The sequence below is a fragment of the Serratia sp. CoH_134_PS_4 genome (genome assembly GCF_058190535.1).
Map to the genome: position 1 here is coordinate 55,434 of NZ_JBXWKI010000001.1, position 57,671 is coordinate 113,104.

45 protein-coding genes (1 of these 45 only partly in view) are annotated in these 57,671 nt (G+C 54.8%); 32 read left to right on the forward strand and 13 right to left on the reverse strand.

The window, feature by feature from the left end:
• Positions 1–277, forward strand: the end of a protein-coding gene (locus AC2FCQ_RS00310) for a LysR family transcriptional regulator (RefSeq protein WP_490308145.1). 638 nt of this gene lie to the left of the window's left edge; the window shows 277 of its 915 coding nt (coding positions 639–915); the start codon falls outside the window, past its left edge; its stop codon occupies positions 275–277.
• A gap of 551 nt (positions 278–828) precedes the next feature.
• Here AC2FCQ_RS00310 and AC2FCQ_RS00315 read toward each other — a convergent pair.
• The 4 genes from AC2FCQ_RS00315 to fliD all read right to left on the reverse strand — a co-directional run bounded on the left by AC2FCQ_RS00315 (position 829) and on the right by fliD (position 4,210).
• On the reverse strand, positions 829–1,695 hold the full coding sequence (locus tag AC2FCQ_RS00315) for a helix-turn-helix transcriptional regulator (protein WP_209635538.1): 867 nt from the start codon (positions 1,693–1,695) through the stop codon (positions 829–831).
• 311 nt (positions 1,696–2,006) lie between these two features.
• Positions 2,007–2,375: a flagella biosynthesis regulatory protein FliT gene (fliT, locus tag AC2FCQ_RS00320; protein ID WP_209635536.1), complete on the reverse strand. Its 369-nt coding sequence runs from the start codon at positions 2,373–2,375 to the stop codon at positions 2,007–2,009.
• Positions 2,375–2,785, reverse strand: coding sequence for a flagellar export chaperone FliS (gene fliS, locus AC2FCQ_RS00325; protein WP_037419056.1), 411 nt, complete (start codon positions 2,783–2,785; stop codon positions 2,375–2,377). Before fliS ends, fliT begins: the two co-directional genes overlap by 1 nt.
• A gap of 27 nt (positions 2,786–2,812) precedes the next feature.
• Entirely contained in the window at positions 2,813–4,210 is a 1,398-nt protein-coding gene (fliD, locus tag AC2FCQ_RS00330) for a flagellar filament capping protein FliD (protein WP_490308146.1), read from the reverse strand.
• A 280-nt stretch (positions 4,211–4,490) separates the two neighbouring features.
• Here fliD and AC2FCQ_RS00335 point away from each other — a divergent pair, with 280 nt between their 5' ends.
• The 7 genes from AC2FCQ_RS00335 to tcyN all read left to right on the forward strand — a co-directional run bounded on the left by AC2FCQ_RS00335 (position 4,491) and on the right by tcyN (position 10,479).
• Entirely contained in the window at positions 4,491–5,552 is a 1,062-nt protein-coding gene (locus AC2FCQ_RS00335) for a FliC/FljB family flagellin (RefSeq protein ID WP_265553844.1), read from the forward strand.
• Positions 5,553–5,735: 183 nt separating this feature from the next.
• Entirely contained in the window at positions 5,736–6,458 is a 723-nt protein-coding gene (locus AC2FCQ_RS00340) for an RNA polymerase sigma factor FliA (protein WP_490308147.1), read from the forward strand.
• 58 nt (positions 6,459–6,516) lie between these two features.
• Positions 6,517–7,026 (forward strand): flagella biosynthesis regulatory protein FliZ, encoded by a 510-nt coding sequence (gene fliZ, locus AC2FCQ_RS00345; RefSeq protein ID WP_037419066.1) that lies wholly within the window; start codon positions 6,517–6,519, stop codon positions 7,024–7,026.
• Between the two features lie 127 nt (positions 7,027–7,153).
• The gene (locus AC2FCQ_RS00350) at positions 7,154–8,146 is read left to right on the forward strand and encodes a D-cysteine desulfhydrase (protein WP_265553841.1); all 993 of its coding nucleotides are present in this window, start codon (positions 7,154–7,156) and stop codon (positions 8,144–8,146) included.
• Positions 8,147–8,260: 114 nt separating this feature from the next.
• A complete protein-coding gene (gene tcyJ, locus AC2FCQ_RS00355; RefSeq protein ID WP_490308149.1) occupies positions 8,261–9,061 on the forward strand; it encodes a cystine ABC transporter substrate-binding protein in 801 nt (266 codons plus the stop codon).
• Positions 9,061–9,723, forward strand: a complete 663-nt coding sequence (gene tcyL / locus AC2FCQ_RS00360) for a cystine ABC transporter permease (RefSeq protein ID WP_209635513.1) — start codon at positions 9,061–9,063, stop codon at positions 9,721–9,723. Before tcyJ ends, tcyL begins: the two co-directional genes overlap by 1 nt.
• A gap of 3 nt (positions 9,724–9,726) precedes the next feature.
• Positions 9,727–10,479, forward strand: a complete 753-nt coding sequence (gene tcyN, locus AC2FCQ_RS00365; RefSeq protein ID WP_265553832.1) for an L-cystine ABC transporter ATP-binding protein TcyN — start codon at positions 9,727–9,729, stop codon at positions 10,477–10,479.
• Positions 10,480–10,510: 31 nt separating this feature from the next.
• Here tcyN and AC2FCQ_RS00370 read toward each other — a convergent pair whose 3' ends face one another.
• The 3 genes from AC2FCQ_RS00370 to putA form a co-directional block, all read right to left on the reverse strand.
• Positions 10,511–10,924 carry a type II toxin-antitoxin system HicB family antitoxin gene (locus tag AC2FCQ_RS00370; protein ID WP_209635509.1) on the reverse strand — a complete coding sequence of 138 codons (414 nt, stop codon included), beginning with the start codon at positions 10,922–10,924 and terminating at the stop codon, positions 10,511–10,513.
• 29 nt (positions 10,925–10,953) lie between these two features.
• Positions 10,954–11,136 carry a type II toxin-antitoxin system HicA family toxin gene (locus AC2FCQ_RS00375; RefSeq protein ID WP_265553829.1) on the reverse strand — a complete coding sequence of 61 codons (183 nt, stop codon included), beginning with the start codon at positions 11,134–11,136 and terminating at the stop codon, positions 10,954–10,956.
• 149 nt (positions 11,137–11,285) lie between these two features.
• Positions 11,286–15,257 carry a trifunctional transcriptional regulator/proline dehydrogenase/L-glutamate gamma-semialdehyde dehydrogenase gene (gene putA / locus AC2FCQ_RS00380; protein ID WP_490308150.1) on the reverse strand — a complete coding sequence of 1,324 codons (3,972 nt, stop codon included), beginning with the start codon at positions 15,255–15,257 and terminating at the stop codon, positions 11,286–11,288.
• Between the two features lie 568 nt (positions 15,258–15,825).
• Here putA and putP point away from each other — a divergent pair.
• From putP to lpxO, 7 genes are all read left to right on the forward strand, one after another.
• Positions 15,826–17,310 carry a sodium/proline symporter PutP gene (gene putP / locus AC2FCQ_RS00385; RefSeq protein WP_265553825.1) on the forward strand — a complete coding sequence of 495 codons (1,485 nt, stop codon included), beginning with the start codon at positions 15,826–15,828 and terminating at the stop codon, positions 17,308–17,310.
• Between the two features lie 242 nt (positions 17,311–17,552).
• Entirely contained in the window at positions 17,553–18,398 is an 846-nt protein-coding gene (gene efeU, locus AC2FCQ_RS00390; RefSeq protein ID WP_209635501.1) for an iron uptake transporter permease EfeU, read from the forward strand.
• A gap of 18 nt (positions 18,399–18,416) precedes the next feature.
• Complete coding sequence (gene efeO / locus AC2FCQ_RS00395; protein ID WP_209635499.1) at positions 18,417–19,553, forward strand: iron uptake system protein EfeO; 1,137 nt, start codon at positions 18,417–18,419, stop codon at positions 19,551–19,553.
• 11 nt (positions 19,554–19,564) lie between these two features.
• Positions 19,565–20,863: an iron uptake transporter deferrochelatase/peroxidase subunit gene (efeB, locus tag AC2FCQ_RS00400; RefSeq protein WP_490308151.1), complete on the forward strand. Its 1,299-nt coding sequence runs from the start codon at positions 19,565–19,567 to the stop codon at positions 20,861–20,863.
• A 213-nt stretch (positions 20,864–21,076) separates the two neighbouring features.
• Entirely contained in the window at positions 21,077–23,224 is a 2,148-nt protein-coding gene (gene pqqU, locus AC2FCQ_RS00405; RefSeq protein WP_490308152.1) for a TonB-dependent receptor PqqU, read from the forward strand.
• Between the two features lie 684 nt (positions 23,225–23,908).
• Positions 23,909–24,694 (forward strand): phosphate starvation-inducible protein PhoH, encoded by a 786-nt coding sequence (gene phoH / locus AC2FCQ_RS00410; RefSeq protein WP_209635493.1) that lies wholly within the window; start codon positions 23,909–23,911, stop codon positions 24,692–24,694.
• 235 nt (positions 24,695–24,929) lie between these two features.
• A complete protein-coding gene (gene lpxO, locus AC2FCQ_RS00415; protein WP_209635468.1) occupies positions 24,930–25,832 on the forward strand; it encodes a lipid A hydroxylase LpxO in 903 nt (300 codons plus the stop codon).
• 40 nt (positions 25,833–25,872) lie between these two features.
• Here the strand turns inward: lpxO and chaA are convergent, their stop codons facing one another.
• Together chaA and AC2FCQ_RS00425 are read right to left on the reverse strand one after the other, a co-directional pair.
• A complete protein-coding gene (chaA, locus tag AC2FCQ_RS00420; RefSeq protein ID WP_209635458.1) occupies positions 25,873–26,973 on the reverse strand; it encodes a sodium-potassium/proton antiporter ChaA in 1,101 nt (366 codons plus the stop codon).
• A gap of 473 nt (positions 26,974–27,446) precedes the next feature.
• A complete protein-coding gene (locus AC2FCQ_RS00425; RefSeq protein ID WP_404759365.1) occupies positions 27,447–28,265 on the reverse strand; it encodes a siderophore-interacting protein in 819 nt (272 codons plus the stop codon).
• A gap of 373 nt (positions 28,266–28,638) precedes the next feature.
• Between AC2FCQ_RS00425 and AC2FCQ_RS00430 the strand changes: the two genes are divergently transcribed.
• The 15 genes from AC2FCQ_RS00430 (at position 28,639) to cobA (ending at position 49,860) form a co-directional block, all read left to right on the forward strand.
• Complete coding sequence (locus tag AC2FCQ_RS00430) at positions 28,639–29,334, forward strand: gamma-glutamylcyclotransferase (protein WP_265553816.1); 696 nt, start codon at positions 28,639–28,641, stop codon at positions 29,332–29,334.
• Between the two features lie 379 nt (positions 29,335–29,713).
• Complete coding sequence (gene cbl / locus AC2FCQ_RS00435; RefSeq protein WP_209635451.1) at positions 29,714–30,667, forward strand: HTH-type transcriptional regulator Cbl; 954 nt, start codon at positions 29,714–29,716, stop codon at positions 30,665–30,667.
• Between the two features lie 241 nt (positions 30,668–30,908).
• Positions 30,909–32,477 (forward strand): ABC transporter substrate-binding protein, encoded by a 1,569-nt coding sequence (locus AC2FCQ_RS00440; protein ID WP_490308154.1) that lies wholly within the window; start codon positions 30,909–30,911, stop codon positions 32,475–32,477.
• Complete coding sequence (locus AC2FCQ_RS00445) at positions 32,477–33,529, forward strand: ABC transporter permease (RefSeq protein ID WP_490308155.1); 1,053 nt, start codon at positions 32,477–32,479, stop codon at positions 33,527–33,529. The genes AC2FCQ_RS00440 and AC2FCQ_RS00445 overlap by 1 nt, the downstream gene beginning before the upstream one ends.
• Positions 33,526–34,395, forward strand: a complete 870-nt coding sequence (locus tag AC2FCQ_RS00450) for an ABC transporter permease (RefSeq protein ID WP_209635436.1) — start codon at positions 33,526–33,528, stop codon at positions 34,393–34,395. Before AC2FCQ_RS00445 ends, AC2FCQ_RS00450 begins: the two co-directional genes overlap by 4 nt.
• A complete protein-coding gene (locus tag AC2FCQ_RS00455) occupies positions 34,385–35,221 on the forward strand; it encodes an ABC transporter ATP-binding protein (RefSeq protein ID WP_490308156.1) in 837 nt (278 codons plus the stop codon). The genes AC2FCQ_RS00450 and AC2FCQ_RS00455 overlap by 11 nt, the downstream gene beginning before the upstream one ends.
• Entirely contained in the window at positions 35,218–35,889 is a 672-nt protein-coding gene (locus tag AC2FCQ_RS00460; protein WP_209635433.1) for an ABC transporter ATP-binding protein, read from the forward strand. The genes AC2FCQ_RS00455 and AC2FCQ_RS00460 overlap by 4 nt, the downstream gene beginning before the upstream one ends.
• 133 nt (positions 35,890–36,022) lie before the next feature.
• A complete protein-coding gene (locus tag AC2FCQ_RS00465) occupies positions 36,023–37,597 on the forward strand; it encodes an ABC transporter substrate-binding protein (protein ID WP_490308157.1) in 1,575 nt (524 codons plus the stop codon).
• Positions 37,598–37,655: 58 nt separating this feature from the next.
• Entirely contained in the window at positions 37,656–38,936 is a 1,281-nt protein-coding gene (locus AC2FCQ_RS00470) for a nitrate regulatory protein (RefSeq protein WP_209635428.1), read from the forward strand.
• A 270-nt stretch (positions 38,937–39,206) separates the two neighbouring features.
• Positions 39,207–40,466, forward strand: a complete 1,260-nt coding sequence (locus tag AC2FCQ_RS00475; RefSeq protein WP_209635426.1) for a CmpA/NrtA family ABC transporter substrate-binding protein — start codon at positions 39,207–39,209, stop codon at positions 40,464–40,466.
• A gap of 8 nt (positions 40,467–40,474) precedes the next feature.
• Entirely contained in the window at positions 40,475–41,371 is an 897-nt protein-coding gene (ntrB, locus tag AC2FCQ_RS00480) for a nitrate ABC transporter permease (RefSeq protein WP_490308158.1), read from the forward strand.
• Between the two features lie 10 nt (positions 41,372–41,381).
• The gene (locus tag AC2FCQ_RS00485) at positions 41,382–42,170 is read left to right on the forward strand and encodes an ABC transporter ATP-binding protein (protein WP_404759371.1); all 789 of its coding nucleotides are present in this window, start codon (positions 41,382–41,384) and stop codon (positions 42,168–42,170) included.
• Between the two features lie 10 nt (positions 42,171–42,180).
• Positions 42,181–46,326: a nitrite reductase large subunit NirB gene (nirB, locus tag AC2FCQ_RS00490; protein ID WP_490308160.1), complete on the forward strand. Its 4,146-nt coding sequence runs from the start codon at positions 42,181–42,183 to the stop codon at positions 46,324–46,326.
• The gene (locus AC2FCQ_RS00495) at positions 46,323–48,974 is read left to right on the forward strand and encodes a nitrate reductase (RefSeq protein ID WP_490308162.1); all 2,652 of its coding nucleotides are present in this window, start codon (positions 46,323–46,325) and stop codon (positions 48,972–48,974) included. Before nirB ends, AC2FCQ_RS00495 begins: the two co-directional genes overlap by 4 nt.
• A gap of 13 nt (positions 48,975–48,987) precedes the next feature.
• A complete protein-coding gene (gene cobA, locus AC2FCQ_RS00500) occupies positions 48,988–49,860 on the forward strand; it encodes a uroporphyrinogen-III C-methyltransferase (protein WP_490308163.1) in 873 nt (290 codons plus the stop codon).
• Here the strand turns inward: cobA and AC2FCQ_RS00505 are convergent.
• Both AC2FCQ_RS00505 and AC2FCQ_RS00510 read right to left on the reverse strand, forming a co-directional pair.
• The gene (locus AC2FCQ_RS00505) at positions 49,807–50,370 is read right to left on the reverse strand and encodes a YbhB/YbcL family Raf kinase inhibitor-like protein (RefSeq protein WP_404759374.1); all 564 of its coding nucleotides are present in this window, start codon (positions 50,368–50,370) and stop codon (positions 49,807–49,809) included. The genes cobA and AC2FCQ_RS00505 overlap by 54 nt on opposite strands.
• A gap of 66 nt (positions 50,371–50,436) precedes the next feature.
• Complete coding sequence (locus tag AC2FCQ_RS00510; protein WP_404759375.1) at positions 50,437–51,189, reverse strand: prepilin peptidase; 753 nt, start codon at positions 51,187–51,189, stop codon at positions 50,437–50,439.
• 528 nt (positions 51,190–51,717) lie between these two features.
• Here AC2FCQ_RS00510 and AC2FCQ_RS00515 point away from each other — a divergent pair.
• A complete protein-coding gene (locus tag AC2FCQ_RS00515) occupies positions 51,718–53,229 on the forward strand; it encodes a YchO/YchP family invasin (RefSeq protein WP_265553791.1) in 1,512 nt (503 codons plus the stop codon).
• Here the strand turns inward: AC2FCQ_RS00515 and narL are convergent.
• Together narL and narX are read right to left on the reverse strand one after the other, a co-directional pair.
• Positions 53,226–53,876: a two-component system response regulator NarL gene (narL, locus tag AC2FCQ_RS00520; protein WP_209635406.1), complete on the reverse strand. Its 651-nt coding sequence runs from the start codon at positions 53,874–53,876 to the stop codon at positions 53,226–53,228. The two genes, AC2FCQ_RS00515 and narL, sit on opposite strands and share 4 nt — an antisense overlap.
• A gap of 34 nt (positions 53,877–53,910) precedes the next feature.
• The gene (narX, locus tag AC2FCQ_RS00525) at positions 53,911–55,695 is read right to left on the reverse strand and encodes a nitrate/nitrite two-component system sensor histidine kinase NarX (RefSeq protein WP_490308164.1); all 1,785 of its coding nucleotides are present in this window, start codon (positions 55,693–55,695) and stop codon (positions 53,911–53,913) included.
• Positions 55,696–56,058: 363 nt separating this feature from the next.
• Between narX and AC2FCQ_RS00530 the strand changes: the two genes are divergently transcribed.
• Positions 56,059–57,447: a NarK family nitrate/nitrite MFS transporter gene (locus AC2FCQ_RS00530; RefSeq protein WP_209635403.1), complete on the forward strand. Its 1,389-nt coding sequence runs from the start codon at positions 56,059–56,061 to the stop codon at positions 57,445–57,447.
• Positions 57,448–57,671: the final 224 nt, after the last annotated feature.

The window sequence follows — 57,671 nt, forward strand, 5'->3', positions numbered from 1 at the left end:
AGAAATCAGGCCGCAGGCAAGAATCGTGATGGATGATATGCAAGCTATTGCCAATGCTGCGGTAAGCGGTGCCGGCGTGGTTTGGCTACCGTATTGGCTTGCTCGTGAGCACCTTGCTGAAGGTCGCCTGGTGGCGATAATGCGCCGCTTTGGCAGCGTAGATTTCCCCGTTAGTGCCGTTTGGCCCCATGCCGCTTACCAACCGTTAAAAGTCAGGCTGGCGGTGGACCAATTAGTTGCGCAACTTCCTGCCCGATTGGCCCTTGTTGCGCCTTGAACACCGAATGACTGTGCTTTAGTGATGTCATTTTGAATAATCAGTGACTTGATCATGGCGATAATGGCAACGCAACGAACATCAATCGCCGGAGTAGAAGGGGAGAAAATACGATGTAACGCAAATTGCCATGTTTATCGCTGCATTATAATTCCAGGGTGTAAAGACCTTTCAATTACCAGGTAATATAATGAGCGGTAAAAGTGAACGCAGATGGCGGTTGTTAAGTATTTTAATACTTATCGTTTTAACTGTATTAATAAGCATTTTAATTAAACAAAGTTAAAACAATTGGGGCCACGTTTGTGGCCTTACTGTTTTATTTTCCCGCCAACATTCGCATGGCTTCTTCTTCATACAGTAAGCCAAACAACCACATGCCGAGCAGTAATACAACCAAGGAAAACAGCAGCTTTTCGTTGAGCATGGTTTATTCACTTCTGACCGTTTTAATGCTGCGTTGATGCTATCCCACCTGGTCGTTTTGTGCCAATCCTGTTTACAAAAACAACGACTTCATTGTCCAATGATTTAATTTACGCGTGTGGCCATCACTCCTGCGCTTGCATCATGCTGAAGTGATCGGGGCGAGGCGTGCTGGGTTCCATTGCGCGCTGGTGCCCGCGGATTGCCGTGGGAGCAAAACCGAAACGCTTGCGAAAACGCTCTGCGAACCGTGACGAGCTTTCATAACCCACATGTTGTGCAATGACGGATATGGGCCAATCTGTAGATTGCAGAAGCGCCAATGCACTACTCATACGCACGTCGATCATCAGATTGCGCAACGACGTATTCTCTGCTGACAACTTGCGACGCAACATCACTTCACTCATCGACAATGTTTCCGCTACCTCGGCCGCCGTCCAGATATTATGGGGATCGGTTGCCAGGCAACGACGCACGCGCTGGGTTAAATTCCTAATCTCGTTATGCATAAAGTGGACGTTGAATTGTTTTAACCAGAGCAGGATTTCTAACATTTTGTGGCGAATGATAACCGTTGGGAAACGATGCTTAAGAGCCAGTGCAAGGCTGGTGGTCTCGAAACTGTGCATCAAGGCACAGGGCAGGTTGCGTAACGCCAGCACCGCATCGAAGGGGGTTGAGGGGGCGGTTTCGACGGTGGCTGATGGTGTGGTGAACAACAGGGGATCGCAGGTCAGCAACTGGCAACTGAAAACCCCATCTTTTGAGGGGCCGTTAATTATATCTACGGTTTGGCCTCCGTCGATGATCAACAATTCGCCCGCATGAGCGATGATTTCTCGTTGTTGCCAACGTATACGCTTGTGGCCTTGTTGTACCAGATACAGATGTGGTTGCTCAAAATAAACTGAAGGGAATAATAATTCAGTATGCTGAATGATGTGTGCCGATGCACCAATTCCAGGACAAATATTAATTGTACGTTCCATCGATATTCATTTCGCAGCCATTATCTGTGAATATCTTTACGCTTTGATGGGCGTTGGAGCAACTTTTTTCCATATGTTGTGAAGTACAACGACGTGTTTTATCTATCAAAAATAAATTTCCTGCTGAACAGAAAACGTCCGTGTTGGAGTGATGCTTATCCGTGAAAGTGAGAGCAAGGCTCAAATTGTGCATTTTTACTAATTACCCATTATCTGAATAATTCAAATGCCATGGATTAATATCCTGACTTAACCGGGGAATAATAGTACATGCTGCTCCTTATCCCAACGTCGCCGTTATTGTTACGATTTCACCTGATTTGTGGCTCTCCTAGCAGCAGAGCGCGATCGTGAAACTGACCGTAGGTGTTGTTGACCACGTTTTGGCGCGTTGATTGGCCGATTAATTCTTTCAATTGGTCCATGCGTTGCTGCAGCAAACGTTTCAACTCGGTTTCGTTGTCCAGGATTTGCTGCAGTTTATGATGCAGCAGCTCCTGCAGTGCCATCGACGGGCCAGCCTGACCGGTAAAGGCGGCGGTTTTTTCTACCGCCGTCACATAGGCCAGTTCCTGCTCAACCAGTTCTTCCCACCGGCCGGTTTGTGCCAGCACAATCATATGGCTACTCAGGGTAAAAATTTGCTGATAGGCGGCTAACAACTGCTGTTGACGTTCCATTACACGGCGTCCTGAGAAGGGTGATAATTAGGGCCAATCTGGCGCCAGGCGTCAGCAATATTTTCCAACAATTTGACCACTTCGGTGATCGCCGCTTCGTCGTTGTGCAGGTTGGCCTGCATCAAGCGCCGCTTCATATAGTCATACAGTGCCGCCAGATTATCGGCCATTTCACCGCCTTGCTGGTGGTCAAGCCCGCCTTTCAGGCCGTTATCAATAATATTGATGGCCTTTGACAGTGCCTGACCCTTGCCGGCGATATCCCCCTGGTTCATCAGTATCCGTGCGCGTAATAGGGCGCTAAGCGCCCCATCGAAAAGCATCACGATTAACTGATGCGGGCTGGCGCTCATCACGCCGCTTTCCAAACTGACCTGCGCATAGGCCTGAGTGCCGCTACGGTTATACATGCTTTTTTTTACCTGGTTAAAAAGTGGTTATTTAAATTGTTGATTCAAATAGTTACTGGTGCCATTCATTTTGGACATCATGGTGTCCAGTTGTACGAATTGTTGTTTATAACGATCTATGGTGTTTTGAATGCTGGCGGTGACCGTAGTTATCTGGCTGTTCAGGCGGTCGAGGTTGGTATTGATGCTTTTGGTCGAGTTTTCGATGATACCGCCGGACTTGATATAACTCTGGATCTCGTTATGGATCTCGGTGGCCATACCCGTGTCCTTGCCGTTCCCGACGAAGAAGTTGGTGACCTGATCGGGTTTATCATCCAGCGCTTTTTTCAGCTTGGTGCTGTCGATTTCCAATTTGCCGGTTTTGGTATTTGTTGAGATCCCCAGATTGCCCAGGCCTTTCAGCTCGGGGTTATCCTGTGCGGCGCTGAGAGCGCTTTTAATCGATGACTGAATACCGCGCAGCGTGTTGTCCCCTAACAGGGGGCCGTTGCTGGCATTCTGCGCCTCGCCGGTTTTGACCGGGGTATATTTGGTCAGCGAGTTAAAGGTATCCAGCAGCGAGTTATAGCCGTCGACCCACTCTTTGATCTTGTCGGTGGTGCCGGCGGTATTGGTGCTGATCACCAGGTTTTGCGGCTCGGCGTCTTTGGTTTTTGTCTTCAGATCGATGGTTACGCCCTGCAGGGCATCGTTGATCGAGTTGGTGCTGCGCTTAATGGCGGTACCGTTCACCACCAGCTCGGCATCCTGCGCTTTCACCGTTTCTTTCATCGGGCTGGTGCTGCGTTTGGAGTCGTAATTCAGGATATCACCCAGTTGGTCATCATTATTGACCTGAATGGAGACCCTGTTGTTCTCGCCAGTGGTGGAAGAACTGATCGCCAACTGATACTGATTGTCGCCCACGCGCATGATACTTGCGGTGACGCCAGCCTTGGCACCATTGATGGCGTCACGCATTTCCACCAGCGAGGTTTGATCGTCGCTCAGAGGGATCTTGGTTTCTTTTGGCGGGTTGCCGGCGGTGATACTGATGGAGCGATCGGTTGCACCCTCTGCACCCAGCTTGGTGGTCTGATCGCCGATCGCGGCCTGCGTTGTTAGGGTTTGAGCCTGCGCCAGCTTGGTGACTTCCACCACATAGTTGCCTGGGACCGCCTTGGCGTTAGTGGTGATCTTGAATGCATCGTGTTCGCTGGCGGTAGTGCTTTTAAAGAAATCTTCTTTCGCCAGTTCTTTGCTCAAGTTGTCAAACTTTTCCAACGAGCTTTTCAGCGTCCCGTAGGCGGTGATTTGAGAGTTGTAGCTCGACTGCTTGGTCGTATAAGGGGTCAGACGCTGCTGTTCCGCTTTGGTCAGCTTATCCAGTAAACCGTTGAGGTCAAGCCCTGAGCCGAGGCCTAATGAACTGATCGATGCCATTGGTAATTCTCCTTGATAATGACTTTATTCGCTTTACGCGTTATCGGCCCAGTGGAGAAAAAGTTTACCGAAAAAATAAAAAACCGATGGCGCAATAGAAGAGGGAAAAACTGCGTTAATTACCCTATTGCTGAATATGCAAAAAAAAATAAAAAATTTCTAAAGGTTGCAGGGGGAGGGCCGATACCTGATGGGACGGTGGTTGACGCCGTGGGCAAAGCAGCCCGAACCTTTTAACTACGTTGCGAAGATCGCAACTGACTCGTAAGGAAAGCATATAATGGCACAAGTAATTAACACCAACAGCCTGTCTCTGATGGCGCAGAACAACCTGAACAAATCTCAGTCTTCTCTGGGCACTGCGATTGAGCGTCTGTCTTCTGGCCTGCGTATCAACAGCGCGAAAGACGATGCTGCGGGTCAGGCAATCTCTAACCGCTTCACTGCTAACATCAAGGGCCTGACTCAGGCTTCCCGTAACGCCAACGACGGTATCTCTCTGGCGCAGACCACTGAAGGCGCTCTGAACGAAGTTAACGACAATCTGCAGAACATCCGTCGTCTGACTGCACAGGCTCTGAACGGTTCTAACTCCACCAGCGACCTGAAATCCATCCAGGACGAAGTCACTCAGCGTTTGGCTGAAATCAACCGTATCTCCGAGCAGACCGATTTCAACGGCGTGAAAGTGCTGAGCAGCGATCAGAAACTGACCATCCAGGTTGGCGCTAACGACGGTGAAACCATCGATATCGATCTGAAAAAAATCGACGCTAAACAATTGGGTCTGGATACTTTCGACGTTACCACTAAATCTGCAAAAGCGGGTGCTGACATCGCTTCTGGTACTCAGATCTCTGTTGACAGCGACGCCACTGGCGCAACTAAAAAAGCTGCTGATGTGACAGGTCTGGCTACAGGCAAAACTTTGGTTTCCGGTACTGATGCAAACGGCAAATCTGCTTACTTCATCGCGACTAAAGATGCGACTACTGGCGCAACTTCTTACACCAAAGCTGCTGTTGCAGATGACGGTAAAGTGACTGACTCCGGCACTGACGCTGGCGTTAAAAACCCACTGGACACCCTGGACAAAGCACTGTCTCAGGTTGACGGCCTGCGTTCTTCCCTGGGTGCGGTACAGAACCGTTTCGATTCTGTTATCAACAACCTGAACAGCACCGTGAACAACCTGTCTGCTTCTCAGTCTCGTATTCAAGATGCTGACTACGCGACCGAAGTGTCTAACATGAGCCGTGCAAACATCCTGCAACAGGCTGGCACCTCTGTTCTGGCACAGGCTAACCAGTCTACTCAGAACGTGTTGTCCCTGCTGCGTTAATCGACTCTCCTCGATTAACCTGTCGCAAAGAACCCCGCTCCGGCGGGGTTTTTTTATGGTCGCGCGCTGCGTGGATGTTGCATGGCGCAAATAAGGCCTGTTTTGTACGACTGTTCAGCCGATTGGCATTTTGCCCCCTACGGATAATAGCGCTGACTCTCTTATCCGCAGGTTTTAGACATAGTGAGCGATCTGTATACCGCCGAAGGCGTGATGGACAAAAATTCTCTCTGGTTGCGCTACGTACCGTTAGTGCGCCACGAGGCGTTGCGCCTGCAAGTCAGGTTGCCCGCCAGCGTGGAGCTTGACGATCTGCTGCAGGCAGGCGGAATCGGGTTATTGAACGCCGTTGAGCGTTATGACGCCCTGCAAGGAACAGCCTTTACCACCTACGCGGTGCAACGCATCCGCGGTGCCATGCTCGATGAGCTGCGCAGCCGTGACTGGGTGCCGCGCAGCGTGCGTCGCCATGCGCGTGAAGTCGCGCAGGTGATGCGACAACTGGAACAGCGGCTTGGCCGGCCGGCCAGTGAAGTAGAGGTCGCACAGACGCTGGATATGTCACTGGATGAGTACCGTCAAATTCTGTTGGACACCAATAACAGCCAGCTTTTTTCCTACGACGAATGGCGGGAAGAGCATGGCGAAAGCGCGGAACCGCTGCTGGAAGGGCACGAAGAGGCCAATCCGTTACATCATCTGTTGGAGGGGAACCTGCGCCAACGGGTGATCGACGCCATCGAGGCGTTACCGGATCGCGAGAAAATGGTGCTGACGTTGTATTACCAGGAAGAGTTGAATCTGAAAGAGATCGGCGCCGTGCTGGACGTGGGGGAATCGCGTGTCAGCCAATTGCATAGCCAGGCGATTAAACGCCTGCGTGCGCGTCTGGCGAGCGAAAACTGACATGTCTTCAACCGTTACCCTTCAACCTGATCACCATTGCGATAATCGGACTGTCCCTATGCCAGGAATATTATTGAAAAAACGGCCGCTGAGCCGTTATTTGAAAGATTACAAACACAGCCAGACCCACTGTTCCCAGTGTGGCAAGCTATTGGATCGTATGGCCTTAGTGTTTCGCGGCAAGATCATTAACAAAGACGCGATTGCGCGCATGGACCAGCCAATTGATGACCATGTTTGGCTGAATGTGCAAAATGAACTGACCGCGTTGTGCCGTTTCTGCAGCGAGATTTCCTGTAATAGCCATCCGAGCTATTTCGACATTATGGCGTTTAAACAGTACCTGTTTGAGCAGACCGAAATGAGCCACAGCACCATCCGCGAATACGTCGTGCGCTTGCGCCGGTTGGATGAGATGTTGGTGGAGCGCAACTACCCGGCAGACAAGTTCGCCAACAATGCCAGCCATCAGCGCATTATCGAAGAGCTGCCTTCTGCGGCACATAACAATTACCGTATTGCCCTGCGTAAATACGACCAGTATCTCGCCTGGCAAAAAAGCTATTGATCTGCTCTCCCCGGCGCACCAGCCGGGGTTTTCGTCTATCCCCCATCACGAATAAAGAGTGATTATTAAGTCCACATCTGCTAAATCTATCTTTTAGATGTTGATACTTTATTCCCTGGGGGAAGTTGTGAATCTGCAACAACAACTGGCGCAGTTCCCGCGCCTCGATTTTGTCGGCTCTGCGACACCGCTCGAAAAACTGTCTCGCCTTTCAGATTATCTCGGTCGTGAAATTTACATCAAACGTGACGATGTCACGCCGATGGCGATGGGCGGTAACAAACTGAGAAAACTGGAGTATCTGGCTGCTGATGCTTTGCGTCAGGGCGCAGATACGCTGGTGACTGCCGGCGCTATTCAATCTAACCACGTGCGCCAAACGGCAGCGGTAGCGGCCAAGCTGGGCTTGCACTGCGTGGCGTTGCTGGAAAATCCGATCGACACCAAAGAAGAAAACTACCTGACCAATGGCAATCGCCTATTGCTTGGGCTGTTCAATGCGGAAGTGGTGATGTGTGATGCGCTGCACGATCCCCAGCAACAGCTCGCCGATTTGGCGATTCGTCTTGAAGTGCAAGGTTTCCGGCCTTACGTGGTGCCTGTAGGGGGATCTAATGCATTGGGTGCGCTAGGTTACGTCCAGTGTGCACTGGAGATTGCCGAGCAGAGCCGCCGCAGCAACGTCGAATTTAGTTCTATCGTGGTAGCTTCCGGCAGTGCCGGTACACATGCCGGACTGGCGGTTGGCCTGCAGCAACTGTTGCCGGAGGCTGAGCTGATTGGTGTGACCGTATCACGCAAGGTGATTGATCAACTGCCCAAGGTTGAGCTGATCCAAAAAGCGCTGGCCTGTTCGTTAGACATCGACGAACTGAGCCCCATCCAACTGTGGGACGACTACTTTGCGCCGCAGTATGGAATGCCAAATGAAGAAGGCTTGGCGGCGATACAGCTGTTGGCACAGCAGGAAGGGGTGTTATTGGATCCGGTATACACCGGCAAAGCGATGGCTGGCTTGATTGACGGCATTGCCCAACAGCGTTTCCGCGATGACGGCCCGATTCTGTTTATTCATACCGGCGGTGCGCCAGCGCTGTTTGCCTACCACCCGCAGGTGTGAACGCAATCTGTTATTCCATTTTGAACTATATTTATAAGGTTATATTCCTTCATGCAGGCGGTCACACTGTTAAAGTGCTGATATCAAAAAAGATAAACAACAGATGGGGTGTTTATGGTCTTTTCTAAAGTTCGTCGTCAATTGCTAATGGGCGTGATGACCCTGGCACTGACAGCCGGGTTGAGCACGCAAACCTATGCCACCGATAACCTGCTGGAGCAGGTAAAGCATCACGGGACGCTGGTGGTTGGGCTGGAAGGCACCTATCCGCCGTTCAGCTTCCAGGGGGAAGATGGCAAGCTGACGGGCTTCGAAGTGGATTTCGCCAATGCACTGGCACAGCATCTTGGTGTTAAAGCCAAACTAAATCCGACCAAGTGGGACGGTATGCTGGCCTCGTTGGATTCCAAACGTATCGATGTGGTGATCAATCAGGTGACCATTTCTCCAGAACGCCAGAAGAAATACGATTTCTCCACGCCTTACACCGTCTCCGGTATTCAGGCGCTGGTGAAGAAGGGCAATGAAGGCACCATCACCAAGCCGGAAGATCTTAAAGGCAAGAAAGTCGGTGTCGGTCTGGGCACTAACTACGAACAATGGCTGCGCGACAACGTGCAGGGTGTTGACGTGCGTACTTATGATGATGACCCAACCAAGTACCAGGACCTGCGCGTAGGCCGCATCAACGCCATTTTGGTTGATCGTCTGGCCGCATTGGATCTGGTGAAGAAAACCGGTGATACCCTGGCCGTCGCCGGTCCGGCGTTCTCTCGTCAGGAATCAGGCGTTGCGGTTCGCAAAAACAACCCGGAACTGCTAGCCGCGATTAACCAGGCCATTGCCGAGATGCAAAAAGACGGCACGATGGCGAAGATTTCTGAGAAATGGTTTGGCGCGGACGTAACTAAATAATGCACGAAAGTATCCAACTGGCGCTGGATTCAGCGCCATTTTTATTGCGGGGCGCGATACTCACTCTCCAGCTCAGCCTGGGGGGCATGGCGCTTGGCTTACTGCTCGGTTTTGTGCTGGCGCTGATGCGCCTTTCGCCGTTATGGCCGCTGTCGTGGCTGTCGCGCATTTATGTGTCGCTGTTCCGCGGCACGCCGTTGATCGCGCAGCTATTCATGATTTACTACGGTTTGCCGCAGTTCGGTATCGAGTTTGATCCCTTCCCGGCGGCGTTGATTGGCCTGTCGCTCAATACGGCAGCCTATACCTCAGAAACCCTGCGAGCGGCAATTTCGTCGATCGAAAAAGGGCAGTGGGAAGCCGCGGCCAGTATCGGTATGACCCGCTGGCAAACGCTGCGCCGGGTGATCTTGCCGCAGGCGGCGCGTACCGCATTACCGCCATTGGGCAACAGCTTTATCGGCCTGGTGAAAGACACCTCGCTGGCGGCGACCATTCAGGTGCCGGAGCTGTTCCGTCAGGCGCAGCTGATTACCTCGCGCACGCTGGAAGTCTTTACCATGTATTTGGCGGCGTCGTTGATTTATTGGGTGATGGCGACGTTGCTCTCAGCGCTGCAAAACCGTCTGGAAGCCCACGTAAACCGCCAGGATCAGGAGTAATGCATGAGTGCCATTGAAGTAAAACAATTGACCAAGAAATTCAAAGGTCAAACGGTGCTACATGGGATTGATCTGGAGGTCGGTACGGGTGAGGTGGTCGCGATTATCGGGCCCAGCGGCTCGGGTAAAACCACGTTGCTGCGTTGTATCAACCTGCTGGAAGTGCCGGATTCGGGCACTATTCAGGTTGGTGATATTAAAATCGACAGTTCAAAACCGCTGAGCAAACAGAAAACCTTGGTGCGTGCTTTACGCCAACAGGTGGGCTTTGTGTTCCAGAACTTCAATTTATTCCCGCATCGTTCGGTGTTGGAGAACATTATTGAAGGCCCGGTCATCGTTAAAGGTGAATCAAAGACTACGGCTGAACAACGTGCACGGGCACTGTTGGCCAAAGTGGGTTTGAACGGCAAAGAGTCGGCCTATCCGCGTCGTCTCTCTGGTGGGCAGCAACAGCGGGTGGCGATTGCCCGTGCGCTGGCGATGCAACCGGAAGTGATCCTGTTTGATGAACCGACCTCCGCGCTCGATCCCGAGCTGGTGGGCGAGGTGCTCAACACCATTCGTTCGCTGGCGGAAGAAAAGCGCACCATGGTGATTGTGACGCATGAAATGAGCTTTGCCCGCGATGTGGCCGACCGCGCCATCTTTATGGATCACGGTCGCATCGTTGAGCAAGGTCCAGCGAAAGAACTGTTCGCTAACCCGCAACACCAACGCACTCAACAATTCCTCGATAAGTTTTTGAATCAGTAAGAAGGGGGGCATTTTGCCCCCTGGCTCTCGACTAACCGACTTTCAATAATTCATTACGGGCAGCTGCGGCCAAAAAGGCACTGCGGCTACCGTAGCCCGGATGCTGTTGTACCAGTGAATCGATCCGGTTCAGCAGACGATGCGGCAGGGTGATATTGATGCGTTCCGCACGCCCATCGAACTTATCCATATTGATATCGACCAACAGCCACTGCCCGCCGTTCAGGCTGTCGTTATCCTGTGCCAGATGGAAGGAAACAGCCTGCGGATGCGGAATGGGCTGGTTGTCTTCGCTCAGGAGTTCGAAATGCGCATCCAGTGCGTTTTTGGCGTCCTCAAAGGCTTTGTCGAGGGTATCACCGGCAAAATAGCAGCCCGGCACATCGGGGAAGAAACCGCTGGCGCTGCCGTCGTGTTCTGAATGTACATAAGCAGGGTAGAACATAATTTTTCCTGTTAACTTAAGGTGCTCTGTCAGCACAGTCCGGCATCTTTCATGATTTGGCGCAGTGTCCCTGGTTTCAGATCTTTACGCGGGTGTGGAACGGTGATCACCAGGCGGGATCTCGGGTGTTTAAACTGATGATGGCTTCCCTTTATTCGCTCTAAAACCCAACCTTCCCGTTCTAACAGCCCGATCAGTTCTGAACTTTTCACGCACTTACCATCCCTTAATGATACACACCATACACACTCATTGGCAACGAGATTGATACGCTAGCGTTCTGCTGTGGTACAGACAATAAAAAACCCTGCATGAGTGCAGGGTTTGCGGGAAGGTTCGCAGATTGGAGGCGTGCTACCGATTAACCGATCGTCATCAGGCTGGCGTTGCCGCCGGCGGCGGCGGTATTCACGCTCAGCGAGCGTTCTATCAGCAGGCGCTCCAACAGGATATTGGTTTCGCCGTGGGCAAAGCCCTGCACTGACACGATTGCACCGCTGCGCTGGGCGATTTGTTCACACAGGATACGCAACTGATCGGCGTCGCCGTGGTAAATGGCGGCGTCGAATTCGACCTTATCCTGCTGCCAATCTTTGCTGAAGCTGATGCTGGCCTGAACGGCTGCCGGCAGGCGGCGATACAGGCTGCGTTGCAGCTCGGCTTCTGGCCACAACACGCTGCTGCCTACTGCCAATACCGCCGCCAACTGCGTCAAGGCATCGGCCTCGTTATCGGCCAGGCACAGAACTCGCTCACGCGGTAGCAGGGCATAAGTATTGCGTTCGCCGGTCGGGCCTGGCAGAGGACGCATGGTGCCACCTTGGCCCAATTCGGCGTAACGCTGTGCCAAGGCAACCAGTTCCGGTTGTTTATCGGCCATTGCCCATTGTTCCAGCGCGTGATGTGCTTTTAGCAGCTGTGGTCGTGCGGTGGCTTCCAGCGGGCGTTCGTCATCCTGACGGTTTAGGGTGCGTTGTACGGCGTCATCCGGGCGGTTAGCCAGCAAACGATACAGGTACAGCGGACCACCAGCTTTCGGACCGGTGCCGGACAGGCCTTCGCCGCCGAACGGCTGCACGCCGACGACTGCACCGACCATGTTGCGGTTGACGTACAGGTTACCGACCTTGGCGCGCTCAGTCACGCGGGCAATGGTCTCATCAATACGCGTGTGGATACCCAGCGTCAGGCCATAACCGGCGGCGTTGATCTGATCGACCAGCGACTCCAGATTGGTGCGTTGGAAGCGGACCACGTGCAGCACTGGGCCGAAGATCTCTTTTTGCAGCTCATCAAAGCTGTCCAGTTCGATCAGCGTTGGTTTGATGAAGGTGCCGCGTGACCACTCTTTCTCATCCTGCGCATTGCCTTTCGCTGCCTGATAAACCTTGCGGCCTTTGGCGCGCATCGCCTGGATATGGCGTTCGATACCGGTTTTGGCATCGGCATCGATCACCGGACCGATATCGGTAGACAGGCGTTCCGGGTTACCCATGCGGCACTCGGCCATCGCACCGCGCAACATTTGCAACGTGTGATCTGCCACGTCTTCCTGAATGCACAGGATACGCAGGGCAGAGCAACGCTGGCCAGCGCTGTCGAAAGCGGAAGCGACTACGTCGGTTACGACCTGTTCAGTCAGCGCCGAAGAGTCCACGATCATGGCGTTCAGGCCGCCCGTTTCGGCGATCAACGGGGTTGGACGCCCTTGCGGATCCAGACGGCCGGCGATGCTGCGCTGCAGGATACCGGCGACGTCGGTAGAACCGGTAAACATCACACCGCGGACGCGGGCATCGTTAACCAGTACCGAACCAACGCTCTCGCCCTGGCCTGGCAGCAGTTGCAGCACGCCTTGCGGAATACCGGCTTCCAACAGAATACGCACGGCCTGCGCGGCAACCAGTGGGGTTTGTTCTGCCGGTTTGGCCAGCACGCTGTTGCCTGCTGCCAGTGCCGCGGCAATCTGGCCGGTGAAGATTGCCAGTGGGAAGTTCCACGGGCTGATACAGACGACCGGGCCCAGTGGGCGATGGCTGTCATTGGCGAAGTCATCACGTACCTGGCCTGCGTAGTAATGCAGGAAATCGACCGCTTCACGGACTTCTGCGATGGCGTTATTAAAGGTTTTACCGGCTTCGCGTACCAGAATACCCAGCAGGCTCTGCAACTGACCTTCCATCAGTTCAGCGGCGCGTTCAAGGATCGCGGCGCGTTCGGACGGTGGGGTAGCAAACCAGATTGGGCCGGCGGCGGCGGCGGCATCAAGCGCCCGGCTGACTTCCGCTTCGGTGGCTTCACGTACGTAACCGACGACATCGCCCGGTTCGGCAGGGTTAATCACCGGTTGCTCAACACCTTGATCCAGCTCAGCGTCGATAATTGGCTCTGCGCGCCATGGATGCGTGGCGCTGGTCAAGAGTGCGCTGGACAAGGAGGCCAGACGCTGTTCGTTGGACAGATCCAGGCCGCTGGAGTTGGTGCGTTTCTCGCCGTACAGTTCGCGTGGTAGCGGGATGCGTGGATGCGACAGGCCAATTTGACCTTCCGTCGCAGCCAGAGCTTCGACTGCGCTGACAGGATCGGCAACCAGCTCGTCGAGCGGCAGCGTGGCGTCGGCGATGCGGTTAACGAATGAGGTATTGGCGCCGTTTTCCAATAGGCGACGTACCAGATACGCCAGCAGCGTTTCATGGGTGCCGACCGGGGCATAAATACGGCAAGGGCGGTTCAGCTTACCGTCAGCCACTTTACCCACGACTTGCTCATACAGGGGTTCACCCATGCCGTGCAGGCATTGGAACTCATACTGACCTGGGTAGTAGTTATTGCCCGCCAAATGGTAAATGGCGCTCAGGGTATGGGCATTGTGAGTAGCGAACTGTGGGTAAATCAAATTTGGCACAGCCAACAGTTTGCGCGCGCAGGCCAGATAGGAAACGTCGGTGTAGACCTTGCGGGTATATACCGGATAGCCCTCCAGACCGTCCATTTGGGCGCGTTTGATCTCGCTGTCCCAGTAAGCGCCTTTCACCAGACGGATCATCAGACGGCGGCGGCTGCGTTGTGCCATGTCGATCACCGCATCGATGGCGAACGGGCAACGTTTCTGATAGGCCTGGATAACGAAACCAATGCCGTTCCAGCCTGCCAATTGTGGCTCAAAGCACAGCTTTTCCAGCAGATCGAGTGAGATTTCCAGACGGTCGGCTTCTTCGGCATCGATGTTAATGCCGATGTCATATTGGCGCGCTTGTAGCGTCAGTGACAATAGGCGCGGGTAAAGCTCTTCCATGACGCGTTCGTACTGCGCGCGGCTGTAGCGCGGGTGCAGTGCAGAAAGCTTGATCGAAATACCCGGGCCTTCATAGATGCCACGGCCGTTGGAAGCTTTGCCGATCGCGTGGATGGCTTGCTGGTAGGACACCAGATAAGCCTGGGCGTCAGCTTCGGTCAGGGCAGCTTCACCCAACATGTCGTAAGAGTAGCGGAAACCTTTATCTTCCAGCTTGCGGGCGTTAGCCAGCGCTTCGGCGATGGTTTCACCGGTAACGAATTGTTCACCCATCAGGCGCATCGCCATATCCACGCCTTTGCGGATCAGCGGCTCACCGCTTTTGCCGATAATACGGTTCAATGAGCGAGACAGGTTAGCTTCGTTATGGGTCGACACCAGTTTGCCCGTAAACAGCAGGCCCCAGGTGGCGGCGTTAACAAACAGAGACGGGCTGCGGCCGAGGTGGGAATGCCAGTTGCCGTTGCTGATTTTGTCGCGGATCAGCGCATCACGGGTTGGCTTATCTGGAATACGCAGCAGGGCTTCTGCCAGGCACATCAACGCAACGCCTTCCTGTGAGGAAAGCGAGAACTCTTGCAGCAAACCTTGCACCATCCCGGCGCGGCCGTTTGCACTTTTTTGGTTACGCAATTTTTCTGCGATGCTGTAAGCCATCTTATGGGTAGCTTTGGCAAGATCGGCAGGTAATCGCGCTTGTTCAAGTAACATCGGCACCGCTTCGGTCTCAGGGCGGCGATAAGCCGCCGTGATGGCAGCGCGGTTAACCGACTGGGGCAGAATCTGTTCTGCAAATTCAAGGAATGGCTGGTGGGACTCTTCTTGCACTTGCGGCATAATGTCGTCCGCTTCGGCCTGGCCGGCGGCGGCAAGTGCAGGAATTTCAGGAATATCGGAACCGTTCTCGAGACGTTCGAGATAATTAAAGATGGCTTGTTTGATCAGCCAGTGTGGCGTGCGATCGATACGCTGTGCTGCGCTTTTGATGCGATCGCGCGTTGCCTCGTCGAGCTTCACGCCCATTGTGGTAGTGCCCATGCCAATCCAACTCCTGTGTTTAAGAACCTATCCCATCAGGCTATACACACTGCGGGCCAAATAGCCTGTGGGGATAGGTTCGTGCGTTGTGTGCTGTGATGAATGCAGACAATATCCTGCATGTTGCAACTTTGTGCAACCTTGTTAAATCAAGCTGATGAGCGAAGTGTGAGTTTCATCAGTTTTTTAACATCGATAACCGGCACGGTTCTTGCTGCTGCTTTTGACAGACAGGATAAACAACGGGGGTGAATAGGGTATTTAGGCGTGTTATCCCCAGTAATTTCAGGGGTAAGGCCGCGTTTGTATGAGGTGCAACTCTTTCGGGGTGTGGCTGGTGCAACTTTGAGAGCGGTTAAATGTGACGCAGGGTAAACTTTGTGTAACTTTGTTGTTAAATGTCTTGTTGGGTAATGAAAAGGTCAACTAGGATAGCCAGCGGTCAGACAATTACGGGTGGAAACTATATTTCACCTGCGGGGTGTCCGCATTTCGCCACGTTCCGGCGGATTGGCAAGCAGTAACTATCGCAATACAGCGCGAAATAATAATGAGAGTGGAGAATTTCATGACAATGAGCACACCAATGCTGGTGACTTTCCTGGTGTATATCTTCGGGATGGTGTTAATCGGCTTACTTGCCTACCGGGCAACCAATAACTTTGACGACTACATTCTGGGCGGTCGTAGCTTGGGTAGCGTAGTGACCGCGCTCTCTGCCGGCGCATCAGATATGAGCGGCTGGTTGCTGATGGGCCTGCCGGGCGCCATCTTCCTGTCCGGCATTTCAGAAAGCTGGATTGCCATTGGCCTGACGATCGGCGCTTACTTTAACTGGAAACTGGTGGCGGGGCGGCTGCGTGTTCACACCGAGGCCAACAATAACGCCCTAACGTTACCGGATTATTTCACTAGCCGTTTTGAAGACAGCAGCAAGATGTTGCGGGTGATTTCAGCCATTGTCATCCTGGTATTCTTCACCATCTATTGTGCCTCCGGTATCGTGGCCGGCGCGCGCCTGTTCGAAAGCACCTTTGGGATGAGCTACGAAACGGCGCTGTGGGCCGGCGCTGCTGCCACTATCCTTTATACCTTTATTGGCGGTTTCCTGGCGGTGAGCTGGACTGACACCGTACAGGCCAGCCTGATGATTTTCGCGCTGATCTTGACGCCGGTGATTGTAATCTTTGCCGTTGGGGGTATCGACACGTCAATGCTGGTGATTGAGGCGAAGAATCCGGCCAATATCGACATGCTGAAAGGCCTGAACTTTGTGGCCATTCTTTCGCTGCTGGGTTGGGGCTTGGGGTATTTCGGTCAACCACACATTCTGGCGCGTTTCATGGCCGCAGACTCTCACCGCACTATCCGCAGCGCACGCCGTATCAGCATGACCTGGATGATTCTGTGTCTGGCTGGCACCATTGCCGTTGGTTTCTTCGGCATTGCCTACTTCGCCAACAACCCGGAATTGGCGGGTAATGTGTCGCAGAACGGCGAACGCGTGTTTATCGAACTGGCGATGATTCTGTTCAACCCGTGGGTTGCGGGCATTCTGCTGTCGGCGATTCTGGCGGCCGTAATGAGCACCCTGAGCTGCCAACTGCTGGTTTGTTCAAGTGCCATTACCGAAGACCTGTACAAAGCCTTCCTGCGCAAAGGTGCCAGCCAACGTGAGCTGGTGTGGGTAGGGCGTATCATGGTGCTGGTCGTGGCGTTGGTGGCTATCGCACTGGCAGCAAACCCGGAAAACCGCGTATTGGGTCTGGTGAGCTACGCGTGGGCCGGTTTCGGCGCGGCCTTTGGCCCGGTCGTCCTGATCTCTGTGATGTGGTCACGCATGACGCGTAATGGCGCATTGGCCGGTATGCTGGTGGGAGCGGGCACCGTGATCGTCTGGAAACACTTTGCCTGGTTGGGGCTGTATGAAATTATCCCTGGCTTCCTGCTTGGCTGCGTCGCTATCGTCGTGGTGAGCCTGATGGGGCGCAAACCTTCGACGACCATTACCGAACGTTTCGAACAGGCTGAAGCCGAGTTCAAAACCGTTTAACGCTCTCGTCGTGCAAGACCAAAGGACGCTTAATGCGTCCTTTGTCATTTCTCGCCTTGCTGCCCTCTGCCTGAAACAACTGGCGACATTTGATTAGAAAAAATCACCCTTGCCGCTCTTGTATTTCCGCCAGCCAGAATGATAATCACTATCGTTGTGTTTTACTTTTCTTTACATTGGCGTTGCCGCCGTTTCGGCGTGCGGGCGCTTTGCAGCAGATGCCTTTTTAGGGGTTATTACTTATGTTTGTTCCCTTCCTTATCATGTTCCGTGAGGGGTTGGAGGCTGCGTTAATCGTCAGCCTGATCGCCAGCTACCTAAAACGCACGCAGCGGGGTCAATGGCTAGGTGTGGTATGGATAGGGGTGATTGTTGCCGCTGCCCTGTGCCTGGCGCTTGGCATTTTCATCAATGAAACCACCGGTGAATTCCCCCAGAAGCAGCAAGAACTGTTCGAGGGCATTGTCGCCGTGGTGGCCGTGTTTATCCTGACTTATATGGTGTTCTGGATGCGTAAAGTGTCCAAGTCGGTCAAGGTGCATCTGGAAGGGGCGATCGACAATGCGCTCAACTCCGGCAAAGGCCAGGGCTGGGCGCTGGTGGCGATGGTGTTCTTTGCCGTTGCCCGCGAAGGGCTAGAGTCGGTGTTCTTCCTGCTGGCGGCCTTCCAGCAAGACGTGGGGATTGCGGCCCCGATCGGTGCGGTGCTGGGCCTGGTTGCCGCGATCATTCTGGGCATGGTGATCTACTGGGGCGGTGTGAAGCTGCACCTGGCCAAATTCTTCAAATGGACCAGCCTGTTTATTCTGTTCGTTGCTGCCGGTCTGGCCGCAGGCGCGATTCGTGCTTTCCACGAGGCCGGGCTGTGGAACCATTTCCAGGATATTGCCTTCGATTTCAGCAACCACCTTTCAACCCATTCACTGTTTGGCACCCTGCTTGAGGGGATCTTCGGCTACCAGGAAGCACCGACGGTGAGTGAAGTGGTGGTCTATTTCTTGTATCTGATCCCGGCTCTGATTTTCTTTTTCCTGCCGCAGCGTGCGGAACCGGCTGCGGTTTCGGCGCAACGTAAAATCAATCATTAATTTAAGAGGGAATCTTGTATGTCTACTCCGTTATTCCGCCGCAAGGCGTTGCACGCAGCATTACTGGCTCTCCCGGCGTTCGCGCTGAGCACCAACGCCTTAGCGGCGGACGTGCCGCAGGTAAAGATAACCGTAAACGACAAACAGTGTGAGCCGATGCAATTGACCGTGCCGGCCGGTAAAACCCAATTTGTGGTGCACAACACCAGCCAGAAAAACGTTGAATGGGAAATCCTGAAAGGGGTGATGGTGGTGGAAGAGCGCGAGAATATCGCGCCGGGCTTCACTCAGAAAATGACGGCCAATCTCGATGCGGGTGAGTACGACATGACCTGCGGCCTGCTCAGTAATCCGAAGGGTAAATTGATCGTGACGGCTGCTGCCGGCGCGGCCACTGACGGCAAACCTAATGCGATGGATTTGGTTGGGCCGATTGCTGAATATAAAGTTTACGTGACCAAGGAAGTGGAAGGGCTGGTCAAACAGACCAAACTGTTCACCGATGCGGTAAAAGCCGGCAACGTGGAGCTGGCGCGCAAACTCTATGCCCCGACACGTCAACACTACGAGCGCATTGAACCTATTGCTGAGCTGTTCTCTGATCTGGACGGCAGTATCGATGCCCGTGAAGATGATTACGAGAAGAAAGCGGAAGATCCGAAATTCACCGGTTTCCACCGTCTGGAAAAAGCGCTGTTTGCCGACAACACCACCAAAGACATGAGCAAATACGCGGAGCAACTGTATAACGACACCGTTGAACTGCAAAAACGCGTGAACGATTTGACCTTCCCGCCAAGCAAAGTGGTCGGTGGTGCAGCCGGTTTGATCGAGGAAGTGGCCGCGAGCAAAATCAGTGGTGAAGAAGATCGTTATAGCCGTACTGATCTGTGGGACTTCCAGGCCAACGTCGACGGTGCACAAAAAATTGTGAACCTGCTGCGCCCGCTGTTGGTTAAGGCCAACAAGCCGTTGTTGGACAAGATTGACGCCAACTTCAAAACTGTGGATACCATCTTGGCGAAATATAAAACCAAAGAGGGTTATGAGTCTTACGAGAAGCTGACGGATGCCGATCGCAAAGCCATGAAGGGGCCAATCACCACCCTGGCGGAAGACCTGTCACAACTGCGTGGCGTTCTGGGTCTGGATTGAGGCAAAGCACTATGAGTAACAAGATCGGCCCGGAAAACGGGCCGCATCAGCAACCCCAGGGCGCGGCGTCACCGTCGCGTCGGCGTTTGCTGCAAGGGTTAGGGCTCGGCGTTTTGGCGTTGGGCAGCAGCCGTTTGGCTCAGGCAAAAGATAGCGCCGCTGAACCGCTGGCGGTACCGCAGGATGAACGTTGGCAGAAGCAACCCTTCTATGGTGTACATCAGGCCGGTATTCTCACCCCGCAGCAGGCGGCAATGATGCTGGTGGCGTTCGACGTACTGGCAAGCAACAAGCAGGATTTGGAGCGGCTATTTCGGCTGCTGACCACCCGCATTGCCTTTTTGACCACGGGCGGGAAGGCCCCGGAGGTTGATCCCAAGCTGCCACCGCTCGATTCGGGCATTATGGGGCCGGAGATTTATCCCGATAACCTGACCATCACCGTGTCGGTTGGGACCTCGTTGTTCGACGAGCGTTTCGGTCTGCAGGCGCACAAACCGCTGCGATTGCAGAAAATGACGCGTTTCCCCAACGATTCATTAGATGCCAGCCTGTGCCACGGCGATTTGGTGTTGCAGATTTGCGCGAATACCAATGAGACGGTGATCCATGCATTGCGTGACATTATCAAGCATTCGCCGGATCTGCTCAGCGTGCGCTGGAAGCGCGAAGGATTTATATCCGCTCATGCTGCCCGCAGCAAAGGCAAAGAAACGCCGATCAACCTGTTGGGCTTTAAGGACGGTACCGCCAACCCGAAAACCGACGACAAACCGCTGATGGACCAGGTGGTGTGGGTGGCTGACAACGCCGGGGAACCTGCGTGGGCGGTGGGGGGCAGCTATCAGGCTGCGCGTATTATCCGCTTCCACGTCGAGTTCTGGGACCGCACACCGTTACAGGAACAGCAAACCATCTTTGGGCGCGAGAAGCACAGTGGTGCGCCGCTTGGCATGAAGCATGAGCATGACGAGCCGAACTACGCCCAAGATCCCGAGGGCAAAATGATCCCGATGGATGCGCACATCCGTCTGGCGAACCCGCGTACGCCACAAACGCAGAGCAATTTGCTGTTGCGCCGTGGTTACAGCTATTCGATCGGCGTATCCAATTCCGGCCAGTTGGAAATGGGGCTGCTGTTTGTGTGCTACCAGGCCGATCTGGAAAAAGGCTTCCTGACGGTGCAAAAACGCCTGAACGGCGAGGCACTGGAAGAGTATGTCAAACCTATCGGTGGCGGCTATTTCTTTGCGCTGCCGGGGGTAAAAGACGCCAATGATTACCTGGGTAGCGGGCTGCTAAAGGCATAAATTACATCTCATTGGGCGGGGACTTCCCCGCCTCCTTATTTCAGCTCTTCACGATGAACCTCGGTTAATTAAAATCAACAGTGGCCTTGCGCTATTGATGGACCGGGCTTTAATTAGGCTAACTATTTTCATTTTTTGTTAAAAGCATTAACATGTTGGCCATAACGTTCCAAATGGTTCATATCATTCTGTCCCTTTAACGGCATTCTCCTGATGAAAAGCACTCATAAAAACCGGTTGGCAGTTTCAGCGCTGGTTATTCCGGCTCTACTGCCTGTTTCTGCCAGCTTTGCGCAGGACAAGGATAGCGAACAGACCATGGTGGTCACTGCCAAGCGCAGCGGTCTTTCTGAACTCTCAACCCCGGCGGCCGTTAGCGTGGTCACTGGCGATCAAATCCGTGAAGCACGGCCGCAGATCAACCTGTCGGAAAGCCTGGGTAGCGTGCCTGGTCTGCAAATCCAAAATCGCCAGAACTATGCGCAAGATTTGCAGTTATCGGTGCGCGGTTTTGGCGCACGCTCAATGTATGGCGTGCGCGGAGTGCGTATTTATGTTGACGGCATTCCTGCCACCATGCCTGATGGGCAAGGGCAAACGTCGAACATAGATCTGAATTCGGTCGAAAAAGTGGAAGTGTTGCGCGGGCCATTTTCCGCACTTTACGGCAACGCGTCTGGCGGTATGGTGAACGTGGAAACCGAAACCGGCCAACAGCCCACCCGCCTTGAGGCCAGTTCATACTTTGGCAGTTACGGCACCTGGCGCTATGGCGTCAAGGCGACCGGGGCAACCGGTGACGGAACCCACGCGGGTGATGTTAACTACACCATTTCAGGCACGCGTTTCACCACTCAGGGGTTCCGCGATCACAGCGGTGCGCAGAAAAATCTTGGTAATGCCAAGCTGGGCGTGCGCATCGATGATGTCAGCACGCTTACGCTGCTGTTCAACAGTGTCGATATCAATGCCAATGATCCCGGTGGCCTGACGTCAGCCGAATGGCATGATAATCCCCGGCAGGCGCCACGCGCCGATCAGTACAATACGCGTAAAAGCACGTCGCAAACCCAGGCAGGTTTGCATTACGAGCGCCAAATGGGCGTCAATGATGACTTGAGCATCATGATGTACGCCGGCGAGCGTGAAACCACGCAATATCAGTCGATACCGGTTGCGGTGCAACAACGCAGCGCGCAGCATCCTGGCGGAGTGATTGACCTGACGCGTCACTATCAGGGGATTGATACTCGCTGGACGCACCGTGGCGAACTGGGCGTGCCTTATACCCTGACCGGTGGGCTGGATTATGAAACCATGACCGAACAGCGCAAAGGGTATGAAAACTTTACTCGGGTTAATGGCGTTACGGAACTGGGCACTGAGGGTGCGCTGCGTCGGAACGAGCGCAACCTGATGTGGAATGTGGACCCATACCTGCAAACGTCGTGGCAGTTGTCCCAACAACTGACGCTGGATGTGGGGATGCGTTACAGCACCGTCAATTTCGACTCCAACGATCACTACATCACCGGCAGTAACGGCGATGACAGTGGCAGCGCCAGCTATCACCAGTGGCTGCCGGCCGGCTCCCTCAACTATGCCGTGATGAGCGGTTGGAACCTGTATCTGTCAGCCGGTCGCGGCTTTGAAACACCGACCATTAATGAGCTGTCGTACCGCTCCGGCGATCAGGCTGGGCTTAACTTTGGCTTACAGCCTGCGACCAGTGACACGGTGGAGTTGGGCAGTAAAACCCGTATTGGCAATGGCTTGTTGACCGCAGCCGTTTTCCAGACCGACACACGCAATGAAATTGTGGTAGATGAAAGCAGCAACGGGCGCACCAGTTACAAAAATGCCGGGCAAACCCGCAGACGCGGGCTGGAGCTGGCACTGGATCAGCAGTTCGCTTACGACTGGCGGGTGCAGTTGGCCTGGACGTTGCTGGATGCACGCTACCGCGATGATGTCTGCGGGGACAGCCAGTGCTCGGCGGCGAACAAGGTGCCCAGTGGCAACCGTATGCCGGGCATCGCACGCAACATGGGCTATGCTTCGCTGGCCTGGTCCCCACCGGAAGGCTGGTATGCCGGTGCGGAGATTCGCTATATGAGTGACATCGAGGTGAACGATGCCAACACTGAACAGGCTCCGGCCTACACAACCGTGGGCTTGAATACCGGCTACCGTTATCCGATGGGAAACTGGATGCTGAATGTTTTCGGTCGGGTGGACAATCTGTTCGATCGACAATACGTAGGTTCGGTGATCGTCAATGAAGGCAATGGACGTTACTACGAACCGGCTCCGGGGAGAAACTGGGGCGGCGGAGTGAGCGTTTCTTATACCTTTGAGTAGGCGTGACGAGACGGTACTGACGTAATCAAAGAACACCAGGGCGGGAGCTTTCCCGCCTTTTTTATTTATAAATGGGGTAAGAACGGCAGTTTTTTGTTTGTTTAAAATTTAATCAGGAAACCGAAATGTCATTTGCCGATTTTAATCATAAAGTATTGATATTTAATAATTAAAAAATTTTATTGAATGACATATTCGGCGTGATATAGTGTTCTTGCAGCGGCTGAAAACAAAAAATATTAATCTTTTTTACATTTTAGCAACGCGCGAGAGATGAATGTCATTATACTGTAATCATCTGGCGGTAGTTTTCACACGGTGCACAGCTCGAAGCTGTAAATATCACTGCGGGGATCGCTAATGGTAAAGTCCTTGGTTGGGCTAGAAAGAGAAAATAACAAACCTTTCCTGATGACTCGTTGTAACGAGGGCTCTCTCTCCGACACTCTTTTCCTGACCAAAACGCATTCCCGGCAACACAAACTCTTGTCACTTTCTACTCTACGTTTAATGTCACAATCGCGTTGTCCCGTGAAAAATCGACATGCCGAAATGCCTGCCGGGTATTCACGTTTTCTATTGGCTATCGCTGGCTCAAAAGGGAGCCAAAATCGCATCTGTATGTGAAACATAATCGCACGGCCAGGCCGTTGCGGTAGGTGAAACAAACTGTAAGGTGCCACTATGAGACAAAAAGCAGTGATCAAAGCACGTCGTGAAGCGAAACGCGTTATTCGTCGTGACGCTCGTAGTCATCGCCAGCTTGAAGAAGAGTCCGTAACCTCGCTGGTACAAATGGGTGGTGTTGAGTCTATCGGCATGGCGCGAGACAAGCGCGACAGCTCTCCCATCTTGGCACGAACCGAAGCTCAGGGTCATTACTTAATAGCCATAGATAAGAAGCAGTTGATTTTTGCCACCGGTGAAGCCGGCTGCGGCAAAACATTTATCAGCGCCGCGAAAGCGGCAGAAGCCCTTATACACAAAGAAGTGGATCGGATAATTGTTACTCGTCCGGTTCTGCAGGCGGATGAAGACCTCGGTTTCTTACCTGGGGATATTTCTGAGAAGTTCGCCCCTTATTTCCGCCCGGTGTATGACATTCTGGTGCGCCGCTTAGGATCGTCCTTTATGCAATACTGCCTGCGTCCGGAAATCGGCAAGGTAGAGATCGCGCCTTTCGCCTACATGCGCGGGCGCACCTTCGAAAATGCGGTGGTTATCCTGGATGAAGCCCAGAACGTCACTGCCAGCCAGATGAAGATGTTCCTGACCCGCTTGGGCGAAAATGTAACGGTAATCGTAAATGGTGACATAACCCAATGCGACTTGCCGCGCGGCGTGAAGTCCGGCCTCAGCGACGCGATGGAGCGCTTCGAAGAGGATGACATGATCGGTATCATCCGCTTTGATAAACAAGACTGCGTCCGCTCCGCCCTGTGCCAGCGCACGCTCAACGCCTACAGTTAACACCTGCCTGCTCACCAAAGGCCGCCTCGGCGGCCTTTTTCTTGCCTGCCATTAATCCCCGCTCGTTTAGCTTTTGTGTAAATTATTGTGGTTTTTTGTATAGATTTCCGTTTAATTAGCGTTAATGATTAGTGGTGTTCCGGAAGGGCGACGCGGTTCATCCGCCAAAAGGAAATAACTGGGGTGTACGCTGGATTGGCGTACAGGGTGTTGGGATCTTCAATGCGGTTCAATCATGAAATACATTATTTTACTTCTATTTATTTTATGCGTTGTGTATGTGCATTACCGTGGCCGGGTGCGTTATAACTTCTGGCGGCAGCTTTCGGATCATTCCACCTTTACCGCACCGATGAATGTTTTTATGTATCTGTTTTCACGGGTGCCGACCACGCCTTATTTGAAGCCGGAGCAATTCCCAGAGCTACAGGTGCTGCGGGATAATTGGCAAACCATTCGTGATGAAGGGCAGCAGTTAATGGCGATCCAGCAGATTAAAGCCTCGGATCAATTTAACGATGCCGGTTTCAATTCATTCTTCAAAACCGGCTGGAAGCGTTTTTATCTCAAGTGGTATGAAGACAGCCATCCATCGGCGATGAGCCTGTGCCCGCAAACGACCGCGCTGCTGCGCAGCCTGCCTTCGGTCAAGGCAGCAATGTTTGCCGAACTGCCGGACGGTAGCCGTTTGCCGCGGCATCGCGATCCTTACGCCGGCTCGTTGCGTTATCACCTGGGGTTGATTACGCCGAATGATGACCGCTGCTTTATTGAAGTGGACGGTGAGCGCTACAGCTGGCGCGACGGCGAGGGCGTGATGTTTGATGAAACCTATCTGCATTTTGCCGAAAACCAGAGTGGGCAGAACCGGCTGATTCTGTTTTGTGATATCGAGCGGCCAATGCGTTTTCGCTGGGCGCAAGCTATCAACCATTGGTTGGGCCGCAACCTGATGAGTGCGGCTACCGCGCCAAATGAAGAGGGCGATCGCACCGGTGGCGTCAATAAGCTGTTCAAGTACATCTATGCGGTGCGCAAAGTGGGGAAACGGTTAAAAGCGTGGAACCGTACTGGCTATTACATCATTAAATGGATTTTGTTTGGCGGTATCGCGGCGGGCGTGTTTTTCGCAATCTAGTGTAAAGACGATGGGCGCAGCACGTGCGCCCATCGGTTATTCAGGCAAAGATAGTCATCATATAAGCGGCGAACAGCGCCAGGTGCGCAGTGCCGTTCAGTACGTTGGTTCTGCCGGTCGAGAACGACAGCTGGCACAATAGCAACACCGTCAGCATCACGACGATATGCGGGGTCTGCAGGCCGAAGATCAGCGTTTGCCCGGTCAGCGTGGCGATGATGGTCACCGCGGGCACCGTCAGGGAGATGGTGGCCAGCACGGAGCCGAAGAACAGGTTCATGGCGCGTTGCACCTGGTTGTTCAAGACCGCGCGCAGTGCGCCCAAACCTTCAGGTGACAGGATCAACAGTGCGACCAGGAAGCCGGTAAACTGCGCCGGTGCATTTACCTTGGTCAGCAAACCTTCCAGCGGATTGGCGTTGAACTTGGTCACCGCGATTACCGCAATCAAATGCACCACTAACCAACCGGCATGCCAGGCGCTACTGTGCGAGGAAGGCTTACCGTGGTGCGGATCGCCATCGTCATCTTCGTGCTCGTAGACAAACAGGCTCTGGTGAGTTTTGGTTTGGATAACCAGAAACACACCGTACATAGCCGCGGAAATGACCGCGACCAGCAGCGCCTGACCGGTACTGAAGTTGCCACCCGGCAGGGCACTTGGGAACACCAATACAATCACTGCCAGCGGGAATATGGCCATCAAATACTGCTTAATGCCGCCCAGGTTAACGTATTGGGTTGCAAATTTGCGGCCGCCAAGCAGCAGGGCAAAACCCACCAGCCCGGCACTGACAATCATAATGATGGAATAGAGCGTATCGCGCATCAGCGCCGGCGCGGCATCGCCGGTCGCCATCAACGCGGAAATCAGGCTCACTTCCAGGATGACCACGGACAGGCTGAGGATCAGCGAGCCATAGGGTTCACCCAAACGGTGAGCCAGCACGTCGGCATGGCGGACGACGCTGAAGGCGCTGCTGAGAATACCGATCAGAGCAACAATGTTAATGCCGACGATCAGCGGGAAATTGCTGGTAGTGCCCCACAGATTCAGTACCACCAGTGCGGCAATCGGGAAAAGCAGTGAGTATTCAGTGTGGCGGGATTTGGATCGGCCAGGATCGTTTTGCGACTTCATTTCGATGGTACTCCTTCTCAAACAGCGTGGTCCCGTCATCGCTGACTGCCATTAAGGACAGCTCTGCGCATCCAGAATGTTTACCCGTCGCCTTGCAAGTCGCAGCTTGAAATGCAATGGGTATATTTACATTTAATAATAATAGGATACACCCAGTGGCTCGCGCCGGGGAATGATGTGATGTTGTTAACGTAAAAAAGCCTAGGCTTGCGTTGTCCCTCTTATCCTTCAAGCCGCATTTTTTTAGCTGCGTTGCGATTCGGCTCATCCGTGGCCTCACCTTGCGGGTCAACGCGTGCAGCCGCGATGCAGCAGGATTATTTTGGGGATCTGTGACTAGATTAACAAAAAAACCGCATCGGATGCGGTTTTCTTTACTTACTTTTACGCAGTGAGCTGAGTTTTACTCATTAACGGCACATAAATTGCAGTCTCTGCATCTATTGTATGGTTAATAAAGGGAAAAAATATCGTCAGGCGTCAATATTATCCATAATTTCATGCCGTTTATTATGATAACCCTCTTCATTTAGACCCTCACGCCAGTAAGGTACGGCATAAAGCTGATTACGATCACATTGGCGCTCACGGCGCAGGTAGCGGCGCAGTTCGACCACCAGCCGGTCTTCACCCGCCAGCCAGTATTGGGTGTCGGCTTGTGGCAAGGGTAAGGCGCAAAACTGCGTAACCAATTCTGCTGTTTTCTCGGTGCCACCAATAATCCAGCTCAGTTCAAAGCCCGCAGGTTTTTTCAGGTCGATCACGTCGGCTGCGCTATCGACACGGATAAAGGCATGGCCTTCGCTGGCTGCCGGTAAATTTTCCAACAATGCTGCCAGCGCAGGTAATGAAGACGGATCGCCAGCCAGACAGTAGAAATCAGCCTCTGGCAACATCGGTTTAGGGCCGCCGGGATTGCTGATACCAATTTTATCGCCGGCTTTAGCCTCACGGGCAAAATTAACGGCCGGGCCGCTGTGATCGTGTATAGCAAACTCGATATCGATTTCTGCCTGTTCTGGGCGTACCGCACGGATGGAATAGGTGCGGACGATCGGGCGTACTGCATCTGCCGCCCAGCGTGGGCCATTTTCGGTCAGCGTTGGCAAGTCAGGCTGCATCTGGCCTTCAAGCGGCAGAAAAACCTTAATGTGTGCGGCGGCAGCGTTAGCCGGGTAATAACCCAGGTCGGGCGCAGTAAAGGTGATACGGCGCAGGTGTGGGGTAATATCGCGAATGGCACTGACTGCAATCAGGTAGGGCGCGCGTGAGCGTGGGGCTTCGGTAGTCACGGGGTTCTCCTTATGTTCGTTTGGCGGTGAGTATATCATGCCATTTGATAATGAGAATTGTTTGCTGATTGGCGCAGCGCTAGCCACACAAATCGGTGATTGGGTCGCTCTCGGATCTCCGGGGGTAACGAATGCAAAAAAGCGAAATCTCGACATGCTTAGATTTAGTATTTTAACTTTCGATATTATTGCTCACGAGTACAAATACTTTTTCACCTTAAACATCGTTTGAAACTTGATTGCTCACCGAGAAAAGAATAAGGTCATTATTAACGTGCGAAAGGTAATTAATTAATAAAATTCCGCACTCAATAATTAAGATTGAACAGTGGCTAGGGAGTATGAGCAATCCTATTCCCGGGAGGTTGTTAAGGTGTTAACGCGAGATTTTCTGCAAAATGCGGATTGCAAAACAGCATTCGGCACCATTGAGGAGTCGCTGTTACTGACATCAGAGCAGCGTGCGGCCTCGCTGGATTGTACTTTATCCCGTCGGCCAGATAATAGCCCCGTGTGGGTCTTCGGCTACGGTTCATTGATGTGGAATCCGGTGTTTGAATCTGAAGAGGTGCGACCGGCTACGCTGCATGGCTGGCATCGCGCTTTCTGCCTGCGGCTAACCGCCGGGCGCGGTACGCTGCATCAACCTGGGCGTATGCTGGCATTGAAAGAGGGCGGCAATACCACAGGCTTGGCGTTCCGACTGCCCGAAAGCAAACTGCGCGAAGAGTTGGAGCTGCTGTGGAAACGCGAAATGGTGACCAACTGCTATTTGCCGACCTGGTGCGATCTTCGGTTGGCCGATGGTAAAGTCGTCACCGCGTTGGTGTTTGTCATGAACTCACAGCATCCACTGTTTGAAGAAGACACCAGCCATCAGGTGATCGCCCCGTTGATCGCCAGCGCCAGCGGGCCATTAGGCACCAATGCCCAGTACCTGTTCGCACTGGATAACGAGCTGAAAAACCACGGCATGAAGGACGACTGCATTGGTGACTTGGTTAGCTATGTACAACAGTGGCTGCAACAAAATACCTCAGGCCCTATCGGCGGCGAAGCGACGGCGTGATCAACACCCTGCATTTTCGAGAGGTTCAGCATGCTGAACCTCTTTTCGTTTATCCCCTTCATATTTGGCGGTTCATCCGTCGGTCTTACCTGCGTCGTACCACTGCGATGTCAGTTGAATGATTTAGGCCATATATATCTAATACCTATAGTTAATAACTTTATTCTGTATGAATACATAATCCACAATTTAACTGTGGATATATATCTGTTTAATTTTGAAAGGATTGTTTTATTTTATCCGAAGAAACAATGAATTCACCGTGGTGAAAAATCCACTTAGCATGAAAATGCATAACTAAAGGTTATTTCTTATTTGTCCCCTCAGGTCAGATTCCGTATCACTGTGATTAACAATATTGCTCGACAGGGGGGAGTGGATGAACTTTCAACAATTAAAAATCATTCGGGAATCGGCGCGCTGCAACTATAACCTGACCGAGGTGGCCAACACGTTATTTACCTCCCAATCTGGGGTGAGCCGTCATATTCGGGAGCTGGAAGAAGAACTGGGCATTGAGATATTTATTCGTCGCGGCAAGCGTTTATTAGGCATGACAGAGCCGGGTAAAGAGCTGCTGGTCGTGGCTGAACGCATCCTGAATGACGCCAATAATATCCGCCGTTTGGCGGACGTATTCAGCAGCAACGACACTGGGCAGCTACACATTGCGACCACTCATACCCAGGCGCGCTACAGCTTACCGGGGGTGATTAAAGAGTTCCGGGCGTTGTATCCGCGGGTGCGCGTGGTACTGAATCAGGGCAGCCCCGAGGAAATCGTCGGTATGTTGGCTTCCGGTGAAGCCGATATAGGTATTGCCAGCGAGCGGTTGATGAGTGATGAATCCCTGGCGGCGTTTCCCTATTACCGCTGGCATCACACCATTCTGGTGCCGGAAGGGCATGAACTGACTCGCCAACCGCAGGTGACGCTAGAAATGCTCAGCACCTTGCCGCTGATTACTTATCGACAGGGCATTACCGGCCGCTCACGGCTGGACAGCGCGTTTAAAGCCGCCGGGTTGACGCCGGATATCGCTCTAAGTGCACAGGATTCCGACGTGATCAAAACCTATGTCGAATTGGGGCTAGGGGTTGGCGTGTTGGCAGACATGTCGTACGAGAAGGAGCGCGATCACGGGCTGGTCAGCCTTAACGCGGAACACCTGTTTGAACCCAACACCGTTTGGTTAGGTTTGAAACGCAGTCAGTTACAACGTAACTATGCATGGCGGTTTATCCAGCTATGCAACCCGACGCTGTCGCTGACGGAAATCAAAGACAAGGTATTTTCGTCACAGCTGGATACGGTGATCGACTACCAAATCTGATCCTGAAGATGATGGAAACCGGGCCAGGCGCCGTGCCCGGCGAAAGATAACGTGGATACCGCTTTCAAACCAGGCGGCGTAGATTGCGTGCTGTTAGCAGCGCGTCGCCTGCTTAATAATCAAAATCTCAGCTATAGACATAAAAAGAATATCTATAGTTGTTTAAGTACCTTCGCCTGCCGATGGCTCTCACATACACTCGCGAAATTACTATAAATTCCATCCGGTTGGAGAGATTTTGATGAAAGCGTTCGTTCCCTCTTTGGTGTTTTTGGCTGTGGCAGCCAGTTTCAGTGCCCAGGCGGCAACCCCCGCCAATACCTTGGTGATTGCCCAATCAATCGATGACGTTGTTAGCTTTGACCCGGCTCAGGGGTTTGAATTAACCACGGTGCAGTCGTTCAACAGCCTGTACCAGCGCCTGATTCAGTCAGATCCTCAAAACCCGATCGCGCTTAAGCCGACGCTGGCCAGTGAATGGCAGGCGGGCAGCGATAACCGCAGCCTGACGTTTACACTGCGCCCGGATGCGAAATTCGCCAGCGGCAACCCGTTACGCCCGGAAGACGTAATCTTCTCGCTGTCGCGCGTGGTGAAGTTGAATTTAGAGCCGTCGTTTATCCTCACTCAATTGGGTTGGAATGCGAAAAACGTCGATCAATACTTGAGCAAAGTGGATGACCAACGGGTAAAAATCAGCTGGAGTGAAAACGTCAGCCCGGCATTTGTGCTGAGCCTGCTTTCGGCTCCGGTGTCCTCAATTGTTGATGCCAAAGAAGCCTTGGCGCATCAGCAGGGGGATGATCTGGGTCACCAGTGGCTAAATAGCCATTCCGCGGGCAGTGGTCCGTATAAAATCCGTACCTATGTACCGCACGAGGTGGTGGTGCTTGATGCCAATCCCACCTCGCCGGAAGGCGCACCAAACCTGAAAACCATCCTGATCAAAAACGTACCTGATCCGGCTGCCCGCCGCTTGCTGATTGAGCAGGGGGATGCGGACATTGCGCGTAACCTGGGTGCAGATCAGATGGCGGCCCTGAAAGGTAAGCCGGGTGTCAAGCCGCTGGCTATCCCGTATGCGTCGCTCTATTTCTTGCAGTTCAACGCCAAGGCGTCACCGGCATTGGGTAACCCGGCCTTCTGGGAAGCGGCGCGCTGGTTGTTCGACTATAAAGGCATTGCTGACGATCTGTTGAAAGGCCAGTTCCAGACGCATCAGGCATTCCTGCCAGACGGTTACCTGGGGGCGTTAAAAGATCAGCCTTACAGTTTTAACCCGAGCAAGGCCAAAGACATTCTGGCGAAGGCCGGTCTTAAAAATGTCAGCTTTAAGCTTGAAGTCAACAATCAGCCGCCGTATCTGGATATTGCGCAGGCATTGCAGGCCAGCTTTGCGCAAGGTGGGGTAAAGGTGGATCTGGTGCCGGGCCTCAGTGCGCAAGTCTCTACCAAGGTAAAATCCCTGAACTACGATGCGACGTTGACCTCCTGGGGGCCGGACTATTTTGATCCGAACACCAATGCCGCAGCTTTCGCCTATAACCCGGAAGACGGCAGCAAGACCTTGGCCTGGCGTGCCAACTGGCAAATTCCTGCGCTAAGTAAATTGACGCTGGCGGCAACGGCGGAAAATGACACCGCCAAACGGGTGGCAGATTATCAACAGTTGCAGCAGGCCGTTCAGCAAAGCTCGCCGTTCGTGATTGGCTTGCAGGCGCGGAGCCTGATTGCGGTGCGTGACAATCTCAAAGGCTACGAGCAGGGCATTAACCCTGACATGGTGTTCTACAGCAAGGTCAGCAAGTAATGATAAGCCGTATTCCCTCCGCCGGGTTCGCCCGGCGTAGTTGGCGCTGGGGGCGCAGGCTGTTCACCGGCTTGCTGTCTTTGGCGCTAACGCTGCTTGGTCTACTGTTATTCACCTTTATGCTTTCGCATTTGGCGCCGATTGACCCTACGTTGCAGATCGCCGGCGATCACGCCAGCGAAGCTACTTATGCCCAGGTACGTCACGATCTGGGGTTGGATCAACCTTTGCCGGTGCAATTCTGGCGTTATCTGGTTCATCTGGCCCACGGGGATATGGGCATCTCGCGCATTACTTCGCAGCCGGTCTTGAGTGATTTGCTGCGCACCTTCCCGGCGACGGTGGAGCTGGCGACGTGCGCCATTCTCCTCGGTGCGGTCGGTGGCATTACGCTGGCGTTTCTCGCAGTGATTAAACCGGGCGGATGGCTAGATAACGTGGCCCGTCTGCTGTCGTTGATCGGGTATTCCGTGCCCATCTTCTGGCTTAGCCTGTTGGGGCTGTTGTTGTTTTACGCCACGCTGCATTGGTCTGCAGGGCCGGGCCGGCTGGACGACATCTATCTGTACAGCATGGAACCCCGCAGCGGGTTTATCCTGATCGACAGTTGGTTATCCGGCGATCGGGAGATGTTCTATAACGCCATCAGTCATTTGTGGTTGCCGGTGGTGGCACTGGCATTACTGTCGATGGCGGGCATCACCCGCTTGCTGCGTGCAGCCATGCTGGAAGAGTGCAATAAAGAGTACGTGACCCTGGCGCGCTCCAAAGGTGCCAGCCGCACGCGCATTTTGTTGCGCCATGTGTTTCCCAACGTGCTCGGTACACTGATTACGGTATTGTCGCTGTCCTATGCCAGCCTGCTGGAAGGTGCAGTGTTGACTGAAACAGTGTTTGCCTGGCCGGGCGTTGGGCGTTATCTGACTACGGCATTGTTTGCCGCGGATACGCCAGCCATTCTTGGCGCGACCTTGTTGATCGGTACCTGTTTTGTGGTGCTTAACGCGCTGGCTGACGCGCTGACCTATTTAGTGGACCCGCGAACCCGATGAGCCAATACCTTTCTGAACATGAACCCCAGAGCGAGCCGGCTGCCGTTTACCGCTCGCGTGGCAAGTTGACCACGCTGACGTTGGGCGCCACGCTGGTGGCGATTTTGATCCTCACCGCACTGCTGGCTCCCTGGTTGGCCCCCTTTGATCCCAATCTACAGCATATAGAGATGCGGCTATTGCCGCCGTCCTCCGGTCATTGGCTGGGGACTGACGGCTTTGGCCGCGATCTGTTGTCACGGGTCATTTATGGCGCGCGGCCAACATTAATTCTGGTGTCATTGATCCTGCTGCTGACCATTCCTATTGGTTTGTTGGTGGGCATTAGCGCCGGTTACCTCGGCGGCTGGGTGGAGCGCATTCTAATGCGTGTCACCGATATTTTTCTGTCATTGCCAAGCCTGGTGATCGCGTTGGCGTTTGTCGCGGTGCTAGGCCCCGGGTTGATGAATGGCGCTCTGGCGCTGGCATTGACCAGTTGGCCGTCGTTTGCCCGGCAGGCACGGGCGGAAACGCTCGCGCTGCGCCGCAGTGATTATCTGGCGGCCGCGCGTATGCAGGGCATTGGCGGTTTGCGGCTGATGGCTGGCCATATATTGCCGTTGTGCCTGCCAAGTGCGGTGGTGCGTGCTGCATTGAGCCTGGGCGGGATTATCTTGTCTGCCGCCGGTTTAGGTTTTCTCGGTATGGGTGTGGCACCGCCCACTGCGGAATGGGGATCGATGGTCGCCGAAGGCAGTAAAGTGATTTTTGATCAGTGGTGGGTGGCCGCCGCACCGGGCGGAGCAATCCTGTTTGCCAGCCTGGCCTTTAACCTGTTGGGCGATGGCCTGCGCGATAAAATGGATCCTCGTCATGGGCATTGATAACAACTTATTGACCGTTGAACGGCTGACGGTGGCATTGCCAGGGGCACAGCCGTTGGTAAAAGGGATTTCTTTCAGCATGGGCCAGGAACGGATGGCGCTGGTGGGCGAATCCGGCTCGGGCAAATCGTTGACTGCACGCGCCTTGATGGGGCTGCTGCCGCCACCGTTACAGTTGCAGGCGCAGCGTTTGACGCTAGGGGGAGACGATCTGACGCGGCTGAATGAACGTCAGTGGAACCGCCTGCGTGGTAACAAAGTGGCAATGGTGATGCAGGATCCCAAACATGCACTGAACCCGACCCAACAAATTGGCCGTCAGGTGGAAGAGCCGCTGTTACTGCATACCCGCCTTGGGCGTGCCGAACGGCGGGAGAAGGTGCTGGATATGCTGGCCGCGGTGGGGTTGCCCGATCCGGTTGCGCTACGTCAACGCTACCCGCACCAGCTGTCCGGGGGCATGGGGCAACGCGTGATGTTGGCGATTGCGCTGATTAACGATCCGCAATTACTGATTGCCGATGAGCCAACGTCAGCGCTGGATCACCAGATGCGCGATCAGGTACTGCAACTGATCGAAAATCTGGTTGAGCAACGTAATATGGGCCTGATTTTGATCAGTCATGATTTACAGCAAGTGGCGCATTACTGCGAACGGGTGCTGGTGATGTACAAGGGTGAACTGCTGGATCAGTTACCTGCCGATCGCCTGGCCACGGCCACTCATCCCTATACCCGCACGCTGTGGTCATGTCGGCCAAGCCGGGAAACGCACGGCAAACAGCTGCCTGTGCTGGATCGTGCGCTGCTGGAGTCACTGAAATGAGCCTGATTACCCTGGACAATCTCAGTGTCAGCCACCGGCAGGGCTATGAATTGCGCACCGTGGTACATGATGTCAGCCTGCATATTGAGCAGGGTGAGTGTTTCGGCCTCGTTGGCCCTTCCGGCTGCGGTAAGTCGTCGCTGCTGTGGGTGCTGGCCGGATTGAATGAACACTGGAGCGGGGAGTTCCACCTGTTGGGCCGTGATCTACAGCCGGGGCGGCCTTTTACCGGCACGCTGCGGCGTGAGGTACAAATGGTCTTTCAGGATCCCTACGCGTCGCTGCACCCCAAACACCGCTTGCTGCGCACATTGGCGGAGCCGCTGAAATTGCTGAAAGAGAGTGATATCGAGCAGAAAATCAGCGCCGGTTTTCGTCAGGTAGGCTTAGATCCCCGTTTGTTGGATCGCTATCCCCATCAGCTTTCCGGCGGGCAGCGTCAACGGGTGGCGATAGTGCGCGCGCTGTTGCTAAAACCCAAGCTGTTGTTACTCGATGAGCCCACCTCGGCACTGGATATGTCGGTGCAGGCGGAGATCCTCAATTTGCTCAACGAACTGAAACAGGCGGGGGATTTAACGATGATCCTGGTCAGTCACGATGCCGATGTTATCGATCACATGTGCGATCGCTCGGTGGCGATGGCGCAGGGCCGGATCCTTGCTTGAGCCTATGCCCGCCAACGTGGCGGGCATATCCATCTTGGTAATAAATAAAGCAATTTATAGTCGTTCTTCTGCTAAGCCGCTGCCCCTACACTCGAAAAATAGCGCATCCGCGTGATTTTGGAGAGTGCATCTTATGAAACGGTTCATCCCGACCTTATTATTCAGTGCCCTGGTAACCAGTTATGGTGCGCAAGCGGTCACCCCAAAAGACACGCTGGTGGTGGTCAGTTCGCTGGAAGGCATCATCAGCCTGGATCCGGCGGAGAGCTTTGAAACCGTCAGTTCGGCCAACCTGGTCAATTTGTACCAGCGGTTACTTACGCCGGACCGAACCACACCGGAAAAACTGGCTCCGGAGCTGGCCAGTGGGTGGGTGGCGGGGGCGGACGGCCACAGCCTGATTTTTACCCTGAAGGCTAACCAACGCTTTGCTTCCGGTAACCCGGTGCGGCCCGAAGACGTGATTTTCTCGCTGGTGCGTGCGGTAAAGCTGAACAAGGCACCGTCGTTTATTCTCGGTGAGTTAGGCTGGACGCCGGATAATGTTGCGAGCCAATTGACGAAGCTGAGTGACAGCCAGTTGCGCGTGAGCTGGTCGGCCAGCATCGGCAGCGGACTGGCGTTGCGGCTATTGACTGCACCAGTAGCGTCCATCGTCGATGAAAAGCTGTTGAATGAACACAGCCAACAGGGAGACTACGGCAACCTTTGGTTGCGCTCGAATTCCGCAGGGGCCGGCCCCTATCGTGTCAGCAACTATGTCCCGCATGAGGCACTGCTGTTCAGTCGCAACGACTACGCTCAACCGCAGGCAAAACTGAAAACGGTGCTGCTAAAGAATGTTAGCGATGCCGGGACTCGACGGTTATTGTTACTCAAGGGGGACGCAGACGTGGCCTATGACCTGGGGGCCGATCAGTTCAATTCGCTGCGTAAAGAACCGGGTATCCGCATAGAACAGCAGGACTCGGCCAAGGTCTATTACCTCGGTTTCAACACCGGCAGCAAACAGGTACCGGCGTTGAGTAACCCCGCCCTGTGGCAGGCGGCGCGCTGGCTGGTGGACTACCAGGCGATTGCTGACACCCTGTTGAAGGGGCAATACCGCGTCCATCAGGCATTTCTGCCGCTGGGGCTGGACGGTGCCATCGACAATCAACCGTTCAGACTCGACGTGGACAAGGCCAAACGGATTTTGCATGACGCCGGGATCGCCGAAGGGACGCGCATTGATCTGATCGTCATCAACCAACCGCCTTATACCGATATAGCCCAAGCGTTGCAGGCCAGCTTTGCCAAGGCGGGTTTGCAATTGGCTATCCATCCGGTGGTGGAGAGTGACCTGTGGGGCAAAATGCGCAGCCGTGATTTCCAGGCCATTTTCACCTATTGGGGCGCCGATTATTTGGATCCAAACACCAACGCCAGCGCCTTCGCCTACAACGTGCCGGATGGGCCGAAAACCCTGGCCTGGCGTACCCAGTGGAATATCCCGGCGTTGAGTGCAGAAACTCGTGCGGCAGCGGCGGAAGGCGATGGCGCACAACGCGCTGCCCGTTATGCCACACTTCAGCGCGAAGTGCAGGCCAGTTCCCCTTACGTCGTGGCGCTACAGGGGCAAACCCTGGTGGCTCTGCGCGATAACGTCAAAGACGCCAACGTGGATATCGCCAACAGCATGCTGTACCTGGATCGCGTGAGTAAGTAGTTCCCCACGGCACGGCTTTTGCAGGATGAGGTGTATTTACCGACTCGGGGATCCTGTCATGAGCCGTAATCACGCTTTCCCTTCTCGCGCCGGCGATTTTTTGCTGGCTTCAAAACGTTGTGAAATTACCCTGTTGCAGCAGCTGTTGCAGATGGGGAAGTTGGTTGGTCGGGTCAGCCAACTGATCCATGTGCTCCAGCGGGAACGCGGTACCGTCAATATTTACCTCTGTTCGCAAGGAGCGCTGTTCAGCGAGCGGCTAGCCGGACGCGCTCAGGACGTGGAGCAGGCCGAGCTTGAAGTGCAACGACAGTTGGCGCAGTTGGACGACAATAGCGCTCCGCTGGTCAGCGCCAGCCGTCTGTTCAGCCGTATTGCCTGCGCGTTGCATAATCTTACGGCTTTGCCTGAACTTCGCCGTCAAGTGCAGCAGCGGCAGATGTTGCAACCTGTGGCAATGAACACGTTCAATGACATCATTCACAGTTTGTTGGCGCTGGTATTCGAAGCGGCGGACGCCTGCGTGGATCCCAGAACGGCACGCGCTTTGATCGCTATGTTCAGCTTTATGCAGGGCAAGGAGTTGGCGGGGCAAGAGCGGGCGATCGGCTCGGCCGGTTTCGCCGCTATGCGTTTTGATAATACGGCACACCAACAACTTTTGATGCTTATTGAGGGACAGGAGCGCTGTTTTCATACCTTCAGTGAGTTTGCCGATCAATCCTCGTTAGACCAATGGCAACGTATGCAACAGCAGGATGACCGCGAATTTGAGCGCCTGCGTCGTATCGCGTGCACCCAATTGCAACTGAGCGATCGCGCTGATAGCAGCCTGCGTTGGTTCGAGATTACCAGTGCGCGTATCGATCTGATGAAGCACATTGAGGACCGGTTGGAAGAGGCACTGATGGCCAGTTGTCGCCATAGTCTGGCGCAGGCCCAGCGCGCGCTAGCGACGGATTGCGTGGGTGATGTTCCGCCGCAGGCGAAAGAAAGCTACGCAGTGTTCGTGGCCGCGCCCTTGGGGGATGCGTCGCCGCTGGTGGGGGACGGCATCAATCCACGTCTGGGACGCTCGATGCTGGAGCTGATCCAACAGCAGTCACAACGGTTACAGGTCTTGTCGGAGGAACTGGCAACGGCGCGGGCAACACTGCATGAGCGCAAAGAAATTGAGCGTGCCAAAGGGCTGCTGATGCAGCATCGGGGGCTGACGGAGGCACAGGCCCACCGGTTACTGCTCAACATGGCGATGAACCAAAATCGGCGGCTGATTGATATCGCCAACGCCATGCTGGCGGTAGCGGATATTTTGCCACCGGCAGGAGATACTCCCTAAGGAGTATATGCACACAGTCAGTGCAGTTACTGCCTTGCGACTGTGCAGAAAAAACCACAATGCAAGGCGCGGTGGCGCGTTGCGCCGGAAAATCCACGGGTTACGGAGTTGGCACGCAAGCTGCATTAAATAAAACGTAACCCGGCCAATGGCGGTCGGGTTACCAATAATATTTTGGATAAAGGCGTCCTTTCAGCATGTTCACCCCAACGGTGGAATGTGCTGATGGGACGCCTTTTTTATTTTATCGCCTGATTGAAGGACTTGCTGATGACGCACACAAAACCCCCGGGGCTTAGCTTGACGCGCCGCCGTTTTCTGGCCGGTAGCGCGGCGCTGGGCGGCAGCATGATGTTGCCCGGTCTGATGAATGCTGCCTGGGCCGCAGGCTCTGACGCACCGGAGAAAAAAGAGATCCGCGTGGGCTTTATTCCTCTCACCGACTGCGCGTCTGTGGTGATGGCTGCGGTGAAACAGTTTGATCAGAAGTACGGCATCAAAATCATCCCAAGCAAGGAAGCCAGTTGGGCAGCGGTGCGCGATAAATTGCTGTCCGGCGAGCTGGATGCGGCGCACGTGTTGTACGGCATGGTTTATGGCCTGCAGCTGGGTGCCGCAGGGCCGCAGCATGATATGGCCGTGTTGATGACACTCAACAATAACGGTCAGGCGATTACGCTTTCCAATCAGTTGAAACAAGCCGGTGTCACCGATGCGGCGACGTTGAAAAAGGCTGTCGATGCCAGCGCCAAAGGGACTTATACCTTTGCCCAAACCTTCCCAACCGGTACCCACGCCATGTGGCTGTATTACTGGCTGGCGAACGCCGGTATCCATCCGTTTGATGACGTACGTAACGTCGTGGTGCCGCCGCCGCAGATGGTGATGAACATGAAGATCGGCAACATGAGCGGCTTCTGCGTAGGTGAGCCGTGGAACCAACGTGCGATTGCCGAGAACATCGGATTTACCGCGATCACCAGTCAGGATATTTGGCCCGATCATCCGGAAAAGGTGCTGGGTACGACAGGTAACTGGGTGGCGACTCACCCCAACAGTGCGCGTGCGCTGACTGCTGCGGTATTGGATGCCGCACGCTGGATCGACAGTTCAGATGCCACTCGCCAGGAAACGGCGAACACCGTGGCAGGGCGCGCCTATATCAATACCAAACCGGAAATCATTACCGGTCGCATGCTCGGTCAGTATCAAAACGGCCTGGGCAAGTCTTGGCAAGATGCCCACGCGATGCGCTTTTTCCACGATGGGGAGGTGAGCTATCCCTATTTGTCCGACGGTATGTGGTTCCTGACACAGCATCGGCGTTGGGGCCTGCTGAATACCGAACCTGATTATCTGGGCGTTGCCCAGAAAATAAACCGTATTGAGATCTACAAACAGGCAGCCAGCGCGGTGGGTGGGGTGAGTTTGCCCGCCAGCGATATGCGCACCAGCACGTTGTTTGACGGCAAACGATGGGACGGCAGCAATCCGGCGGAATACGCCAACGGTTTCACTTTAAAGCGCTGAGGTAACCAATGAAGAATCTGGCTGAACGGAGAGATATTCCTGTGTCATCAGGTGTGGAAGTCAGTGCGCAAATTGTGCCATTGAAGCGACCGAGCACTCCGTCGTCGCCGCGTGCTCCTCGTTGGCGTTTATACCTTCAGCGGTGTTTTCGTCGCGGGATACCTGCGCTTTTGGGGGTGATATTGACCTTGGTGGTGTGGCAAATAGCGGCGCTTAACAGCAAGGGGTTTCCTACGCCTTGGGCCACCTGGCAGGCGGCTCTGGTGCTGTTTGCCGATCCATTTTATTCCGCCGGGCCGAACGACCAGGGTATTGGCTGGAACGTGTTGGCTTCGTTGCAGCGCGTGGCGACGGGTTTTGGGCTGGCGGCGCTGGTGGGGATCCCTGCCGGCTTTCTGCTGGGGCGCTTTGCGTTTCTGGCCAACATGCTTAACCCGATCATTTCGCTGTTGCGCCCGGTGAGCCCATTGGCCTGGCTGCCGATTGGTCTGCTGCTGTTCCAACGTGCGGAACCGGCGTCAACATGGACCATTTTCATCTGTTCGATCTGGCCGATGATCCTCAATACCGCGGAAGGCGTCACGCGTATTCCGCAGGATTATCTCAACGTGGCGCGGGTGCTCAAGCTGTCGGAGTGGACGGTGATGCGCAAAATCCTTTTCCCGGCGGTGCTGCCTTACGTATTGACCGGCGTGCGCCTGTCGATAGGTATTGCCTGGCTGGTGATCGTGGCGGCAGAAATGCTGACCGGCGGCGTCGGCATCGGTTTTTGGATCTGGAATGAGTGGAACAACCTCAACGTCGAAAACATCATTATCGCCATCATTGTGATCGGCGTGGTCGGGTTGCTGCTAGAGCAGGGGCTGATGTTGTTGGCAAAACGTTTTAGCTATCAGAGTCGTTAAGGAGCACGCCATGAAACCCATTATTCAGGTCCAAAACGTCAGCCAGCGCTTTGCTACGCCACAAGGGGAATTTATCGCACTGGATAGGGTGAGTTTTGATATTCAGGCCGGAGAGACAGTCAGCCTGATCGGCCATTCCGGCTGTGGTAAATCAACCCTGCTGAACTTGATTGCCGGGCTTACGTTGCCCAGTGACGGCGTGCTGTTGTGCGATAACCAGCATATTACCGGGCCTGGCCCGGACCGGGGCGTCGTGTTTCAAAACCATTCGCTGCTGCCGTGGCTGACCACCTATGAGAACGTGGCGTTGGCGGTGCATCAGGTGTTTCGCCAAGAGATGAACCGCAGCGAAATGCGTGACTGGATCGAACACAACCTGGCGTTGGTGCACATGAGTCACGCGCTACACAAACGGCCACACGAAATTTCTGGCGGTATGAAACAACGCGTCGGCATTGCTCGCGCGCTGGCGATGAAACCCAAGGTACTTTTGATGGACGAACCCTTTGGTGCGCTGGATGCGCTGACCCGCGCCCATTTGCAAGATGCGGTGATGGAAATCCAGCAGCGTTTGCATACCACCCTGGTGCTGATTACTCATGATGTGGACGAGGCGGTGCTGCTGTCGGATCGGGTATTGATGATGACCAATGGCCCCTCGGCCACCGTCGGCGAAATTCTGCACGTGGCACTGCCACGCCCACGCTCAAGGGTTGAGCTAGCGGACTCCCCGGACTATCACCATTACCGTCAGCAGGTGCTGAAGTTCCTTTATGAGAAGCACGCGAAAGCGGCATGAGAGCCAGAAGATGGACAAATCCAAACTGGTGGTGATTGGCAACGGCATGGCCGGTATGCGGTTGGTGGAAACCCTGTGCCAGCGAGTACCTGAGCGTTATGCCATCTCGGTAATTGGTGATGAGCCACGCGGCAATTACAACCGTATTTTGCTGTCACCCGTGCTGGCAGGAGACAAGACGTTTGCCGATACCCTGCTGCATGACGATGACTGGTATCGGCAACACCGTGTGCAACTGCTGTCTGGAGAGCCTGCGTTGAGGGTCGATCGGCAGCAAAAGTGCGTAATCACGGCCCGGCATCAACTGCCTTATGACCTGCTGGTGTTCGCTACCGGTTCGCGCCCGTTACGGCCCTCGGTAGAGGGGGGGACATTAAAGGGCATTTATGGCTTTCGCACGCTGGATGACGTTGAGGCAATGCTGAGTCACTGCGGCACAGGCAGACCAGCGTTGGTGGTAGGGGGCGGGGTTTTGGGTATTGAAGCGGCGGCAGCGCTGGCGCAGCGCGGCATGGGGGTCACCGTGGTGCACCGTGGCGAGCACTTGATGGAGCGGCAGTTAGACGCACATGCAGGACGGATGCTGCAACATACCTTGCGGCAACGGGGTATCGAATGCCGGTTGCGGTGTGAGGTTAACCAATTTCATGGCAGCGATCGGGTGAGCCGCGCCACGTTGAGCAATGGGCAACAACTGGACTGTGAACTGGTGGTCATTGCCATGGGTGTACGACCTGAGATCAGCCTTGCACAGGCTGCTGGACTGGCTTGCGATCGCGGCATTGTGATCAACGATCGGATGCAAACTGACGATCCCACCGTGTTCGCCATCGGTGAATGTGCCCAGTTTGGCAGCACAACCTTCGGCCTGGTGGCGCCTTGCTGGCAGCAGGCCGGGCTGTTGGCACAACAACTGAGTGGTGAATCAGTGGCGGGTTATCGACCGACCCCACTGCATACCCGTCTGAAGGTGAGCGGGATTGAAGTATTCAGCGCTGGGGAAATGGCGGCAGGCGCGCAGACTGAGACTTATCACGCTGAAGATCCACAGGTGCAGCATTACCGTCGGTTGCTGGTACGTGACGGCAGATTACAGGGCGTGGTGCTGTATGGCGACGCTCAGGACAGCGCCTTTTATCTGCAACAGCTTAGCCAACCGGTTCAACAACCGGATGCCCTGTTGTTTGGCCATAGTGAACCTGAGGCGCCAATGGCGTCTGAAGAGAGGATTTCTGATATGCACAAACCCGTTCTGTTGGTTGCCGGACACGGCATGGTTGGGCATCACTTCCTGGAACAACTGGTTATTCGTGAGTTGCACCAGCAGTACCACATTGTGGTGTTTGGCGAAGAGCCGGTCGCGGCATATGACCGGGTACATTTGTCCGAGTTTTTTTCCGGCCGCAGTGCAGACTCGCTGTCAATGGTGGCGGCTGGCTTCTTCGAGCAGAACGGTATAGAGCTGCGCTTGGGACAGGCAGTTTGCGCTATCGATCGCCAACGTAAATGCGTGATTGATGCCGAAGGTCGTGAAACGGCCTATGACCAACTGGTACTGGCAACCGGTTCTTACCCCTTTGTTCCGCCCATTCCAGGCAACGACCGTCCGGGTTGCCTGGTTTACCGCACACTTGAGGATCTGGACGCCATTGCGGACTGCGCCAGCACTGCCCGCGTGGGGGTGGTGGTCGGCGGCGGCCTGCTCGGGTTGGAGGCCGCCAACGCGCTGCGCCAGCTTGGCTTGAACACCCACGTGGTCGAGTTTGCCCCGCGCCTGATGGGGGTACAGCTCGATGACGGTGGTGCAGCCATGCTGCGCAAAAAAATTGAAGCGTTGGGCGTCAGCGTGCATACCGGTAAACAAACGCAGGCGATTATTGACGGTTCGTTACACCGTCACTGCATGGTTTTTGCTGATGATGAACGCTTAGAGGCTGATTTAATTCTTTTTTCCGCCGGAATTCGTCCCCGTGACCAACTTGCTCGTGCTGCGGCGCTGGAGGTGGGCGCACGCGGTGGCATCGTGATCGATAGCCAGTGTCGAACCAGTGATGAGGCGATCTACGCCATCGGCGAATGTGCGTTGTGGAACGGGCAAATTTTCGGACTGGTGGCACCGGGTTATCAGATGGCGCGTACGCTGGCGGATTGCTTGGCGGGGCACGATAGCGTGTTCTGCGGCGCGGACATGAGCACCAAACTGAAACTGTTGGGTGTCGAGGTTGCCTCGATCGGCGATGCCCACGGGCATACGCCGGGCAGCCAAAGTTACAATTGGGTCGATGGCCCGGCGCAGGTGTATAAAAAAATGGTCATCGATGTTGACGGTAAACGGTTACTGGGCGCGGTATTGGTAGGTGACAGCAGCGAATACAGCACACTACAGCAAATGATGCTCAATGATATGCCGTTGCCTGCCGCACCGGAAAGCCTGATTTTACCCACCTCGTCCGGGGTGATGCCGAAAGCACTGGGGGTATCGGCGCTGCCGGCAACGGCGCAGATTTGCTCCTGCCATAACGTCAGCAAGGCCAACATCAGCGACGCAGTGGCCCAAGGGTGTGGCGATTTGGCCGCGGTGAAAGCCTGCACCAAAGCGGGGACCGGCTGTGGCGGTTGCGCTGCACTGGTTAAACACGTGATGGAACATGAACTGCAGCAGCGTGGCGTGGTGGTAAAAAAAGACGTTTGCGAGCATTTCGCTTACTCACGCCAGGAGCTGTATCACCTGGTTCGCGTTGGCCATATCCGCACCTTTGATGAGCTCTTGGCCCGGCATGGTCATGGTCACGGCTGCGAAGTATGTAAACCACTGGTGGGATCTATTCTGGCGTCGTGTTGGAATGAGTATCTGCTCAAACCTCCGCATCTGCCCCTGCAAGATACTAACGACCGCTTCTTTGCCAATATCCAAAAAGACGGGACTTACTCGGTGGTGCCGCGGGTACCGGCCGGTGAAATAACCCCGGCAGGGCTGATCGCCATCGGTCAAATCGCTTTGCGCTATCAACTCTACACCAAGATTACCGGCGGCCAGCGGGTTGACATGTTTGGCGCACGATTGGAGCAATTACCGGAGATTTGGCAGCAATTGATCGACGCCGGGTTTGAGACCGGGCATGCCTACGGCAAGTCACTGCGCACGGTAAAATCTTGCGTTGGCTCCAGTTGGTGCCGCTATGGCGTGCAGGACTCTACCGCGCTGGCTATCGAACTGGAGCACCGTTACAAGGGGTTGCGATCGCCGCACAAAATCAAGATGGCGGTTTCCGGCTGCACCCGAGAGTGTGCGGAGGCGCAGAGCAAAGACGTTGGGGTCATAGCAACCGATAAAGGCTGGAACCTGTACCTGTGCGGCAACGGCGGCATGAAACCACGCCATGCAGATTTGTTTGCCAGCGATCTTGATACCGCCACGCTGATCCGTACGGTCGACCGTTTCCTGATGTTTTACATTCGTACTGCCGATCGCCTACAGCGCACCAGCACCTGGATGGACAATCTGGAGGGGGGGCTGGACTACCTGCGTGAAGTGGTTTTGCAGGACAGCCTGGGGATCGGTAGCGAATTGGATGCCGAAATGGAAACTGTGGTCAGCCATTACCAATGTGAATGGCAAACCACGCTCGCCAGTCCGGATCGTCTGAAGCTGTTCCGTCCGTTTGTTAACAGCGAGCAGCCCGATGAGGCAATCGTCTGGCAGCCGGAGCGCGGGCAACGCCGTCCGGCTACGAGGGAGGAGCGTGGCCAAGTGATCGAGGTGCAACCGGCGCCGAACACAAAAGAACAATGGCTGGATATCTGCGCACTGGTGGACATTCCGGACAATACGGGAATTGCGGCCCGTCTGGGGCAGCGGCAAATCGCCCTGTTTAATTTACCGGGCAGCGGTGTTTATGCGTTGGCTAACCAAGAGCCTGACAGTGACGCCAATGTGCTGGCACGTGGGTTGCTCGGCGACGTGGGGGGCGAGCCCGTCGTGATTTCCCCGCTGTACAAACAACGTTTCCGCCTGAGCGACGGCATCTGCGTGGATAATGCCGAACGCAGGGTCACCGCCTGGCCAGTAAAGGTGGAGGCAGACCGAGTGTGGGTGTGTAGCACGCCATTGGGGGTACGGAGTGCGTTGCCCGAAACGCTGGACGTAACATCATGACCGCCGTGCATTGCACCACCTGTCCTTACTGCGGGGTTGGCTGTGGGGTGACTATAGCGCAGCAGAACAACGGTGTGTTGACGATTGGCGGTGATACTGCGCACCCGGCCAATCAGGGGAGGCTCTGTGTTAAAGGCAGTGCGCTGGGTGAAACGCTGGATCTGGCGGGCCGCCTGCTGCAACCGCAGGTCGATGGCCAATCAGCCTCCTGGGAGCGGGCGCTTGGGCAAGTGGCGCAGCGTTTTAACCATATTATTGAACAACATGGGCCACAGGCCGTGGCGTTTTATGCCTCCGGCCAACTGCTGACCGAAGACTATTATGTGGCGAACAAACTGATGAAGGGATTCATTGGTGCGGCCAATATCGATACCAACTCCCGGTTGTGTATGGCATCTGCCGTGGTTGGCTACAAGCGAGCATTTGGTGGCGATGCCGTGCCCTGTTGTTATGAAGATATCGAACAGGCGGATTTGGTGATATTGACCGGTTCTAACACTGCGTGGGCGCACCCGGTGGTCTATCAGCGTCTGGTGAAAGCGCGGCAGCAACGCCCGCAGATGCGGGTGGTGGTGATTGACCCACGAGAGACGGCAACCTGTGATATTGCCGACGTACATTTGCCGCTGCAACCCGGCACTGACGCCGCGTTATTTACGGGCGCACTGCGTTGGTTGGTTGAACAGGACGGCCTGGATAGCGCCTTTTTGCAACAGCATGCCAGTGGCACAGAGGCGACATTGGCAGCGGCAGCAGAGTGGACGCCGCAGCGGGTCGCAGAGTTTTGCGGATTGCCGCTGCGGACAGTACTGACGTTTTTCCAATTGCTGACCACGTCCTACAACTGGGTGACGCTTTATTCGATGGGCATTAACCAGTCCGCCAGTGGTGCGGATAAATGCAATGCGATTATCAACCTGCACCTGGCGGGGGGGCGCATTGGTCGGGCGGGCAGCGGTCCGTTTTCGATAACCGGTCAACCCAATGCCATGGGCGGACGCGAAGTGGGTGGGTTAGCCAATCAACTGGCAGCGCATATGGGGTTCAGCGCCGAAGAGACCGACCGGGTACAACGTTTTTGGCAATCACCCCGCATCGCCCGCCAGCCGGGGCTGAATGCGGTGGCGTTGTTTCAGGCGATAGCGGCCGGGCAGGTGAAAGCGGTGTGGATCATGGGCACCAACCCGGCGGTCTCTCTGCCCGATGCCGATGCCGTACGGCAGGCGCTGAAGCAATGCCCGCTGGTGGTGGTATCCGACGTAATGGCAATGACCGATACCGCCGAGTTGGCGCATATTCGCTTGCCGGCGCTGGCCTGGGGGGAAAAAGAGGGCAGCGTGACTAACTCCGAACGCTGCATTTCACGCCAGCGTGCTTTTCTGTCGCCACCGGGACAAGCCCGGGCTGACTGGTGGATCCTCAGCCAGGTTGCGCAACTTATGGGTTATGGTGAGGCATTTGGTTACCAGCATCCGTCAGAGATTTTCAGCGAACATGCAGCACTGTCCGCATTTGAAAATAACGGAACGCGCGCGTTTGACATCGGCCTGTTGGCGGGATGGGATAAGCAGCAATGGTTAGGCATGACGCCGGTGCAGTGGCCGGTGAATGAACAACATCCTGCCGGTTGCCGGCGCTTGTTTGGTGATAAGCGATTTTTCCATGCTGACGGCAAGGCGCGATTACTGCCGGTGACGCCGCGCCTGCCGCAAAATGCGGTATCGCAGCGCTATCCACTGGTACTGAATACGGGGCGTATCCGCGATCAATGGCACACCATGACACGCACCGGTAAAGCGGCGCGGCTGATGCGCCATTTGAGCGAACCTTTCTGTGAAATACATCCACAGGACGCCGCCGAGTTGGGGATTGCTGACAGCAGCGTGGTACGGCTCAGCTCTCCGCATGGCTGGATGCTGGCACGAGCGCAGTGCAGCCCAGGGCAACGTCGCGGCAGCGTGTTCGTTCCTATGCACTGGAACGGCCAATTTACCGGACAGGGGCGGGTTGACAGCCTGATCCCACCCGTGGTGGATGCCGATTCCGGGCAGCCAGAAAGCAAACATGCGCCGGTGCGAGTAAGCCCGTGGCCAGTGAGTTGGCAGGCGGAGATTTTTTTGCGTGCTGAGGTAGCCGCGCCCAAGGGCATTTACTGGAGCCGGGTCGCGCAGGACGGCTTGACGCACTACATCATGGCTGGGCAGCAACCGGTTGAAGATTGGCAAGCCTGGTTACAGCAGCATTTCACGTTGGCGGGCCTGACATTGCAAACGGCACAGCTGGCACAGCGGGGTCTGCATCTGATTGGCTGGCGGCAAGGCGAGGTGCAATTGGCGTTTTATGCCCGCCAGCATGCACCCGCGCTCGATCGACCGGCGATCCTTACTGCGTTTAAACAGGCACCCGCCAGCGGACCGCAACGGCTGGCGCTGCTGGCAGGGCGTGGAGCCGCCGATCAACCTGCGGCGGGTGCGACGGTTTGTAGCTGCTTTGGCGTAGGGGAAAATCGCATCATTGCGGCGATCCAGTCAGGGTGTCATAGCGCGAAGGCGTTGGGAGCCAGCCTGCAATGCGGCACCCATTGCGGTTCTTGTCTGCCAGAACTGAAAAAACTGATTCAACAGCATGCGTCCCAACGGGTAGCTTAGCGGAGGTATCGATATGAACGTGATTGATAAACTGCTGTATGCCGGGGACAGGCAACAGCCGGTACGTGGCGGTGAGGTATGGCTGGTGGGGGCCGGACCAGGGGATGCCGAGCTGCTGACCTTGAAAGCGCTGCGGGTGATCCGCCAGGCGGATGTGGTGGTGTTCGATCGCCTGGTTTCCCCGGCGGTAATGGCATTGCTGCCGCTGGAGACGTTGCGAATCGACGTGGGTAAATCCATGGGGTGCCACACCCTGTCGCAAGTGGAGATCGAACACCTGCTGGTGGAACTGGCGCAGGCGGGTAATCGGGTGGTGCGGTTGAAAGGAGGGGACCCCTTTATTTTTGGCCGTGGCGGGGAAGAAATGGTGCAATTACAGCGCCATGGCGTGCCGTGTCATGTGGTACCGGGTATTACCGCTGCCAGCGGATGTGCGGCGGCGAGCGGTATTCCGCTGACCCATCGCGACTACGCGCAATCGGTGCGTTTTGTCACTGGACATTGCCGCAGCGGTGAAGTGGATCTGGATTGGCAAAGCCTTGTTACCGCAGGGCAGACGCTGGTGTTTTATATGGGGCTGACCCTGAGTGAAACCATTGCGGCACAGCTGATACGCCATGGCATGGCGGGACAGACCCCCTTGGCTATCATTGAGCGCGGTACGCAACCGCAACAGCGAGTATTAATCGGTACTTTGTCCTCACTACCGGCGTTGATCGTCAATCAGCGGCCTATGTCACCCAGCCTGCTGGTGATTGGTGAGGTGGTCAGTCTGCACCGCCCTGTGACGGTCAACGCTGTGCGGCCCCAAAAGGCGCGGGCCTTTAGCCCTCTATTGGCCGAAGCGGCCGATAATGCCCGCACCGCCCTTGGCGTGGCCCTGTAGTTTTTCCAGTAGCTGTTCACGGGTTAATCCGGGGCCAAGTGCATGCGGGGGGAGATCGGTGGCGATCAGCACAAACGTGTAGTGATGCAGCCCAGAGCCAGCGGGCGGGCATGGGCCATGATAAACCGCGGTACCCGGTGAGTTTTTGCCACCGACAAAGCCTTTGCCTTGGGTGAGATCGCCTTCAGCGAATCCGTTGATGCTGGCAGGGATGCCATAGGCGACTAAATGGCTGACGCCCAGACCGGCTTTGCCTTCTGGATCGGACAGCAACAAGGCGAAGCTTTTGGTGCCTACGGGGGGGTTGGCCCAGCTTAGCGGTGGAGAAACGTTATCGCCGGTACAGCTGGCGTTGCCAGGGGTGGCGCCGGCATATTTCTGCGCCAGCATACCGTTATCCTGAAACGCCGGTGAGCTGAGGGTAAAGGTGCTGGCGGCTTGCGCCGCAAAGGGTAACGAACCCGTAAATATCACGCTGAGCGCGAGTGCGGATAAACCACGACCGATCATACAGCCTCCTGTGTTTGCTTAAATAAAGCATAGTGGCGCAGAGGCTTGCCCGCTATAACAGCCGGATCAACAGTCGGCTATAACAGTGGCCAAAGGGGAGAGCCTGTCTGCCATTGGGGTGAAATAAGCTGAAATTAAGGAATTTCCCTTGATGAAGGTCACGATGCCCATGTCGGCCATCGATAATAGAATCCACCAACCTGAAATGGCCAGATAAAGGCCAAATGGCAGCGGGGAATGCCCGTCGGTTTTGCGCAATAAACAGGCCAAAACCGTGGTGCACAGAGCGGCGGCGGCCGCGACGGTGACCAGCACCGGTAAAGCAGCCCATCCCGTCCAGGCACCCAATGCCGCCAGCAGTTTAAAATCGCCTTGGCCGATGCCGTCAGTTTTACGTTTGCATCTATAGGCCGCATTGAGCAGCCACAGCGACAGGTAACCGGCGATTGCGCCCGTGACCGCCTCACTCAGCGAGGTAAAGTAACCCTGCTGGTTAACCCACAATCCGGCCCACAGTAACGGTTGTGTCAAGCGATCGGGCAGTAAGCGGTATTGCCAGTCGATGAACGCCAGTGCGAGCAAGAGGGCGGCCGCCGACAGTAAGAAGAACCCTTGTGGTAGCGGGATACTGAAAGGCAGTGCCGCCATGCCGGCACCCAGGGCGATCCACCAGACCCACCGTATTTTCGGGGGGGATGGCGGTGGCGTAAGCCCCTGTGACAGTAAATCAATCAGCCGTATTGCTGCCGCGGCCGGAAGGAGCATAGCCAGGATAAAAAACCCGCGATACCAGAGCTCGAACGGTGGCCCACTAAACATAAAATGTCCCTGCTGAACTGAAAGTAGTGTTCAAAATAGCGGCAAAACCCGGTGGGAAGGGAGTGAATGATTTGCCGTTTTTCAGTCTTGCGAGGTGGGCCGCAACGTGTTGCACTTGGCAGCGCAAACGCGCTGAGGTTTTAAATTAATATTGGTAATCAGTGTTTTGATATGATTTTGTATTTTGGTGTGCGTTTTTTTTAGGCAAAATTGAGAGTGAAATAAAGTGAATTTTACCCTTTGGGTTGGGGGGATGAAAGCCGTAGCCCGAAGACGGCAACCTCTTCTTGCCGAGTGGTGCTTTGTGTGACGGTGTCACAATGCCAAATGAGGTTTATCCGATTGTTTCTCATCAGAAACCGATTAGACTTTGGGTTTTACGATGCACTTTGGTGTCCCGGCACCCGGCAGAGAAACGCCCTCTGTTCAGCCAGTGTGTGATCCTTGGGGTGTCTGTTGCCTGGAGTGGCGGCAGCAAAAAAAGGTTTATGCGCCAAGCCTTCTGGATGAGGCGGCGGCGACTGCGTAATGACAGACGTTATACAAAAAGCACGTTGTACAATGAGAGAAGCCGTTCATGTCCTCTCCCGCCTTGCTGGTTGTTCACCGGCCGCGTGGTTATTGGGGGCGTTTGCCTGTGCGTTACCCGCCTATGCCGAGTCCCCGCCAGCGCCAGACACCGTGACCCCACAACCCACCGCGGACGATAGTCTTCCTGAGCTGGGCAGCAACACGTCGAATGATGCCGAACGCGAGAAAGAGTGGGCCACCATGGCCAAGCAGTTGGGGGAACGTAATCTTAATAACGTTTCGGGCCAGCAGGTGCGTGCCCGTGCCGAAAACTATGCCGTGGGCCAAGCCAGTGATGTATTGCAACAACAGGCTCAGGAATTGCTCTCTCCACTGGGGACCGCCAAACTGTCGTTGGCCATGTCCGATCGCGGGGATTTTGCCGGCAGCAGCGGGCAGTTGTTCAGCCCGCTTTATGATGTCAACGGCCTGCTGACCTACAGCCAGATAGGTTTGCTGCAGCAAACGGGCGGTTCGCTCGGCAATCTTGGCGTTGGGCAGCGCTGGGTCGCTGGCGATTGGTTACTCGGGTATAACACGGTGCTCGACAGCGATTTCGAACGTCATCACAACCGCGCCAGCTTGGGAGCGGAGGCCTGGGGCGATTTCCTGCGTTTCTCAGCAAACTATTACTACCCGTTATCAGCCCTGGCGCAACAGGCCGATAACGCGGAGTTTCTTAGCCGGCCGGCGAAGGGCTATGACATTACTACGCAAGGCTACCTGCCATTTTATCGCCAGATTGGTGGCTCGCTCAGCTATGAGCAGTATTGGGGAGAGAATGTCGATCTGTTTGGCAGCGGTAAAAAGCAAAATGACCCGCGGGCTATGCAGTTGGGGGTAAATTACACCCCGGTTCCCTTGGTCACGGTGAAAGCGTTGCATAAGATGGGTGAGGGTGGCGTGAGTCAGGATCAGGTTGAGTTGGCGCTAAGTTATCGGCTCGGCGTGCCTTTGGTGAAACAGATATCGCCAGAATATGTTGCGCAGGCCAAGTCGTTACGCGGCAGCCGTTATGACAACATCGAGCGCAAAAATGTGCCGGTGATGGCGTTCCGCCAGCGCAAAACGCTACAGGTGTTCCTGGCGACACCCCCCTGGCAACTGAATCCGGGGGAAACGCTGCCGTTGGTCTTGGAAATTAAAACCACCAACAAGATCACCCACGTCAGCTGGCAGGGAGACACCCAGGCCTTGAGCTTGACGCCGTCACAAAACAGTAACGATCCGCATGGATGGAGCCTGATTGTGCCGCAATGGGATGACGCACCAGGTGCCAGCAACAGTTACCGTTTATCGGTTACGTTGGAGGATGACAAGCACCAGTTGGTAACCTCAAACTGGATCCAACTGCAGGTGACAACGCCTTTGACGCTGTCTGCCGGTAACGAGGAAGGTCTGCCACCGGCAAAAATACTGCAAACGCCGGCTATCCCGGCAGAGACTGGGCCGTTATACGGCGATAACTAACCGTTCTTGCCCTGTAATACCCATACTGCGGCCTCAACGCGCGACTTCAGCTTCATTTTTTTTAAGAGGTGCTTAACGTGCACCTTGACGGTGCTCTCAGTGATGGTCAATTTGCGTGCGATCATTTTATTCGGCAGGCCTTGAGCGATCAGCTTCAGAATGTCGCGTTCGCGCGGCGTGAGCTGCTGGATATCGCGCTCGGCGCTGGGGCGGTTCTCACGCAGGCTGGCAGCCAGAATGGGCGTTAAGGCTTCGCTGAGTACCATTTGACCGGTCGCCGCCTGATGCAAAGCTTTCAGCAACTCTTCCGGTTCCATGTCTTTAAGCAGATAGCCATCGGCACCGCGTTTTAGCGCGCTGACGACATCATCTTCATGATTCGAGACGCTAAACACGACAATGCGCCCGGAGAGTGCGGTCATTCGCAAACGATCCAGCGTTTCCAACCCGTTGATACCCGGCATGTTGAGGTCAAGCAGGATCAGATCAGGATCGTGCTCTTCGGCCAGTGTGACGCCTTGTTCACCATTACCGGCCTCGGCGATTACCTGCAGGCGCGGATCCATGCCGATGAGCTGTTTTACGCCGTTACGCAGCATTGGGTGGTCGTCAATCAGTAAAATGGTGGCGGCAGTTTCAGTTGTCATGTTTTCTCCCATGAGAGCCGATTGGGATCGGCTCTTAGTCGATGGCGTGGTTGTCCGGTTTGAATACCACCCGGACTTCAGTGCCGCCGCCGTTGCAGGGCAGTATTTCGCAGCGGCCGTGCAGGCTTTTGGCGCGATCGCGCATAATTATCAGGCCGTAATGATCAGGGCGGGCGGTATTTTCCGGCAGCCCACGACCGTTATCACTGACACTCAGGGTCACTTCCCCTCGTTGATTGATGACCTGAATGTTCACCCGGCTAGCCTGGGCATGTTTGTGGATGTTACTTAAGGCTTCGCGGGCAATCTGCAACAGGTGGATGGCCTGATACGCAGGCACTGTACGTGGCGTTAATTGATAATCGAGGTTGATGGTGATGCCGAGCCGTTGGCTAAATTCCTGAACCGTCGACTGCAATGCCGCCAGCAGCCCCGGCTCGGTTAACCGTAGACGGAAAGTGGTCAGCAATTCGCGCAGTTGCCGATAGGCAATGTTCAGTTCTTCGCGCATTTGCTGAACCAGCGCCAAATTCGCCGGTGAGAGCTCGGCCCCTTGCATTTGCAGGCAACTGGTTTGCATCTTCAAACATGACAGCGACTGGGCAATGGAATCATGCAGTTCGCGCGCTATCGCTGCGCGTTCCTCCATCAGCATGAGCTGTTGTTGATGGTCAACCTGGCGCTCAATAGCCAGCACGCTGGTCAACTGCTCAACCAGGGTGTTGATCAACTGCTGGTGGTCGTCGTTCAGCGGCTGCTGTGACGTATGTTGCGCGATAATGACGCCGTAATCTCCCAGCTTGTCGCTCAGGCTCCAGCTCAGTAAAGGGAGATCGGCGTGCTGTGGGCTGTCATCGCTGAGACAAGCGCTACATACCGGGTTGTTGCAGTATTCCGGTCGAAGCGGCTGGTTGCCGCTCAATTGGACAAACTGTTCTTGGCTGTTGTTTTCGTACAATCGCACCTGAATGGCACGTAATGGCGTCAGGGCTTGCAGCTTATTGAGGATGGGCGTCAGTCGGCTGCACAGCGGTTCATTGGCGTGTAATTGGCGGCTGGCACAATACAAAAAACTCAACACCTGATTTTTTTGCTGCAGGTCGGCGGTTTTTTCCGCAACGCGTTGTTCTAGCCCGTTATACATTGTGGCCAATTCGTCGGACATGGTGTTCAACGCGCCGCCCAGCGAGGCCATTTCATCCTGATGGCCGCGTTGAGCAAAGCGTCGACTAAAATCGCCACGGCCTGCTGACAGCGCCATCTCCACCAGTTGGCGCCACGGGTGCAGCAGGCGACGGCGCAGATAGCAAATGGTGCCGACCAAAAGCAGCAATGTCAGTACGATAAACACCGCCTGCACCAGGGTGACTGTCAACAGCCGGCGTTCGGTGTGATGGTCGATATCGGAAACCAGCGTATCCAGCAGTGACACGAAATGCGCAACCTCGGCGGCAGCCTCTGCAGGCCGCTGGGCATTGCGCAGCTGTGGCAACAGCATTAATTGCCAGTAATTGTGCAGTGCCTGAAATTGTTCGGTCAGTTGCTCTTGTTGTACCGAACGCTGCAAATCAGGGCTGTTTGCGTCCTGATCCAGTTCGCGAATCAGCGCTTCGCTGTGGGCATTCAAAGGCACTTGTGCCAACAGACGGTAACTTTGCATACGCAAGGAACCGGCTTTATTGATGGCGTGCGCATTGCCTTGAATGCTTTGCGACATCCAGGCAGAAATGCTCATGCCAGCAACGCCCAATATGCCCAGAAGCAGCATTAATATAGCTACCTGGTTAACGATGGAAAGCGGAGCTAACAGGCGTTTCATAGGTTTTGGATCCCCGGCGGTAACGCAATGCAACAACTGGAAACCTGAGTGCAGGAGCAGGTGATGCCAGTGAATAGAGTAACGATTCAGCATTATTTTTCATTATCCCCGCGCATAACCCCATACCTCTAACGAAGTACCCCCTAGTTTCCTGGCTGGGCTGCGGATGCATCAGGATGACATCGGGCATTTTTTAATCTTTTGATTTGTATTGTTTTTGCGGGAAAGCGCGCCTTACTCATAAAGGGCTGGTGGGGATTTTCCGCGCGTTTACTACCTGCATCCGGGTTGATTTACATCAACTTTGCCGGGGGGATCGCCGCCTAGGGTGGGCGGAATTATCACCCTGTGTCTGAGGTTTTTATGTCGCAATCTGCAACGTCATTATCAAAAAAAACAGGCGCGGTTATTCAGGACTGGCAGCCTGAGGATGCCGCATTCTGGCAACAGCGCGGTCAACGCGTTGCCAACCGCAACCTGTGGATTTCCATTCCCTGCCTACTGTTGGCTTTCTGCGTTTGGATGTTGTTCAGCGCGGTGGCGGTGAATCTGAACAAAGTCGGTTTCAATTTCACTACCGATCAGCTGTTTTTACTCACCGCGTTACCTTCTGTGTCGGGGGCTATTCTGCGTGTGCCTTATTCGTTTGTTATCCCGCTGTTCGGTGGGCGCCGTTGGACGGCGATCAGCACCTGTTTTCTGTTGATACCCTGCCTGTGGCTGGGATTTGCCGTGCAAGATGCCACCACCCCTTATGGCGTGTTTGTCATCATCGCGTTGTTGTGCGGTTTTGCCGGCGCCAACTTTGCTTCCAGCATGGCCAACATCAGCTTCTTTTTCCCTAAAGCACGGCAAGGGGGCGCCCTGGGGCTCAATGGCGGTTTGGGCAATTTAGGCGTTAGCGTGATGCAGCTGGTCGCCCCACTGGTGATCTCCGTGGCCATATTCGGCGTATTTGGCGGTACTGGCCAAACACAACCGGACGGCAGTCAGCTGTGGTTGGAAAATGCGGCCTGGATTTGGGTACCGTTCTTGTTGATAGGTACATTGTTCGCATGGTTTGGCATGAACGATCTGGCGGCTTCCAAAGCGTCGCTGCGTCAGCAGTTACCGGTGCTTAAACGCGGCCATCTGTGGGTGTTGAGCCTGTTGTATCTGGCAACCTTCGGGTCCTTTATCGGTTTTTCCGCCGGCTTCGCCATGCTGTCTAAAACACAATTCCCGGACGTTGTGATTCTGCATTATGCTTTCTTCGGTCCCTTCCTTGGTGCTTTAGCTCGTCCTGTGGGCGGGGCGCTGTCCGATCGCTTTGGCGGCATTCGCGTCACGCTGATTAACTTCATATTGATGGCGGTGTTTGCCGCATTGCTGTTCCTGACCTTACCGGGTGCCGGTGATAGCGGTTCATTTATGGCTTTTTACGGCGTATTCATGTTGTTGTTCCTGACAGCCGGTTTGGGCAGCGGCTCGACTTTCCAGATGATTGCCGTGATCTTTCGGAAAATCACCGTCGAACGGGTTAAAGCTAGCGGCGGCAGCGACGAGAGTGCACAGCGTGAGGCGGTCACCGATTCTGCGGCGGCGCTGGGGTTTATCTCGGCAATAGGCGCCGCTGGCGGCTTCTTTATTCCGCAGGCATTCGGTACTTCGCTCGCGCTGACGGGCTCACCAGCAGGGGCGATGAAAGTCTTCCTGGTATTCTATGTGCTCTGTGTTGTGATCACTTGGGTGGTCTACGGTCGTAAAAAGTAATCACACGTTCGGATAATGTTGGCCACGTAGGTTTTTTTAGCGAGTTCAACGCTCTTTTCGGTCGATAAGCGCGCGAAGCACCATGAGGCTCATGCGCCTCGACCGAGCAAGGGGCCGTAAGCGCGGCCCCTTGCAACCCGCGCTCTTGCCCACTCAGACGGTTGGCTGCGCCAACGGCTCTCACTTCATCACACCGCATCACGGCCGGCTACGACAGGCGTCCC

Bases quoted from the DNA above. Each gene is read 5' to 3' on its own strand.
- AC2FCQ_RS00315 (WP_209635538.1), bottom strand. From the start codon at position 1,695: ATGGAACGTACAATTAATATTTGTCCTGGAATTGGTGCATCGGCACAC.
- fliT (WP_209635536.1), bottom strand. From the start codon at position 2,375: ATGGAACGTCAACAGCAGTTGTTAGCCGCCTATCAGCAAATTTTTACC.
- fliS (WP_037419056.1), bottom strand. From the start codon at position 2,785: ATGTATAACCGTAGCGGCACTCAGGCCTATGCGCAGGTCAGTTTGGAA.
- fliD (WP_490308146.1), bottom strand. From the start codon at position 4,210: ATGGCATCGATCAGTTCATTAGGCCTCGGCTCAGGGCTTGACCTCAAC.
- AC2FCQ_RS00335 (WP_265553844.1), top strand. From the start codon at position 4,491: ATGGCACAAGTAATTAACACCAACAGCCTGTCTCTGATGGCGCAGAAC.
- fliZ (WP_037419066.1), top strand. From the start codon at position 6,517: ATGCCAGGAATATTATTGAAAAAACGGCCGCTGAGCCGTTATTTGAAA.
- tcyJ (WP_490308149.1), top strand. From the start codon at position 8,261: ATGGTCTTTTCTAAAGTTCGTCGTCAATTGCTAATGGGCGTGATGACC.
- tcyL (WP_209635513.1), top strand. From the start codon at position 9,061: ATGCACGAAAGTATCCAACTGGCGCTGGATTCAGCGCCATTTTTATTG.
- tcyN (WP_265553832.1), top strand. From the start codon at position 9,727: ATGAGTGCCATTGAAGTAAAACAATTGACCAAGAAATTCAAAGGTCAA.
- AC2FCQ_RS00370 (WP_209635509.1), bottom strand. From the start codon at position 10,924: ATGTTCTACCCTGCTTATGTACATTCAGAACACGACGGCAGCGCCAGC.
- putA (WP_490308150.1), bottom strand. From the start codon at position 15,257: ATGGGCACTACCACAATGGGCGTGAAGCTCGACGAGGCAACGCGCGAT.
- putP (WP_265553825.1), top strand. From the start codon at position 15,826: ATGACAATGAGCACACCAATGCTGGTGACTTTCCTGGTGTATATCTTC.
- efeU (WP_209635501.1), top strand. From the start codon at position 17,553: ATGTTTGTTCCCTTCCTTATCATGTTCCGTGAGGGGTTGGAGGCTGCG.
- efeO (WP_209635499.1), top strand. From the start codon at position 18,417: ATGTCTACTCCGTTATTCCGCCGCAAGGCGTTGCACGCAGCATTACTG.
- efeB (WP_490308151.1), top strand. From the start codon at position 19,565: ATGAGTAACAAGATCGGCCCGGAAAACGGGCCGCATCAGCAACCCCAG.
- pqqU (WP_490308152.1), top strand. From the start codon at position 21,077: ATGAAAAGCACTCATAAAAACCGGTTGGCAGTTTCAGCGCTGGTTATT.
- phoH (WP_209635493.1), top strand. From the start codon at position 23,909: ATGAGACAAAAAGCAGTGATCAAAGCACGTCGTGAAGCGAAACGCGTT.
- lpxO (WP_209635468.1), top strand. From the start codon at position 24,930: ATGAAATACATTATTTTACTTCTATTTATTTTATGCGTTGTGTATGTG.
- chaA (WP_209635458.1), bottom strand. From the start codon at position 26,973: ATGAAGTCGCAAAACGATCCTGGCCGATCCAAATCCCGCCACACTGAA.
- cbl (WP_209635451.1), top strand. From the start codon at position 29,714: ATGAACTTTCAACAATTAAAAATCATTCGGGAATCGGCGCGCTGCAAC.
- AC2FCQ_RS00440 (WP_490308154.1), top strand. From the start codon at position 30,909: ATGAAAGCGTTCGTTCCCTCTTTGGTGTTTTTGGCTGTGGCAGCCAGT.
- AC2FCQ_RS00445 (WP_490308155.1), top strand. From the start codon at position 32,477: ATGATAAGCCGTATTCCCTCCGCCGGGTTCGCCCGGCGTAGTTGGCGC.
- AC2FCQ_RS00450 (WP_209635436.1), top strand. From the start codon at position 33,526: ATGAGCCAATACCTTTCTGAACATGAACCCCAGAGCGAGCCGGCTGCC.
- AC2FCQ_RS00455 (WP_490308156.1), top strand. From the start codon at position 34,385: ATGGGCATTGATAACAACTTATTGACCGTTGAACGGCTGACGGTGGCA.
- AC2FCQ_RS00460 (WP_209635433.1), top strand. From the start codon at position 35,218: ATGAGCCTGATTACCCTGGACAATCTCAGTGTCAGCCACCGGCAGGGC.
- AC2FCQ_RS00465 (WP_490308157.1), top strand. From the start codon at position 36,023: ATGAAACGGTTCATCCCGACCTTATTATTCAGTGCCCTGGTAACCAGT.
- AC2FCQ_RS00470 (WP_209635428.1), top strand. From the start codon at position 37,656: ATGAGCCGTAATCACGCTTTCCCTTCTCGCGCCGGCGATTTTTTGCTG.
- AC2FCQ_RS00475 (WP_209635426.1), top strand. From the start codon at position 39,207: ATGACGCACACAAAACCCCCGGGGCTTAGCTTGACGCGCCGCCGTTTT.
- ntrB (WP_490308158.1), top strand. From the start codon at position 40,475: ATGAAGAATCTGGCTGAACGGAGAGATATTCCTGTGTCATCAGGTGTG.
- AC2FCQ_RS00485 (WP_404759371.1), top strand. From the start codon at position 41,382: ATGAAACCCATTATTCAGGTCCAAAACGTCAGCCAGCGCTTTGCTACG.
- nirB (WP_490308160.1), top strand. From the start codon at position 42,181: ATGGACAAATCCAAACTGGTGGTGATTGGCAACGGCATGGCCGGTATG.
- AC2FCQ_RS00495 (WP_490308162.1), top strand. From the start codon at position 46,323: ATGACCGCCGTGCATTGCACCACCTGTCCTTACTGCGGGGTTGGCTGT.
- cobA (WP_490308163.1), top strand. From the start codon at position 48,988: ATGAACGTGATTGATAAACTGCTGTATGCCGGGGACAGGCAACAGCCG.
- AC2FCQ_RS00505 (WP_404759374.1), bottom strand. From the start codon at position 50,370: ATGATCGGTCGTGGTTTATCCGCACTCGCGCTCAGCGTGATATTTACG.
- AC2FCQ_RS00510 (WP_404759375.1), bottom strand. From the start codon at position 51,189: ATGTTTAGTGGGCCACCGTTCGAGCTCTGGTATCGCGGGTTTTTTATC.
- AC2FCQ_RS00515 (WP_265553791.1), top strand. From the start codon at position 51,718: ATGACAGACGTTATACAAAAAGCACGTTGTACAATGAGAGAAGCCGTT.
- narL (WP_209635406.1), bottom strand. From the start codon at position 53,876: ATGACAACTGAAACTGCCGCCACCATTTTACTGATTGACGACCACCCA.
- narX (WP_490308164.1), bottom strand. From the start codon at position 55,695: ATGAAACGCCTGTTAGCTCCGCTTTCCATCGTTAACCAGGTAGCTATA.
- AC2FCQ_RS00530 (WP_209635403.1), top strand. From the start codon at position 56,059: ATGTCGCAATCTGCAACGTCATTATCAAAAAAAACAGGCGCGGTTATT.